The sequence below is a fragment of the Chryseobacterium sp. WG23 genome (assembly GCF_024586575.1).
Classification (GTDB): Bacteria; Bacteroidota; Bacteroidia; order Flavobacteriales; family Weeksellaceae; genus Chryseobacterium.
Genome location: NZ_JALCZE010000011.1, coordinates 57,672 through 115,342, shown reverse-complemented (window position 1 = coordinate 115,342; position 57,671 = coordinate 57,672). Strand labels below are relative to the sequence as shown.

Here is a 57,671-nt window from a genome sequence, read left to right as displayed (position 1 = left end):
TTTCAGGTAGAAGGAATAACGCTTTCAACAGCATTGGGATTGGGAAAACTGATGTTTGGAATATCAACAAAAATACAAGATTTATTGCTTGCTTTGATTCTGATATTCATGTACATCAGCCGCAAAAGTTATACAAAAACTGACTGTATTATGATCTCAGTTTTAGTATTCATACTCATTTTAGAACAGTTTTGGATGCTTCCTGTGCTTGATGCGCGGGTGGATAGTATTTCTTCGGGACTATTATTACCGGATACTCCACTTCATGATTATTTCATCTATGCGGAAACTGCAAAAGCAGTGGCGTTAGTATTGGCTATTATTCTACAATTTAAAACTCATCCCAATGAATACTGAAAATATTGAAAAAATGTCCGGTCACTGGCTGCTGGCCAGAATTGGTAAAAAGGTTCTGCGTCCGGGAGGCCTCATGCTTACGGAAAAAATGCTGGCTATGCTACATGTTACTTCTGATGATGATGTAGTGGAATTGGCTCCGGGACTTGGTTATACGGCACGTCACACTTTAAAAAACAACCCTAAATCTTATACCGGAATTGATGTTGAACAATGTGTAATAGATGATTTGAATAAGAGATTTAAGCAAACTTCTGCAAGATTTAAATTGGGAAATGCAGCCCAAACTTCATTACCGGAGCAATCTGCTGACAAAGTCTATGGAGAAGCTTTACTGAGTATGCATGCTGACCATAAAAAATCTGAAATTATTAAAGAAGCGGCTAGAATTTTAAAGCCTAAAGGATATTATGCCATCCATGAACTCGCACTGACCCCGGATACTTTGGATGACAATATAAAACTGCACGTTCAGAAGAACCTGGCTTTGGCTATTAAAGTAAACGCCCGTCCGTTGACTGTTTCAGAATGGATTCTTCTTCTGGAAAAAGAGGGTTTTACTATTAAAAAAATAGAAACAGCTCCTATGCATCTTTTAGAGCTTAAAAGAATCATCCGTGATGAGGGTTTCTCCGGATTTCTGAAAATTGTCGGTAATCTCTTGACACAGCCTGATATACGATCCAGGGTAATACAAATGAGAAAAACATTTAAAAAATATGAAGACTGCCTTTGTGCTGTATCTATTCTTGCTCAGAAAATTTAAATCATCAACATTATGAAAATACAATTCTTACACACGGCCATTATATTCAGCTTATCAGTACTCTTTTTCTCTTGTTCCGGCAAGGATACCACTCCAATCCCACAACCGGAACCTTATACTGAACAGCCTTCACCACAACCGGTTGAAGCTCCCGTTCCTCCTGTCTCAGACAATACCTCCAGCGATCCGGGTCTGAAACTGATAGAAGGAGCAGATTGTCTTGCCTGCCATAAAATAGATGCCAAATTAATCGGTCCTTCTTATCAGGATGTGGCGGCAAAGTACACCGATGCGGATATTGATCAACTGGCACAAAAAATTATTGAGGGTGGAAAAGGAAATTGGGGTGATATCCCGATGCCCCCTCATGACGGCCTCAATAAAGATAACGCTAAACAAATGGTGAAATATATTCTTTCTCTGAAAAAACAGTAAAAAAATTTAAAATAATAAAAGACAAAAAAGTATTATATTATGAATACAACAACAGACTTTATAGGAAACATCGTCGCTGAAGACTTCAGAACGGCTGCTATTTTTAAAAGACATGGAATAGATTTCTGCTGCAAAGGCGGAAGAACAATAGAAGAAGCCTGCACTTCCAAGAAACTTGATCCGGAAAAGGTTTATGCGGAACTGGAATCTTTACCTGCAAATGAAGGTAGTTCCATGGATTTTGGGAGCTGGCCTCTTGATCTTTTGGCAGATTATATTGAGAAAAAACATCACCGTTATGTAGAGGAAAAAACAACAGTTTTACAGGCTTTCCTTGATAAATTATGCAAAGTACACGGAAATAGACATCCGGAATTATTTGAAATCAATACTTTATTCAACGAATCCGCGCATGATCTGGCAGCCCATATGAAAAAAGAGGAGCTTATCCTGTTTCCTTTTGTAAGAAATATGATAAAAGCCAAAATATCGGGAGGAGTTCTTCCGCATCCGGCTTTCGGAACGGTGGAAAACCCGGTCAGTATGATGCAGCATGAACACAGTGTAGAGGGAGACCGTTTCAGAAGAATTGCAGAGATAACCAATGAATATCTTCCTCCGGCAGATGCCTGCAATACTTACAAAGTAGCTTTTGCCATGCTTCAGGATTTTGAAAATGACTTGCATAAGCATATTCATCTTGAAAATAATATCCTCTTCCCGAAAGCGATCCAACTGGAAAAAGAATTTATTGAATCTTAAAAAAACACCGGATGACACCTAAAAAACTTTGGCAATGGCTTGCTGTAGTGATGATTGCTTCATTTGCCGTTCTTATATTTTATGGAACAGAAATTTACAGAAAGGTTCCACCGATTCCTGATAAAATCGTAAGTACAGACGGAACTGTGGTTGCCACCGCACAGGATATTAAAGACGGGCAGAATGTATGGCAGTCTATTGGCGGGCAAACAGTAGGAAGCATCTGGGGGCATGGTGCTTATATTGCTCCGGACTGGACTGCCGATTACCTTCACAGGGAATCTCTTCTGCTTCTGGATGAATTGGCAAAAAAAGACGGAAAATCTTATAAAGAACTTCCGGATGATGAGCAGGCTAAATATCAGGTACTGCTGAAAAAAGAACTTCGTACGAATACTTTCAATGAAAGCAAAAACGAAATTATTTTCTCTCCTGAAAGAGCCGGAGTTCAAAAACAACTTTCCCGGTATTATTCAAAACTGTTTATGAATGATCCTTCTATGGTCACATTACGCAGCCAGTATGCTATTCCGGAGAATACCGTCAAAGATACCGGAAGAATGACCAAAATGAATGCATTCTTTGCCTGGACTACCTGGGTCTGTATCACGGAACGTCCGGGAGATGATGTCACCTATACCAATAACTGGCCTCATGATGAATCGGTAGGAAATGTTCCGCCTCCTTCACTGCATCTGTGGTCCGGATTCAGTATCCTGTTGTTATTGGCCTGTGTAGGGCTTCTGGTATTTTATCATGCCAGAAATAAGGAAGAAGAAATCAGTGAGGTGCTTCCTCTTGGGGATCCACTCCGTAATATGAAACCGACTCCTTCTATGAAAGCTACTTTAAAATACATCTGGGTAGTGGCTTTACTAATTCTGATTCAGATGCTTGCAGGGGTTATTACGGCTCATTACGGCGTGGAGGGAAGCGGTTTTTATGGTATCCCGCTGGACCAGTTTTTACCACAGTCGGTTTCCAGAAGCTGGCATGTACAGCTGGCCATATTCTGGATTGCCACTTCCTGGCTGGCAACGGGACTTTATATTGCTCCGGCTGTTTCCGGATATGAGCCCAAATACCAGAAATTGGGTGTTAATGTATTATTCGGAGCTTTACTGATTGTTGTACTGGGCTCTTTAACCGGGCAATGGCTTGGCGTGATGCAGAAACTGGGTCTGGTAGACAATTTTCTTTGGGGTCATCAGGGATATGAGTATGTAGAGCTTGGAAGGATCTGGCAGATATTACTGCTTATCGGGCTTATTCTTTGGCTGGTTTTAATGGTAAGAGCATTGCTTCCTGCTTTAAAAAGAAAAGACGGGGACCGGCATTTACTGACTTTATTCACGCTTTCATCCGTAGCTATTGCCCTGTTTTATGGAGCTGGTTTAATGTATGGAAGACAGACCCATCTTGCGATTGCAGAATATTGGAGATGGTGGGTAGTTCATCTTTGGGTAGAAGGTTTCTTTGAAGTTTTTGCAACGGTAGTAGCGGCATTTTTATTTACAAGATTAGGATTATTGAAGCTGAAATCAGCGACCCATGCCGTATTATTTTCAACGATTATATTCCTTGCGGGAGGGATTCTGGGAACATTCCACCATCTGTATTTCAGTGCTACACCCACTGCTGTGCTGGCATTGGGAGCTACTTTCAGTGCACTGGAAATTGTTCCTCTTGTTTTGATCGGTTATGAAGCTTATCAAAATTATCAGCTCAGCAAATCAACTCCATGGATCCAGGCTTACAAATGGCCCATCTACTGTTTCATTGCCATGTGTTTCTGGAACTTTCTCGGGGCTGGCATTTTCGGATTTGCCATCAATCCACCGATAGCCCTGTATTATATCCAGGGACTGAATACAACTGCTGTTCATGGTCATGCTGCTCTGTTTGGGGTTTATGGAATTTTAGGAATCGGATTAATGCTGTTTGTATTAAGAGGTCTGTATCCTGACAGACAGTGGAATGACAAACTTATTGGCTGGGCATTTTGGCTGACCAATACAGGATTGCTGGTGATGGTCACCATCAGTCTTCTGCCTATAGGAATTATGCAGTCTGTAGCCTCTATTGAGGAAGGATACTGGTATGCCCGCTCTGCCGAATTCATGCAGACCGACATCATGCATTTTTTAAGATGGATGCGTGTTCCCGGAGATATTTTACTGGCAGCCGGAGAGTTGTTGCTGGTTATTTTTATCCTGGGACTGAAATTCGGATGGTCACTGAAAGAAAAACGGTAACCCATTTCTTTAAACCCCATAGGTTGCAAGATGAGGGGTTATTTATTATCCTAAAAAAGAATTATGAAACGTAATGAAAATATCGTCCTTTTATCCAAGGATCATCATTTCGGATTGCTTTGTAGCTGGAAAATAAGACAGGGAATAAAAAAAGAAACAGAAGGTTACAGAATCAGAAAATATATCCTCTATTTTTGGAAAAACCATCTGGAAGAACATTTTAAGGAAGAGGAACAAGTTCTGTTTCCCTATCTTAAGGATGAATATTCCTTCCGGATACAGTCTGAACATACCCAGATAAAAACGTTGATTCTTCAAATCGAAAATTCTGAGAATGCAGATTATTTTTCAAATTTTGCTGATCTTCTGGAACAGCATATCCGTTTTGAAGAACGCAGCTGGTTTCCCCATTTGGAAGAAAAACTGGATGCTGATATTTTAAATACAATCGGAAAGAAATTAAGTCATATTCATTCTGAAGAAAAGGATGATTATCCCGATGAATTCTGGAAATAAAAAAGTATGGCAAAAAAAGTCTCCGAAATACCTGTTTCGGAGACTTTTCTATTTTTGTAAGCAGCAGATTATTCGGTTGCTTTCATAATTGCTGTGGTAATCTGGTTTTCTTTCTTTTTGGCGTACGTAGAATCAAAAGGTTCCATAATATCGAATAAATACTGGTAAAAAGGGGTAATTCTTTGTACATTTTCAGATTCTTTCACCGCCTTTTCTTTACCCATCTTCTGAAGTCCGCTGGCAAAAGTACTGAACTTTTTATCGATCGGTTCAACAGATTGCAAGAGGTAAGCATAAGCTTTTTCTTTTTGACCCAGTGTTTTATAAGCCTCTGTAACAGCTGAAACCACAAGGGCATATTCCATAGGTTTTGTCCTCATCTGTTTTCGGGCAGCCCTCTGGAATGAGGGTGAAAGATTCAGGTAATAATCATATTCTTTGAAAATTTCATTCTTAAGATTTTCCGCAAGCTGTAATCCTTTCTGTTCCTGACCTGCAATAATATATCCTGATACAATTGAACTTAAGGAACGGGGATCATTATATTTTTCTGCAGGAATTTCTTTGGCTGCAAGTTCTAAAAGTTCAACGGCTTTAGCTTTCTGATTATTTAGTACCAATGCCGAAACCGCCCTGCTTACAGACATTCTGTAGCCGATGATATTGGATGTGGCTGTTTCGTCATAATAAATGCTCTGGTCTTTAAAGTTCCCCCACCTGAAGTTTTTCACTACATGATACAATGAATTGGCATCTACCCTTCCTTTATCTCCATCAGGACGCTGAGGGGTATGGATAGGTATTAATCTGTAACTGAATCCGTCAAACTGAAGATATTCATCAAGGTAGAAAATATTCTCGCTGTCATAGATTCCTCCTGAGGAGAAATTGATCGGACGTTTCCAGTCGAAATTTGCCAACAGGTCCATCATCATCAGGTTATTTTTATACAGTGTATTTCCTTTATAGGTAATCATAATCTGATTAACAGTATCAGGAAGATCTGCCTGGTTGATAATTCCTGCTTTCACAGCATTTTCTTTATTGACGGGAAGGATAAATTTGTTGACCGGAAGAATATTATATTTCTCATATTTATCTTCTCCGAAATACATTTTTAAAAGCTGGTCTTTTTCAGGAGACTTGAATTTAATGAAGTCAATAGCCTGCTTCAATGTTAAAGAATCCTGGGTAAGGTATTTTCTGAATGACTGGAACTCTGTTTCAGGAGCTCCCTGCTCTTTCAACATAGAGAAAACCCCTTCCCAATCTTCTTTCTTCATCATATAGATTTGCTCATTAACACCGTCTCTGTAGTCATCATGTGTTAATTGGCTTGGAATTCCATTTGCATTGTAGGTTTTCCTCTTTACCTGATCTATACTCCAGGGAGTAGCCAGCAGTGTAAAGTTTACTGTTTTTACATCATCCCGGAACCTTTCAGTTTCCTGAATCGCCCAAACCGGAAAAGTATCGTTATCTCCATAAATAAAAATAATATCTTCTTTCGGTAATGATCTTAGGAATGAATAAGCGTAATCATGTGCCGCTGATTTCCGGCTTCGGTCATGCGATGAATAGTTCTGGAAACCCATCATAAAAGGTATTCCCAATAAAACAACTCCTAATGCTATATTGGCTCCGTTAGATTTTATTCTGGATTGTAAGAACCATAGAATAGCTCCTGCTCCCAACCCTATCCATATGGCAAAAGCATAGAATGCTCCCACCATTGCATAATCTCTTTCTCTTACTTCAAAAGGTTTTACTCCTGTATAGAAAACAATTCCTACACTGGTTAAAATAAATAAAGATAATAAGGCATAAAACCTTCCAAAATCACGGTTCAGTTGGAAGAAGAATCCTATTAAACCTAAAATCAGGGGGAGGAAAAAGAATTTTACGGTACTCTCATTTTTGAATTGAGCTGGCATTGCGTCCTGGTTTCCAAGCAAAGCATTATCTATAAAAGAGAAGCCTGAGATCCAGTTTCCATGAGTATTCTCCATATGCCCCTGAAGGTCGTTCTGCCTTCCTACGAAGTTCCACATCAGGTATCTTACAAAGTAATATCCGTTCTGGAAAGAAAAGAAGTAATCCATATTCTGGGCAAAAGAAGGTCTCTGAACCTTTATCAGATCGTATGGTTTTACTTTCAGATAATCTGCCGCCGTAATTGATTTGTCCTCATATTTAGCTCTTAGCTCATCGAAAATCTGTTTTGCCTGTGGGTTATCTGCAACATCCTCATTGTCATAGTTAAAGGTAAAGTCCGGAGCTCCATATAGGGCAATATAGTTGGCCGCCACATCTTTATCTTCACTGAACATTCTGGGCATGAAACTTATATGGGATTTACTGAACACATAGTTGAATCTTTCCCCTGTTTTTCTATAGGTTCCGGACTTTTCATCTTTTTCGTATATGTCTCCTGTTTTCTCCGTTTTATAACTTCCGTCTTCATTTTTTTCAATCCCTTTCGCATCAAGGAAAGCCGTATAATTTTGTCCGTAAGTCGTTGGCCAGTCACCATATTGTACCCTGTTATAATAATCTCTCATTCCAATGGCTGTATCAGGATCATTAAGGTTCATGGGTGGATTGGCATTCGCCCTGATTGGGATTACCATCCAGCATGAAAATCCAATAATCATATATACCAGGGATAAAACGATGGTTTGATATATCTTTTTTTTAGTCTTCCCCGCATATTTTATCAGTATATACGAAATGGCTACCATGAGTATAAATGCGACAATAGTTCCGGAGTGAAAAGGCAGTCCCAGTCCATTCACAAAGAAAATCTCCAATCTTCCGAACATGGTCATAATTAAAGGGAAAATAATCTTAAATACCAATGCCAGAATCACCAGTGTTATAAAGTTGGCCAGTATAAAACTTTTCCAGGTAAATGTATAATTTCTTGCATAATATACGAGGCATACGGCAGGAATAGCCAGCATACACATCATATGCACCCCAACAGAAAGTCCTAAAATAAAGAAGATAAGGATGATCCATCGCTCACTGTCTGCTGTTTGATATTCATTTTCCCATTTTGTGATCAGCCAAACCAAAAGCGCTATAAACAGCAAAGCCATCGAGTACACTTCTCCTTCTACTGCAGAAAACCAAAAGGTATCTGAGAAAGTAAAACATAAAGCACCAACCACTCCGGCAAACAGAATAGAAAATTCCTGTTTCCTGGTTATTTTTTCAACATCTTTATATAAAAGTCTCCTTAGAAAATGAGTGATTGTCCAGAATAAAAACAAAATGGTAAATGCACTGAACAAGGCAGACATGGCATTGATTACAATAGCATAGTTCTGCTCATTTCCCAAAGCAAAGATACTGGCTACCGCTCCCATAATCTGAAATAAAGCAGCCCCCGGAGCATGCGTTACTTCAAGTTTTACTGCTGAGGAAATATATTCTCCGCAGTCCCAGAAACTCAGGTAATGTTCTATCGTTGAGAGATAGGTAATTAAGGCAATACCGAAAAGGAACCAACCCAGAACGGTGTTCCATTTTTTAAAAGACCAGTTTTTCATATAATATTCTCCAATAAACAGTAAGACAACCGGGAAAAGAAAAGTATTACACAGCATTGTGAAAATATTGTATTTTCAAAATGACATTATGTAAAAAGCCTTCAGATCAGAGATCTGAAGGCTTATATTTTTATAAGAAAATTCTTTCTTTAATACGTATTATTCAATCCACCATCCAAAGGAATACTGGTTCCGGTAAGATAAGCTGAATATTCTGATGCCAGAAAAGCCACCAGGTGACCATATTCTTCCGGTTTTCCCAATCTTTTCATTGGGATCTTATTTTCTCTGGCTTTTTTTATCTCTTCAGTGGAAGCTCCGGTTTGCTGAGCTTCATGATTAATAAGGTTTTGGATTCTTTCTGTATCAAAATATCCGGTGAGAACATTGTTTACAGTAACATTATGCTGTGCGATTTCATTTGATAATGTTTTTGCCCAGGCGATTACTGCTGAACGGATGGAGTTGGAAAGGGTCAGATTATTAATCGGTTCTTTCACTGATAATGAAGAAACATTGATGATACGGCCGTTTTTCTGCTGAATCATATAAGGTAAAGCCAGCAATGTGGTTTCACAGACTGTTTTAAAGAGCAGATCAAATGCTTTCTGATAATCTTCTGCATTTTTGTCCAGCGCTAACCCCGGTTCAGGACCATTGGTGTTGTTGACCAGAATATCGATGGTATGACTGCTAAAATATCCTGTTATAATTTTCTTATAGCTGTCAAAGTCGGAAAAATCAACAACCAGGTACTCATGTTTCTGATCCGCATTTACCACCGGTAATGAAGAAACAAAATCTTTAAGTTTCTTCTCATTGCGGGCCATTACCGTGACATTGGCCCCACATTTTGCCAATTCTATGGCAATTCCGGCTCCTATTCCCTGGGTTGCTGCTCCTACCAGAGCATTTTTTGAAAAAAGTTGAATATTCATAAGCTCTTTGCTGAATTATATTGATTCTTATAAATGTAAGAAAAAACCTTCAAAGTCTGTTTGAAGGTTTCTTATTCTGCAGTCGATAATTATTTAACCACCGTGGCTTCCAGTTCTACTTTTAATGTTTCAAATAGCCCGTTTACTTCCAGCATAGTGACAGCCTGTTCGATCTGATGTTTTGCAATCCATTCCTGAAGGACCGGAAAATATGGCCAAAGCTCCTGTGTAGAAGTGGTATATATGTTTAGCCTGACAATTCCTTTATATTCATACCCTGCTGCGGTAATAACTTCTTCTAAGTTGGCAATAGCCTGTACCAGCTGGGATTTCATGTCTTTATCGCTTGAAGTTCCGTCAGGATCAATAGCCGCCTGTCCGGAGCAGTATAATGTACTTGTTGCATTCTTCACCTCAACGGCCTGGGAATAACTTCTTTCATCCTGCCATTTCCACGGGTTTACTGTTCTTTTTTCCATTGTTTCAATTTATTAAAGGTTACTTTGCAAAATTGAAGAATAGAGGCTTTACAATTCTGTGATCGCGATCACGATTATGAAGTGAGGGAAATCACAATTTTAGAGCGGTAACCTGCTTAGTGTTTCTCTGGAAACCCCTAAATAGGCTGCAAGAAGAGACTTTGGAACACGTTGGACGAGTATCGGGTATTTCTCAAGCAGTTGCTCATAGCGGTCTTTTATCTCAGTGGTCATCGTAGAAATAATCCGTTGTTGTGCCGCAATAAAACCCATATATGCTTTTTCCAGGAAAAAATGCTCCAGCTTTGGAAGCTCGGCACATAGTGTTCTGTAATCGGGCAAACTAAGACATAATACTTCAGTGGCTTCCACACACTGCAGGGACATGGTAGCCTTGGTTTGTTTATAATACGCCTGAAAATCTGTTTCCCACCAATCTTCCATGGCAAATCCTACAATATGCTCCTTTCCCGATTCATCGGTATACACCAGTTTCAGCAAGCCTTTTAATACAAAATAGTGATAGGCTACGGCTTCCCCTTCCTGCACTAAGAACTGATGCTTTTTATATTTTTTAAAAGAGAAGAAAGAGGAAACTATTCTGAACTCTTCGTCGGTAAGGAGTACTATTTTTTCAATATGGATTCTTAGCTGCTCTAGCATTTTGAATAATTAAACTTCTTATGTAAATGGTCAAAAGTAATCTCTCTGTTTACAATTTCTGCAACCTCGTCAAACGTAAGCAGTCCTTCTGCTTCAAATGAGTGGCCATTAGGAGTTTTATATGTATATTCAAAAATATCCCGCTGATAAATACTGTTTAGAATGGCTACCTGCGCCGGCTTTAAATACGGTTCATGGGTTTTCAGCTGATTGTATAAATTCTGTTTCAGCTCTTCCTCATCATCTTCATAAAACATAGAATCTTCATCTATTTCCGTTACCGCTTCCAGCAATTGACGAAAAATGAAATCCTGTAAATTTCCGGCCAACACTTCTGCCTCTTCGTCATCATGAGGAATAAATGTTATGGGAACTTCGCCATTATTCTGCAGATCAAACTGAAAAGCATATAAATCCCCTGCCCCATTTTTAGCAAACGGAACAAATTGATAATTAGGATGAACATTTCTGTAATCATCATCATCAGACATTTCTTCAATGGAAGCTGTGACAAAATGATGATCATTCCAGATCTCAATATCATATCCGAAGAGCAATAACGGAGGGTTCTTTTTTAGTTCAGGAAACACCGTGAGATACCAATCCGGTCCGGTTTCCCCCCAATCCAACATTTTGTTTTCAGCCAGCTGGTTATATATTTCAGGATATTGAAAATTATATTTCTGTTCTAGTTCTTCTCTATTCATTGTAGTTATGTATTACGTTCTATGCAAGTATATAGTAGTGATCTTAGTTTTACAATATGCTTTTTATTCAAAAATAAGCCTATTTACCGGGGTTTACAACCTTTAAAAGATTTATACTGAAAACGGATAATGCTCTCCCAGTTTGGGATGAATGGTATTCAAGGCTTGATAAAATCCCAGCTTAACAGATTTCGGGATATGTTCATGTTCCTCAAAATACATATCCAATTGCTGAATGATGAATGCCATCTGCAGCCACTGTTGAAAACTGATATACATGGGCTCTATCTTCTCATCATAATCGTGGTCATAGAAGAAAACCTCATCCTGTGTATCCAGAAACCACCGGTCACCCTGCCCGTTTCCGGCAAAACACCAATAATCATTTAGTTCAAATTCTTTATTTTCATTGACTGCTTCCACAGCATTATATACAATTGTTTCCGAAGAAACCTCTGTTGTTTTAATGGAAGTCACCAGATTTTGGTAATATTCAGGAAAAGAAAACGCTACAGCCTTCGGAAAGCTTTGCAGATTTTTTCCCCATTTCAATATCTCAGCTTCTATTTCTTCAATCGTCAGTATTTTAAACTTCATCATAGCCCCCTTAATTCTTAATTCTTAATTCTTAACTCTTAACTCTTATCTCTTGGCTCTTTATTCTTGATTCTTGGCTCTATAAAGCTCTCTCACCATCACAGCTTTCCGTTTACCAGTTCATCAACTTGAGTATAAAAAGAATCTTTACTGTAATCTGCCAGTCCCTGATGATGAAGACGGATTCTCCCTTTTTTATCCAGTACAACTGTAGTCGGTAACGAACCGCTATATAACTCCTTTGGAATAGCGCCGGCAGGGATTATAAAAGGAACCGTAAAATTCTTCTGTTTTAAGTAGGCTTTACCAAGCCCAGGATTGTCATCCAGATTTACAGTAAGAAATACTATATCCTGATGATTCCTATACTTTTCATAAAATTCCTGAATAGAAGGAAATTCTGCCCTGCAGGGAGGACACCATGAGGCCCAAAAGTTAATAAAGACTACTTTTCCTTTCAGATCAGAAGTATTGATTGTAGTTCCATCTTCATTCTTAACCATAAAATCTATGGAAGGTATCTGTGAAGTGGTAGATTCCGATATGTTAGAATTAAGAATTCCAGTAGAAGCCATTTGTCTCATCAGCCAGGCCTTTGCATCCGGGTTCACCAATAAAACAACCAACAGAACTGCAAAAATTACAGTAAACCAATTATTTTTCATCCATTTTTTCAGATCTTCCATATTTCTTATTTTTCAGATAAAAATCCTTTGAAAAGCATTTCTATATTATAATGTTTTTAAAGCCTTAGCAGCATTTTCATTTTTAGGATTTATTTCCAACAGTTTCTGATACGTCTGCTTTGCCTTATCTTTTTGACCAGCTTTCACATAGGCTTCTCCTAAACTGTCATATACATTTTGACTGTTAGGATACAATATGGAATTTACGCGAAAAAAATCAATTGCTTTTGTGAAATCTTTTTTACCAAGCAATGCATAACCGGTATTATTCAAATAGTCTTCGGAAAGAAAATAATGATCCATATCTTTGACCTTGCCATTTTTATAGGCTTCTAATCCTTTATCAAAACTCCCTTCCATAATCAATTCTAAAGGCGTTTTTTCGTCACTGTTCATTTGTGGGCTTTTTGAGCGTATCGTTTTATCCTGTAACACCTGTACAAGTTCGAGTTTCCCTGTTGAAGCATTTTTTACAAATTCTGATGTGAAATCCCAATTCTGTGTTACATATGTATTCTCTCCCACTTTAATGAGTTCCATTGGGGTTTCCAAATCATTAATATTCAGTAGTAACTTTCCGTTTTCACGATAAATCCTGTAAAGTCCGTACTGGTCAAATTTGTAACGCCCGATACTTTCATTAAAGTCCTGCTCGGTTAGGGATAAAGCTTTATAAACAGGGGGAAGATAATTGGGCCATTGATATACAGATGCCACTGCACGAACCAGCTCTTCTATAAAGTCGGGTTTATTGGTATTGGTTAAAATGACAACTCCGTCACCACTGGTTTTACTTCCTATAAATCTGCTGGAAAATCCTTCATTCCAGCCCCCGTGATTGAAATAAACCTGCCCGCTTTTATTCTCCAGAAAAACTCCTAATCCTTCAAATTTATCGATGAAAGGACTTGTAAATTCCTCTGCGGTTTTCTGAGAAATAACGATGTGGCTTTTATTATGCAATGTATTTTGAATATCAATTACAAATTTGGCCAGATCTTCAGCGGTAGTCCACAGCCCTGCAGCCGCCATTTCAGGATAAGTATGATACTTTCCCTTCACTCTTTGCCCATCCATCGTATAGGCTGTAGCTGCCCACTGAGCCTGACTTTCAGGTAGTGGCTGACTGAATGTACTGTTTTTCATACCCAAAGGCAAAAGCACATTTTCCTCTATAATGGTTGGAAAGTCTTTCCCTTTAGTATCTATGAGCATTTGCTGCATCACACAATATCCACCACCAGCATAGCGGAAGGGAGTTCCGGGAAGCTTATCCACTATAATAGCAGAAGTATTAGACGGGCTTTCTCCCTTTAAAACCTGGAGTAGCGTTGGTATAGGTATGCCGGCTTCATATCCGGGAAATCCACTCACGGTAAAGCCTGCGGTATGACTAACAATATTTTTGAGACTGACTTTTTTTTCTTTCGTAAATTTATTTTCAGGAATTTTCCAGGAAGTCAGATAGGAATTTACATCAGCATCCGGGTTTATTTTTCCTGCTTCCACTTCCTTTAGTGCAGCATAAACACTTACGGGTTTACTCATAGAGGCTGCCTGAAACAAAGTTCCGGAATTCACAGGAGTTTTGGATTCTACATCTGCCAGGCCGTATGTTTTGCTCCAGATCACTTTGGAGTTTTTGATCACTGCAATGCTTACTCCCGGAACATTATAATGTTTCATCCGGGATTCCAGCGTCCAGAGTGGCTTACCCTCAAAACGAATGACAGGCATTAATCCTGATTCTACACTGGAAATCTCTTTGGCTAATTTGGTTTGGGACTGTGCCAATACGGAATTCCCTATTATTCCGAAGACAAATGCAATATAAAAAGACGTTTTAACGTTCATGGTATTGAAGTTTGGTTCCTCAAAAGTATAACTTTACCGTTACTAAATAGAATGTATTTTGTAGATTCCTGCTTAATTACCTAAAAATTAAAAAAATAATAAACCAGCACAATACTATGTTTCACATAAGTTCTATTATCTTTGCCAGCGAAGTTTCCGAGTATTTTTTAGAATAAAAGGGTTGGTTAAAGAATTAATTTATTCAATAACAAGTTTTTGTGTAACTAATCCTCGGTCTCTTCAACTAATCTTACATCAATAAACTATTTTAATATAGAAAAGATCTACTTCTTTTTAAACAAAACTAATGCAAACATCCTTTTTAAAGATTACCGCAGCCACCGCTGCGCTCTGTTTCAGCACCTTTGTAATAGCTCAACAAACCTATTCTGTAAGCGGAACGGTTAAAGATAAAAAAAATGGCGAGCTACTAATCGGAGTCACGGTAAAAGTAAGTGAAGATCCTTCTATTAACGTTGTTGCCAATGAATATGGCTTCTATTCTTTATCCTTACCGGAAGGCAATTATACGATCATTATTTCCAATTCAGGATACAAAGATTTTGAACAGCAGATAAAAGTTGATCAGAATATAAAGCTTGACCTTCCTCTTATCCAACAGGAAGCCATCTCCAAATCGATTGATGAAGTAGTGATAACGGGTATAAAAAAAGACAAGAATCTTTCCAGTGCTCAAATGGGAACTGAAACACTAAGCATCAAAAATATTGAAAAACTACCGGTTTTATTCGGTGAAAAAGACGTTATGAAAACTATACAGCTTTTACCGGGTATCAAAAGTAACGGTGAGGGAAGCAGTGGATTCAGTGTAAGAGGTGGTGCTACCGACCAGAACCTGATCTTACTGGATGAAGCGCCGGTTTATAATGCGTCTCACTTACTGGGCTTTTTCAGCACCTTTAACAGTGATGCTCTGAAAGATGCCAGTATTATCAAAGGAAACAGCCCTGCCCAATATGGAGGACGTCTTTCTTCCGTATTGGATGTAAAGATGAAGGACGGAAATAACCAGGATTATAATGTCAACGGAGGAATCGGGCTGATCAGCAGCAGGCTGAGTGTAGAAGGCCCTATCCAGAAAGAGAAATCATCATTCATTGTTTCCGGAAGAAGAACTTATGCTGATTTATTCCTTAAGACCAATAAAGACTACAAAGACAATAAGTTATATTTTTATGACCTTAACTTAAAGGCCAATTATCAGCTTAATGAAAATAACCGTCTTTATTTATCTGCCTATTTTGGAAGAGATGTCCTTGGATTAGGAAATACATTCTCAACAGATTGGGGAAATACTACAGCCACACTGCGTTGGAACAGCATCATCAACAGTAAATTATTTTCCAATACATCCTTCATCTACAGCAATTATGATTATAAAATCAGCCTGAAGAGCAATGATAATGTATTTGATTTAAATTCTAAAATACAGGACTGGAATCTTAAGCAGGACTTCACCTGGTTTGCAGGAAATAAACATTCTATACGTTTTGGCCTTCAGTCTATTTATCATACCCTTACCCCAAGCAGTGCCTCAGGGACCAGTGTGAGCAGCTTTCCAAGAAATCCAAGATATTCATGGGAGAATGCCCTGTATATCAATGATGATTATAAGGCTACAGAGAAACTTACCATTAATTATGGGGTAAGACTTTCCCTATTCAGTGTATTGGGAGGTGATACTTTCAACACGTATGAGAATGGAAATCTTACAGAAAGCAGGTTTTTAGAAAAAGGAAAACTTGGGAAAACCTATATAAATCCTGAGCCCCGTATTACCGCCAATTACCGTATCAACGAAGTCAGCAGTGTGAAAGGAGGATATTCCCGTAATACTCAAAATCTACACCTTTTAAGCAACTCTAACAGCGGAAATCCTACAGACCAATGGATTGGAAGCAGCTATACGGTAAAACCGGAAATTGCAGACCAGATCAGTGCTGGCTACAGCAGGAACTTCAAAAACAATAATTATGAAATCAATGCTGAAGTCTATTACAAATCCATGCAGAATCAGATCGATTTCAAAAACGGAGCTCAGATTGGATTTGATACAGGATCAGATGTAGAAAATGAATTGCTGTTCGGAAAAGGCAGAGCCTACGGTCTTGAGCTTATTGCCAAAAAGAAAAGCGGCAAGCTTACCGGATGGATTTCTTACACGTTATCCAAAACTGAAAGAAAAATAAACGGGATCAATAATAATGAATGGTATAATGCCAGAATGGATAAAACGCATGATCTATCCGTAGTAGCTACTTATCAGTTTAATGAAAAGTGGTCCATGTCCGGACTTTTCCTGTACAGTACCGGAAATGCAGTGACCTTCCCTACCGGAAAGTATGAACTGAACGGGCAAACGATCTTCCAGTACAGCAACAGAAATGCAGACAGAATGCCTGCTTATCACAGAATGGACCTGAGTGCGACCTATGAGCCAATCTCTAATAAGCGTTTCAAGGGTTCATGGACTTTTGGTATTTATAATCTGTATGGTCGTGAAAATGCCTATACGATTACTTTTGAAGACAACCCAAATAATCCGGGAGCAACACGTGCTATGCAGACTTCTCTATTCCGTTGGGTACCTAACATCACTTACAATTTCAAATTTTAAATCATGAAAAATACATTTTTTATCATATTATCCCTGTTTGCTTTAACATCTTGCGAGAAAGAGATCGATCTGGATCTTGCCGACCAAAGTGGAAATATTGTCATTGAAGGAAATGTTACCGATCAGGCCGGGCCTTATATCGTGAAAATAACAAAATCTGTGGGCGTTTCACAGCCTAATCAATATCCTGCTGTAACGGGTGCACAGGTTACTTTAAGCGATAATGCCGGTCAAACGGAAGTTTTACAATACATAGGCCAGGGAAAATACCAGACTACCAATTTTGTGGGAGTATCCGGCAGAATCTATACCCTGAATGTACAGGCAGAAGGAAAGCAATATACTGCTCAAAGCACAATGCCTGAAGTAGTGGATTTTGAAGGTCTGTCACAGGATTCATTTTCTTTCGGGGACGAAAAAAGCTATACCCTTTTACCCATTTTTACAGATCCTGTTGCATTAGGCAACCGTTATCTTTTCAGCTTTACCATCAATAATTTAACAAAAAAATACATGGATGTCTTTTCAGACAATGTGAATAACGGCCTTGCCAATCAGCGTCCGATCATCCTTCCGAATGATGATAATGACGGCAGAGATCATAAAGTAGTTGTGGGAGATACCATTCACGTTGAAATGCAAAGCATTGACACCAATGTATTCACCTATTACAGTGCTCTTCTTCAGATTTCCAATGGTAATGGCGGCAGTGTGACGCCAGCTAACCCTCCAAGTAATATCAGCAATGGAGCTTTAGGCTACTTTTCAGCCCATACACAGAGTGAGCAGAGTTTTGTGATCCAGGAAGTAACCACTCCATAATTTAAGAAAAAAATTACCCGGCAAATATCTTCTTCATGTGTATTAAACAGAAGGGTATATTCTGAGGATCTATTCAAAATAAAAGCAGTCTTCATCATTTTGAAGACTGCTTTTTTGAAAATGTACGAATATTCTGAATTAAAAACCTGATTCCAGTACCTTTAACAGTTCTGTCTGCTGGATCACATCATTTTTGCTGCTGATAAGATTATAATTAGCCTGAAGCCATCCGTTGCGGACAACAAAAAATGTATAAGCATCCATTAATCCTTCTTTATATTTTTCTTCAGATTTCTGAAAAGACAGTTTTTGATTTTCAAAATTGGTGTCCAGCAAATTGTATTTCTCCTGGGCGTTTAAAAACTGTGCTTTAATTGAATTAATATTTTGGGTCAGGTCGTTGATGATTAGCTCCTTATCATACTTGGAATTGATGACATTCAGCTTTGCTGTTTCCACGTTCGTTTTTACCTGTAACTTATTAAAAATAGGAATATTGAGTCCCAAGATTACAGACTGGTTTTTGTTTTGAGAAAACTGATCGGAGAAACGAATACCGGAACCGTCATCCTTTCCCAGCACTTTATTATAAAAAGTAGACCAGCTGTAACTTGCATTTAAAGTTGGCAAATACCCGGCTTTTGCTATATCTTCTTTCTTCTCCTCTGCTTTAATCTCTGCTATCACAGATTGGTAAGCAGGATTTTTCTCCAATAATTTTTTTGTAAAATCCGGATCTCGAAACGCTGCTTCCGAAGAGAGATTTTCATCAGTCATCACGAACTCCAAAGAATCCTGAGTAAAAGCCAATGCATTCAGCAGGTTAATTTTTGACTGATCCCGTTGATTTTTAGCGGACACCCATTGCTCCTGTAAAGTTCCCAGATTCGCTTTGATATCGTATACATCACTTTTGGGTCTGTTTCCAATTTCTACTTCTTTTTCGGTACGCTTAATCTGATCCTGCATTCCGGATATCTGGGTTTCCAGGACTTCCAGCCAGCTTTTCGCATTCTGGTAGGCAAAAAACATTTGAATAACATTCAGTTTTACCTTATTCTGTGCGAGCTTAAGCCTGTACGTACTGGTTTGTTTATTCAATGTAGACAAAGATATATCCAGCATATTTTTCCAGTTGAAAAGACTCCAGTCTGCCTGAGCCGTAAACTGATCATATTGTGTATTGAGAGCTTCCCGCTGATTACTCGACTGGTTAATGGAAGAACCAAAGCTATAGGTATGTTTCACCCCGGCTTCTACAGAAGGCAGCAGCATACCTTTTGATCCTGTAATCAGCTTATCATTTTTGGCAACATTCACGGTGGCTTGTTTAACCAGCGGATGATGAGCTGCAGCATAATCGAGACATTGTTGCAGGTTCCATGTTTGCTGAGCCGGATAAAGGCCAACAAAAAACAGGAAAATAATATTTTTCATGAGGACGTTCTGATTTAAATAATTAAGAAAATAAGAAGAGCGATGAACTCCATTTACTCATACTTCAGATATTTGATGAGATCTACTTTTGTGGCTTTATAAGCTTTGATACTTACGACAGCAAATGTTAACCCCAATAAAACCAGGAAACTGACAACAAACGGCCACACCGGCATATCTATTCTATAGGCAAAATCTTTCAGCCATTCGTTCATCAGAAAATAACAGATCGGAATACTGATCAAAACAGCAATGACAGCAATCCAAAGGAACTGACGGGTGAGTCCGAAAACCAAAATACGGTCTGAGGCTCCCAAGGTCTTTCTAATAGCTACATCTTTCAACTTCTGCTCTATCATCAAAGAGGAAAGCGCAAAGAGCCCCAGTAAAGCCACCATTAATACCATAGCATTCAGAATGGTAAATAAGGTTTGCTGCTTTTGATAGACTTCAAAAGTTTTTGCAAATCTCTGATTGATAAAATAATAATCAAAAGGATAGCCCGGCTCTGCTGAAGTCTGCCAGAATTTTTTAATCCTCTCAACCGTTCCCTCAATGTCATCCGGTTTTATTTTCACCTGAACATTGTATACATTAAGCCTCTTCGAGGTAGATTGTTTGTAATGAAAAAACATAATAGGTTCTATCTTATATTGAAGGCTTCGAAGGTTAAAATCCTTAACAATTCCTACGACCTTATATTTCTTTCCTTCATCAAACCCCGGACGCAATTCACGCTGAAAAACCTGCTCATCTGTCCAGCCAAATTTTTTAACAAATGCTTCATTAACAATAATAGTACTGATTGTATCTGAAGCCAAATTCGGATCCAGCCAGCGTCCTTTTAATAATTTAACATCCAGAAACTGAAGATAATTATAATCCATTGCACCGGTTTCGGCATCAATACTCTGGTGCTCATAATCGATATTTGAACTGCTTCTCCGTCCGCTCCCAACCACTGCTTCTCCATAAGAAACCTCCTCTACCCCGTTAATTTTAGTGAGTTCATTTCTAAGACGTTCATATTTTAACCATGACTTAGGAGTAAGCTCATTGCAGTAAATCATCATGATCTGTTTTCCGTTAAACCCAAGGTCTTTATTCATCATATGCTTTACCTGGCTATGTACAATTAAACCTCCAATGATAAAAAATGAAGAAATAACGAGCTGTAGCGTAAGAATTCCGTTTCTAAGCCAGACTCCGTGTTTGCTTCGGGAGAAATTACCCTTGAGCGTCTCAATTGCTTTAAAATTCGAAAGATAAAAAGCAGGAACCAGCCCAGATAATAAGGTGACTGCCATGACCATTGCTAAGGAATACACATAAACATGCCAGTCGTTCAGCGCTATTTCCTTGTTAAAAAATTTATTAAAAGAAGGAAGCAAAAGCTCTGTAAGGGCCAAAGACAGGAAATAAGACAGCAGGCATATAATAAATGTCTCTAAAAAGAACTGAAGCATTAAAGAAAGCTTTGTCCCTCCAATCGCTTTTCTTACTCCCACTTCTTTTCCTCTTTGTGATGCTTCTGCCGTTTTCAGATTGATAAAATTGATCGCTGATAAAGTAACAATCAGGACAGAAAGGGAAAACAAAATCATAATGGTCCTGAAATCTCCATTTCCAAACCATGAAGCTTTTGCATGAAGTTTAAGCTGATCCAATGGAACGAGAAATACTCTGTTAGGCCCATACATCTCAAAAAACTGTTGGGCGCTCATTCCTGCATTTTTCGCAGAACGAGCCGCTCTATGTTCCAGAATTTCTTTAAACTTATTTTCAAAAACCGAAGGATCACCTCCTTTTTTAAGCATAAAAAAGCATCCGTAGTTGAAACTATTCCATTGTTCTTTATCATTTTTAAACTGCTCTACAGGCTTGAAAATAAATTCCGGTTTGATCTGACTATTCCCTTCAGGGAGCTCATATACAGCGGTAACCATATAATCTTTATCATCAAATTTTATGGATTCACCGGCAGCATTAGCTGTTCCAAATAATTTTATAGCCACCTGCTTGGAAATGGCAATGGAAGCATCTGATTTTAAGGCATCTTTCGCCCGGCCTGAAATAATTTTAAAAGGAAAAAAATTAAAGAAACTTTCCGATGAGGTAAAACCACCCTGCTGAAAAGCAGTGGTATATTTGGTTATCATTTTTACTCCTATATCAGAACCGTTGAAAATAACATAGTCTTCCGTTTCCGAAATCTTTTTAAATGCCTCATAAGCCAAAGGGTAAGAAATATTATTTCCGTAGAAATTATCTTTTTTGTACAGGCTTTGAAAAGCAAAGATCTGGTCTTTTTTGGGATTCCATTTTTCATAGGATTCCTCATCGTTCCAATGCATCAGGATCAGCATAAATCCGGTGAGTCCTATGGTAAGTCCAAACAGATTGATAAAAGTAGACAGTCTGTTCTTTTTATAATTAATCAAGGCAATTTTGAGCCAGTTGGTAAGCATAATAATTGGATTACAGTTAATAATATTTGACAAAAGACTTCTGGTTTATTCAAATGCACCTGCATCTGCTTTTTCAAAAACATCTTTTCTTTGGGAAGCATGTTCCTCATTGAAGATTTCACCGTCCTTCATATTGATAATCCGTGAAGCAAAACCGGCATCATATGAAGAATGGGTGACCATAACAATGGTAGATCCTTCTCTGTGAAGCTCTGCCAGAAGATTCATTACCTCATTTCCGTTGGAGCTGTCCAGATTTCCGGTGGGCTCATCAGCGAGGATCAGTTTGGGTTTTGTAACCAGTGCTCTTGCTACGGCTGCCCTTTGCTGCTGTCCTCCGGAAAGCTGCTGTGGGTAATGCTTGGAACGGTGAGCAATATTAATTTTCTCCATAATTTCTTCTACTTTTCTTTTTCTTTCTGCAGAAGAAACTCCGTTGTAAATTAAGGGCAGCTCAATATTTTCAGAGACAGTCAGCTCATCGATCAGGTTAAAATTCTGGAAAATAAAACCTATATTTTTTTTACGGACATCCGATTTCTTTCTTTCACTAAGCCCTATCATTTCTCTTTCTTCAAATTGATATGAGCCTGCCGAGGCACTGTCTAAAAGACCGAGAATATTTAAAAAAGTAGACTTCCCACAGCCGGAAGGTCCCATAATGGCCAGGAATTCGCCTTCTTTGATGCTCAGGCTTACCTTGTTTAAGGCATGGGTCTGTACCTCTTCTGCCCTGTATATTTTTGAAAGATTGTGTATATTGATCATGATAATTATGTTTGCTGTTACTGTTGATTATATTTTTTTATAAGCGATGCTAATGAAAGGTTAAAAATATTCATCTTTTTACTTTTTAATATCAAGGATTTCATATTTTTTCAGATCTGAATAATCTGATGTAATAATGGTTTCTCCAGGCTTCAATCCCGATACCACCTCATAGTATAGTGGGTTCTCTCTTCCAAGGCTGATCGTTCTTTTTTCAGCTTTATTTCCTTTCACTACAAAGATCCATTTTCCATTCGTTTCTTTGAAAAAGCTTCCCTTGGAGATCATTGTACTCTGTGTATCTGCTGAAAGCTTTAGTTTCAATCCAAAGGTCATCCCTATTTTCAGATTATCCGGTTTTTTATCCGTAAAATTCAGCTCCACCAGAAACTGGCCGTCTTTTACTTCCGGCAGTATTTTAGTGATCACCACTTCATAGGGTTGATTATTATTATCCAGCATTCCTTTAATGCCATTCTGCAGTTTATTGATGTAATATTCATCTACTTTAGCCACCAGCTTATATCCATCCATTAAATCGACCTTCCCGATACTTCGTCCACTGATAAGGTTTTCACCCAATGAAATAGCAAATGATGAAAGTCTTCCGGAAGCAGGGGCCATGATGAGAAAATTATTTTTATTGGAACGTAAAACCTGAAGACTTTTCTCCATCTGTCCTATTGATGTATTGATCGCAGAAATTTGAGCATTCCTTGAACTCTTTTCTGTAGAAAATCCCTTTTCAATAATTGATTTTCTCTGTTTCTGGTAGGTCAGATTCTGTATACTGATGTCGTAATCTGTTTTTTTTCCGATGTCCGCGTCATAGAGTCTCTTTTGCAGATTAAAGCTCTGAAGTGCCGTATTATAATCATTCTGGGCTTGTAAAAGCTCTTTATCCTGGGCGAGCTCCTGGTTTTTCAGTTCAAGAAGCGTACTTCTCATCTGGCTGACCTGTTGCATGATTCCCGTTTCCTGATTCATATAACTGAATTCCGTATTGGGATTGTACACTCTCGCAATAGGTTGGCCTTTGGTGGCAATCTGCCCATCTTCAGCAAAAATTTCTTTTACCACTCCGCCTTCCAAAACATTGACTAATGAAGAATTGAGTGAATGGGTTTGGGCCGTTACCATCAGCATATCTTCAAATTTCCCCTGGGTAACTGCATCAGTCTGAATATCTTCAGCGGAAACATTGTATGTTTTTTTCTGCCTGATAAAATACAGACTGCAGACTCCTATCATCCCCAATATGACCAGTCCGCCAAAAACAAATTTTAATTTCGATTTCTTTTTTACTATTTTCGTATCCATATTAAAGATAACTCATTTTATTACAATAGATTACACAAGGCAGATGCCAGAAAAATATAAGTCTGTAAGTCCTTGAAAATCTGCAATAGAGTTTGTAATAAGAGACAAATTACTGTTCATTATCGAACACTTTCTGTACGAAAATGAACATTTTTTAATCATAAAGAATCCGTTTTTAATAAATTACACTATCATGCGTAAAAAAGAAGCTCATATTCTGATCGTGGATGACGATGAAGATATCCTGTTCTCCGCAAGAGTCTGGCTGAAAAAGTTTTTTTCAGAAGTAAGCTGCCTAAGCAAGCCGGCAGAAATTTTAAAATTTATGACTGAAAATCAGGTTGATTCCGTGGTATTGGATATGAATTTCAGAAAAGGTTTTGAAAACGGACAGGACGGCCTTTACTGGATGAAGGAAATTAAAACACTGGAACCTCAGCTTCCAATTATTCTGATGACTGCTTATGGTGAAGTGGAGCTCGCTGTAGAGGCTCTGAAAAATGGAGCATCAGATTTTATCCTGAAACCCTGGAACAACGAAAAGCTCTATGCCTCGGTGAATCTGGCGGTAGACATCTCAAGGAAAAACAGAAAACTCAGCCAATGGGAAAATGTACATCAGAAAAATAACCAATATCAACTGCAAAGCCACTCCCCGAAAATGCAGGAAGTTCTTGAGCAGATCAGAAAAGTAGCTCCCACCGATGCCAACGTATTGTTATTAGGGGAAAACGGAACAGGAAAATATGTCCTTGCAGAATCCATCCATGAACAGTCGGAAAGGAAAAACCAGCCGTTTGTACATATTGATCTGGGAAGCATTTCGGAAAGCCTTTTTGAATCTGAACTGTTTGGGTATAAAAAAGGAGCCTTTACCGATGCCCATCAGGATTATGCAGGAAAAATTGAAAATGCCCAGAATGGCACTGTTTTTCTGGATGAAATCGGAAACCTGCCACTCCATCTTCAGACCAAATTGTTAAGTCTGATTCAAAACAGGAAACTATCCCGGTTAGGGGAATCCAAAGAGCGTGTATTGGATGTGCGCTTCATTTTTGCGACCAATGAAAACCTGAAAAAAGCCGTTGCAGAAAATCGTTTCAGACAGGATTTATATTACAGAATCAATACTGTTGAAATTCAGATTCCGGCTTTGCGGGACAGACAGGAGGATATTGGATTACTGGGCCTCTACTTTCTTGATCGTTATAAACAAAAGTATCACAAGCCTAATCTTGAACTTACAGATGATTTACTGATGGGGCTTACTCATTTTCCATGGCCGGGAAATATCCGGGAACTGGATCATTGCTTGGAAAGAAGTGTTATTTTATCCAATGACAGCAAGCTCCAGTTACTGGTGCCTCAACTGGAAGAATATGACAGTACCATCACCAATCTCAATATTGAAGAAATGGAGGAAGTCCTCATCAGAAAGGCACTGAAAAAACATACCGGAAATATTTCTTTAGCTGCAGCAGACCTTGGCCTTTCACGGGCGGCTCTCTACAGGAGAATGGAGAAATTTGGATTATGAGTTAAATAATAGATAATAGACACCAGACTTCAGATATCAGACATTAGAGTTTCGGTATATTAGGTTTAAAAAGTATCATTAAGTTTATGATCAATAAAATATAGGAAAAACTCATGAGTAAAAATAATATCCTGTGGTTGCTGTACAATCTGCTTGCCATAACAAGTGGAATTACCGCTTATCATTTCTTTTTGGAAGAAAAATGGTTCAATATGATGCTTTTCATACTGCTCATGATTGTTTTTGTGGCTTTGATGTATTTTTCATTAGCTGCTCAGGACTCAAAAGTAGAAAAGGTCATCTCCTCCATCAGGAATAAAGACTTTTCTTTATTTCCTCAGGAAGAAGGAAGTCCACTTCTCGACAGCAGTATCCGTCTGTATTACCAAAGTAAAGAGGAACAATTGTCTTTATCCTCTTATAAATTGCTGTATGAAAGTATCCTGGACCAAATGGAAACAGGGCTGATCATCCTATCCGAAAATAAAACCCGGGAAGTATTTTATGTGAACAATGCCTTTCTCAGTATTTTACAGGTTCCCAGATACAACCGTTGGGACCTGTATGCATCAAAGGTCCCGGAATTCTATAAAATTATTGAAGACACTAATTATCAAAGTTCACAGGAGTTTTTCGATATTTCTATCCATAGCAATTCCAGGCAGTCTTTTTCACTCAGAACCCAACAGGTAAAAAACACGCAGCACAACTTTTATATTATTACTCTCGAATCTGTTCAGAAAATTATTGAACAAAAAGAGAAACTGGCATGGAATAACCTGATGAAAGTGATTTCCCATGAACTGCTCAATACCCTGACTCCCGTGAACAGCCTGATCCAGAACCTGGAATACATCAGCAACCAGGAGACCATCGATCATGAAGATCAACAGGATATGAAAGAAAGTCTGATGGTTATCAATTCCAAATCCAAACAGCTTTTGAGTTTTGTAGACCATTACCGTCAGGTTGCAGAATTACCCAAACCTGTTCTTGCCCCTGTTTCCCTGAAAAAAGTTATTGAATCCGCAGCCTGCTTTTTGAAATCCGAATTTGAAAAACATCATATCCAAATGATTGTGGATATTGAAGATTATAGGGTATCAGCTGATGAAAAAATGATTGAGCGAAGTCTGATCAACCTTTATCTCAACGCTATTCATGCTGTTTCTGAAAAGGAATACAAACTCATTACAACTACTGTAAAATCCCAAAACAACCGCATTATCGTAAGTATTACCGATAACGGTTCCGGGATTACTCCTGAGATCAAAGACAAAATTTTCCTGCCCTTTTTCACCACCAGGGCCAACGGTTCGGGAATTGGGCTCACCCTGGCAAAAAGTATTATTGAAGCCCATGGTGGTTATCTTAATTATAAAATATTGGAGGAAGGAAGCAGTTTTGAATTGTGGTTTTTAGAATAAACAGTCTGTTTGTAATGGTAAAATGACGTAGAACAGAGACTATTGAAAAGCATAAAAAATAATTTTCAGGCTTAATCTAAGGCGCAAAAAAAATCAAAAACCTTCCTGACACCCTGTTGTCATAAGTCTGGTCTATCTTTGTTTAAAATTATCCAACAATACAATTTTAAACACTATGAAATTCACTTCATTAAGAATGATTACAAAAGACATTCAACAAACCGTAGCATTTTACGAAAAAGCCATTGGATTAACCGCTCAGTGGTATACTGAAGATTTCGCAGAGCTATCTGGTGATTCTATTACTATAGCCATTGGAAGCACGCGAACCATGAAGCTATTTGGTGAAAATTCCATCGAACCAGCGGGTGGCAAAAACACGATCATAGAATTCATGGTAGATAATGTAGATGAAGAATATGAAAGGGTTAAAAGTATAACCCGCGATATCATACAGGAACCTACCACCATGCCGTGGGGCAACCGATCGCTTTTGTTTTCTGATCCGGATGGAAATCTGATTAATTTCTTTACTCCGGTAAGTGCAGAAGCAATTAAAAAATTTAGCTAAAGCTTTCACTCAAAAAAAGTCTGTGTCACAACTCGTGAAAACGGACTTTTTTTTGATTTCTCTCGGCCTCCTGTCAGAGAATGGTTGTCAAATAGTGGATTCTCAACCCACATTATTTAGTTGTGAGATAAATTCTTTATATGTTTTCTTTTTTAATTTCTGCCTGAGCTTATGATCTCTGTAGACTTAATTCAAATTCTATTTCATCATCAAGCTCTCCCATTTTCTTAAAGTCTAACCGCTCAAGGAGCTGTATGGCTTTAGTATTTTGTTTACTTGTGGCTGCCCAAATGCGTTTGAGCCCAATGGTATTCATTCCAAAGTCAATCGCTAATGTCATGGCTTCCGTCATATATCCTTTTCCTTTATAGTGGGATAATAATACACAACCCAGCTCGCCTTCTCCCTGTTTAAACCCTCTGTAATACCCACACGTTCCCACAATTTTATGAGTAGTGTTATCCACGACAGCCCAATGAATGGAGTCCCCACTGGTATAATCACTATTGATTTTGGTCTGCATTTCAGCTGCCTGCTCAATACTTTCTGCCTGAATGGCATCATAGAACGAAATTTCAATAAGCTCAGGGAGATCTGTATCCAAAACCTGCCGCAGTGATACCCTATCACCGGTTATGTTTGGAAAATTATCGTATTGGGGAAGTGTCATGGTATTTATAGTTTGAGTTTAAAGGTATCAAAAAATTAACTCTGAAATAAAAAATAAAAACTATAAACGAATTAAAAGAAGACACAAAGTAAGATCATCTTAAAAAGCCCAAGCTATGCTCTATGATATTTCTGGATTATTTTTTTGTAAATTACTCCAAGGTTAATAGATTCTCACAATGAAATTTTCATCTTATTTATTTATTCTTTTTACCATTATTCTTCATGCCTGTCATAAGGAGAAAAAAAGGACAGGCAGAGTAAATCCTAATGATACCATATGTTTAAAAGAAATTGAAGAAGCAAATACCGATTTAAAAAAAAGCAAACTGGTATATTGCCATTATACTGGTAATATTCTATGGGAGTCTTTAAGATCTGAGGGTGAGATGAAAAATCTTCTAAAAAAATATTATATTGAATTCCGAAACGAGAGTTCATCCTGCATCATTGATTCAAAATTAAAATACCATTGCTATTGTGAAATTATGGAAGAAGAGATTAATGAAAAGTATGGTAAAAAATTCATTAAATCTCTACTATATAAAGCGGATAGTTTATGGGTTTTAAAAAATATTCATAAAACTTTTGAAATGGGTGGAATGAATGGAGCCTGGGACCAATGTGCTCTTTTCCCCGGAGACAAATACTATAATGAATCAAATCATAGTGCTCTTCAAGAAGCTTTTGACAAGCAAATTACATATGCTGAAAATTATAAATCTAAGAGCCATCAATATTCCAATGCAACTGTTTATGCAGATGTTTCTGTTGATAAAAATGGCAAAGCAAAGGTAACCGACATCAACGTTCAATTCTTCGATTATTTAACAAGACAACAAAACTTCAATAAAAACTCAGAAAAGAACTTTGTAAAAGTAGCCAAAGAAATCATTGAAAATAATCAATGGATTCCAGCTAAAATTAAGGGAATCAATGTTAACTCAAAAATGAATTTGCGGATTTATCTTAAATAACTTTCAAAAATCATCAGTTCTTTTATTTGCAAAACAGATAAGAATTATATTATCCTAAAAGAAATGCTGATGATTACAGTAATTAACACAATTTTAACTTCCATTATGGATTTTGCTGTCGTTAATATCGATGGAGAAAGCCGTACTTTGCAGTCTAATAAAATAAGGAAAAGATGGGGTTATTTGATATGTTTACGCAGGAGATCGCAATAGATCTGGGGACCGCTAATACGCTGATCATACATAATAACAAGATCGTCATCGACCAGCCTTCCATTGTTGCTATTGACCGTATAACCGGAAAGCCAATTGCAGTGGGAGAACAAGCCAAACTTATGCAGGGTAAAACCCACGAAAATATTAAAACAGTACGTCCTTTAAAGGATGGAGTCATTGCAGACTTTCATGCTTCCGAGCATATGATTAAAGAGTTTATCAAGCAGATTCCGGGGATCAGAGGGAGATTTATACAGCCTGCCCTGAGAATTGTAATATGTATTCCTTCGGGGATTACTGAGGTTGAAAAAAGAGCTGTTAAGGATTCTGCCCAAAAGGTCAATGCCAAGGAAGTAAAACTGATCTATGAGCCCATGGCAGCCGCCATTGGAGCAGGAATTGATGTTCAAAGTCCTGAAGGAAATATGATTATTGATATAGGGGGCGGAACTACCGAAATAGCGGTGGTGGCACTTGGAGGAATTGTATGTGACAAATCCTTAAAAATTGCCGGCGATGTATTTACAAATGATATTGCTTATTTTCTAAGGTCGCAGTACAATTTATATATTGGGGAAAGAACTGCTGAAAGAATAAAAATTGAGATAGGTTCGGCACTGGAGGAACTGGACTATCCGTTGGAAGATATTCCTGTACAGGGAAGAGATCTGATTACAGGTAAGCCGAAAGAAATCATGGTCAACTATAAGGAAGTGTTCAAAGCACTGGATAAATCACTGATGAGAATTGAGGATGCCGTTTTGGAAACGCTTTCCCTTACGCCACCTGAGCTTGCAGCAGATATCTACAAAACAGGTATTTATCTTGCCGGAGGCGGTGCTCTTCTGAATGGACTGGCCGATAGAATACACAGAAAAACAGGACTCCCTGTATGTGTTGCCGAAGATCCTCTAAGAGCTGTTGTCCGTGGAACCGGCATTGCCCTTAAAAATATAAATAAGTTCAGATTCCTGATGAACAGCTAATCTCTGTATTTTCTTATGACAAAACCGTTCAGCTCGTAATGAAACTCCATGAAAAGAAATTCAATGAAATTCTTGAACTGCTAAAATCTAAATTAGCTTCAAAAATCAGTGTTTCAGAGGAGCATGGAACAACATTTCTTTCTATAGAAAATTCAAATTACTGGCTATCTGTGGATGCGAATGAATTGACGGTTGGATTTTCATTGGATCACCAACATTTCAGTGAATAATATGGAAATTAAAAAAAGGGAATTGAACAGGCTTTTAAGCTATTAACCTGTGAAATACGGATAACAGAATACAAAAAAGGAGAAACGGCCTTTAAAGTAATAACGGATGTCAAAAATTCTGATTCCTCTATAGAAAATGTAGGGGTTACCGGTGTTTTAGTTTATTCTTTCTGGAAGAAAACCAAGATTGAAATTACTTATTTTGAAAGAATACTCAATCCTGAAGAAATAGCTTCTGAAATGAATCAGATTCTCAATTTCAATGAATAAGGTTCGGATACTTTTTCCATAAAAATAACAAACAGCTTACCTTGCATAAGCTGTTTGTTGATTATTTGCATTGTCATTTGATTACAAAACACCTAAAAACATCTTTGCTCACTCAAAATATAACCGCCTTATACCTTAAAGACTTTGAGTCAAAAAAATATGATCTACAGTGAAACTTAATTACCTTTTTTATCACTTTAAAAACTTAGGAACTTAAATATTACACTTCACTTAAATTGTATAATGCTTCCATAGCTTTTTGTGCGTCTTGTTTTGCCACAAAAATGTGATCATGAAAATAAGCAGCCACTACATTACAACTGATGTTTTCCTGTTTCAGAGCATTGGCAAAAGCTGCAGTAAGCCCTACCGCTTCCAGTGAAGAGTGAATATTCAGGGTAATCCAGGAAGAAATATATGTATAATCCAGGTTCCATTCATCTGCTGATGTTTTTTCTAAAACTATGGTAACAGCTTCAGCTTCGCGAAAGAAAAACAGAACCTTATCAAGATCAGCAATCTTTTTAAAATTTTCAACTCTACAGAAAACATAGTCTCCTGAGTTCAATACAGGCTCCATATTTTTAAGCAGAACCTTTAATTTTTTTTCCCCTGACATTTTTTGTTTACAAAATTAGGGGACTGTATTGATTTATCATTTATCATTTGATAAAAAATAAGATAAGGAATCGCTGGCTGTTAGAAGTGATAGTTTTTTTAGGATCATGTTATAAACTTGTGGACTAAGCAAATTGGATTAAATCTAAAACCTCTCGTTTGGACATTCAGAAATCTATGCTGCATTAAATAAAATATGTAATTTTTATTTGACCTTTTATTTAACGCAAAAGAATAATAATTTGGATGTTCTATTGTAAGAAAGCAAAGAAAGGCGACTTTGTCGCTGAATAAAGTTAGCTTCATCAAAATCGATTTCTAATCGATTCATTCTTGGTTCACTTAAAATCAAACGTAATAAAAATAGCACTTTGCGTCAAAGAGATTGATGTAAGTTTATATTATCCCAACTTTTGCATCTGATCCGTTTTTTACTATCTTATAATTTTTTGTATACTCCTTTCCAGCCTGATCTTAGAATTTACTATTGACGTAAACAAAAAAAAGGAGATCCCCATCTCCTTTTTGTATTAAATAACCTAACAAGACCTATTTAACTTCTTTATATGTGTTTGTGTTTTTTTGGAATGCTTTCAAGAAGCAGGTTTGAGGATATTCATACGCTTATTTAATTTCATCACTTGGGTTTTTATATAACTATAGTTTATTATTGGTATAGTTATATTTTTTTCTCATTTGTGTAAAAATTCAAAGTTTAAAAGATTTTACTTTTTCATTCCCTGAATTCTATACTGCAAAGTAACAACATTAATGAATAAACTTCCTCACATTTCCCATCGATACACGTCTAAAGAAGCATCGATATTTATCGATAAATATTCTGTCCGGAATAATGCTTTTAGAAATCCTATAATTTGTGATGCGTTTTGATAAGATCAATCAGCTCAACAATATTTTCAATTTTTAATTTCTCAAATATATTTTTCTTAATGGTACTCACTGTATTCTGCCTGATATCCAACTGGTTTGAAATTTCCAGATTTCCCAGCCCTTCCGCATACATTTCGGCAATCTGCAATTCTCTCTTCGTTAACCGGGCAAGAGGATTGAGCAAATCCGGATTAGAAACAAGCTGTACCAAAAGGTTACGGGAAATAGCAGAAAAGTATTCGCCTTTCTGTATGAAGTGTAAGATAGCTTCACTTACTTCGTCCTCTTCGCTTAGCTTACTGAGATATCCATTGGCGCCGGCTTTAATAAACTTAAGTGCATGCAGGTCTTCTTCAAGACCGGAAAAGATCAGGATTTTAAGATCAGGATTCGCCGTTTTCATTTCAGACAAAATGTGCAGACTGTTTCCGTCGGGAAAATGTGCATCCATAATTGCTATTTCTATTTCCTCTGATTTGACAAGTTCCATAACTTTCTGTAATGAGGAAGCATGATAAATTTTAGCATCCGGAATCATATCACTGATGATAATTTCTATTCCCTGCCTTACAATACTGTGGTCATCAGCCAAAAGGAAGGTCGTTTCTTTATTTTCAATTGGTAACTCCATTATTATTAATGTTTAAATTGATCCTGAATGTTATTTTTGTTCCTTTATGTAATTTGCTTGTGGCAGATATTTCACCATCAAAAAGTTCCACAATTTCTTTACATAAACTTAATCCCAGCCCTGCCCCAAGATTGTCAATTTCATCAGAAATAATCCCCTGATAGTAAGGTTCAAAAATTTTCTTAACATCTGATTCTGAGATTCCAACTCCCGTATCTGCTACTATTGTAATCAGGGATATTGTATTTTTATCTATAGGTTCAGTAATTATACTGAGATCAATCTGTCCGTTTTCTGTGAATTTATTGGCATTCCCCAGAATATTCATAAATACCTGGTTAATTTTTATATTATCAGCATATACTATTATATCTTCAGGAATCCTGTCTGTGACTACAAACTTATTGTTCCTGGTTTCTATATACGGAGTAATCACTTTTGCAATAGAATTGAGCTCATTTTTGAGATTAAAGACCGTATTGACCATTTTTTTCTCAGCATCCTGATTTTTTGTGTATTCCAGAATCTGGTTAGATTGCAGGAGCAGTGTGCTGTTAGTAAACTTGATAGACTGAAGGTAGTCTTTTATGGTGTCATCTTTCGTCGTTCTGTGAATCTTATCGATAAAAATATTGATAATTTTCAACGGGGATCTCAGGTCATGGCTCAACATTCCTAATATCCTGTTTTTAAAATTAAGGTTATTCTTAATTTCCTCATTCGCTGCATTAAGCTTTCTTTCATAGATAAATGCAACCCTTGTAAAATACATGATCAGAATAGATACAATGAACATTAAGATCATTAATCCAAGCACCAGATAAGTTCTGATTTTATTGTTATTTGAGCTTTGTTCGTTATACTCTCTTTCTAATTCAGACTTAAAATCTTTAATAGCATTCTCATACACTTCTATCAATCCATTACTGTATACCAATAATTTACTGAAATTGCCATAAAACTGCAGATTATCTCTTTGGGTTTTAGCTGCTTTTAACTGTACTTTTTTTATTTCATCAGAGTAATGCTTGTCCATAGACTTCATCGCATTATTCATTTTAGATTTTACCTGAGAAATATCTATCGTTTTATTATTGGTTAGGGTAACCACCGTACTTTCTTTCTGAACATTCACCTTACCTGTTATGGCATCTTTCAAACGGCCCATGAATCCCTTCTTTTTAACGGTATCGGCATACGTTCGGGTCTGTATATTGAAATCTTCAAAATCATTCTTATACTTTTCCGGTTCATATTCTTTATCCTGGGTTTTCGCAGGTGAGTTCAGAGAAGACTGATATGCAGAATCAATCAGTGTTTTCAGCTTGTTAACTTTAAGAGTATCTTTTTTACGCAGTTCAATATTGTTTTTCAGCCTCGGGCTTGTTTTTTCATATTCCCCTATTTTATCAAAATTCCCTTTAAGCTTTCGAAGAGACTGAAAATAAAGCTGCAGGTCTTTATCATCCTGGCTGACCATATATTTCTGAAGGTGATCCTGTGCATCCATGAAATCTTTCCTTGAATTATCCGTTAATCCTCCCAATGCCCTGCTTTCTTCAAGCTGACTTTTAATGAAATTCAATTTCTTTTCATTGACAAATTCATTATAAAAAAATATAGCTATAATCACCTGTATCAACAAGATACAAAGGATTAATGAGTAATGAACAATTTTCCTCAACTTAAAATTTAAGAATTTATATTTCATATGTGTTTATCCGCTAAATTAATTTTCGCCATTATCTTAAGTTTATAGTTTTATTTTCACGTAGTAAATCTGTGTTAAAAAACCTAGTAATCGCTGTATATCATTCAATTGACAAAGGTAAAGTAATTTTTGGCTTATCATAATATTAATACCAGATAAAACATTAGGAATTTAATTTTTGGTGTACATATTTCTTGTAAAAGATACCAGAAATCAGATAGAAGACGCCATGCATAGATGAAGATGAGAGATTAGAGATTAGAGACTAAAGACAACATACAGAGACCACCAAAATACCGTGTGGTGATTATTTTTTATTTTTATTCAACACATAACATATTATTTATCATTATTTTATATTGGTATCAAATATTTTTTTAAAAGAATAAGCCTTAGATTTAGAATAATATATTACATTTGCATAACCAGTTATATAATCAATTATATTATGAATTTATTTGAAAAGACCGGAAAAATCGCTTTGGGCAGCCGGCTGCGGTTTATGGCATCAAACATGACAGAGGAGGCTGCAAAAATCTATGAATTGTATGACGTTGATTTCTCCCCCAAATGGTTCCCTGTGTTTTTTGTTTTATCAGAGGACGGTTCCAGAACCATTACTGAGATTGCAGGGGAAATAGGACATTCACAGCCTTCCGTCACAAAAATAATAAAGGAAATGGCTGCAGCAGGATTGGTACAGGATAATCTTACCTCTCAGGACAAACGGAGAAATGTAGTGGGACTTACAGAAAAAGGGATCGAACTTTCATCAAAGATAAAAATTCAGTGTGCTGATATTGATGAGGCTATTGACGGAATAATCAGTGAAGCAACCCACAATCTATGGGACGCACTTGCTGAATGGGAATTTCTGCTAGCCCAAAAGTCGTTATTAAAAAGAGTACAGGAACAAAAGAAAATCCGCGAAAGTAAAGAGGTGCAGATTGTAGAGTATGAACCCAAGTATCAGACGGTTTTTAAAGCGCTCAATGAAGAATGGATTTCCAGCTACTTCAACATGGAAGAAGCCGATTATAGAGCATTAGACAATCCGGAGGAATATATTTTACATAAAGGCGGAAAAATAATGGTAGCCTTATACCATAATGAACCGCTGGGCGTATGTGCTCTCATAAAAATGGATGATCCTGATTATGATTTTGAACTGGCAAAAATGGCCGTTTCACCAAAAGCACAGGGAAAAAATATGGGTTGGTTACTAGGGTGTGCAATGATCAATGCTGCCAGAGAATCCGGGGCTTCAAAACTCTACCTTGAAAGCAACACGCTATTGAAACCTGCCATCAGCCTCTACTATAAATTGGGATTCCAGAAAATAACAGGACGCTCTACTCCCTACCAACGATGCAACATTCAAATGGAATTAAATTTAAAAGATCAATAATGTACGACAAAAAAGTAGCCATCGTCATTAAGGACGATTTATTAGCCTGGCAAAAACTTAACGTTGTTTCTTTTCTGGCAGGAAGTATTGCTATTGAATTTCCGGAGACCCATGGTCAGGAGTTCATCACTGCAGACAATGAAAAATTTTTGCCATTCATCAAGCATCCCACTCTCATCTATAAAGCAGACACTGATGAAAAACTGCATAGAGCTTTCCGCCGTTCCAGAGACCGTGAATTAGCGATCGGAATTTATACCCGTCAGCTTTTTGATACCCGCTCAGGCGAAGAAAATGTTGCAGAAATTGCAAAACATCCCGCAGAAACTTTGGATTTAGTAGGTATTATTGTGTATGGTGATCGTAGAAAGGTAGATAAAGCTCTTGACGGTCTAAAGTTTCACGAATAAATAAAAATAGTTTTTATTGAATGTCATAAGTCCACCTACTTTAACCCTATTATATTCTGTTTTCATATCGTAATCATTAGTATTTTCTATCTTTCATCAGGAATCTTGATATGATAATTTCCTAACTTGTACGTTTAAGAAATAAAAAATATAGAATACCGGAGATCATTTCGAATGAAGTAAAAAACGTTACTAAGCTGTGTAACGATTCTGCATTTCAATTGCTATCTCAGATATTCGCAATCCAATACAGCTTCATCATTTATGACAAATAAAGATTTTAATTCTCAGAGAGGTTTTACGTTCAGTAAACATGTTCCGGAAGAATTATCACATTTTGACCGGGTCTTTGATGTTTTCAAAGATTTACTTACCCACACTTCCGGCGATATTGAGGAAGCCTTTGAATGGCTCGACATGCTTGATAAAGAATATGATATTTTTAGCGATGAATATTCTCTTCAGGATTTTGAAGAAGACTTAAAAAAGCGAGGATACATCAAAGAAGAAGATCCTGAAGAGGGTAATTCAGGACAAGGCAAAGGAAAAAATATACTGACTCCGAAACTGGAATCGGCATTGCGTGAATATGCCCTGGACCAAATCTTTGGGAAACTGAAAAAAAACGGAACCGGAAATCACCGTACCACCAAAGCAGGAACCGGAGATGAACGTGATGGTGAAAACCGTTCTTTTCAATACGGAGATGACCTTGCTACATTGAATTTAACGGAAAGTCTGAAAAATGCCCAGATCAATAATGGAATTTCAGACCTCCGCTTAACGGAAGATGACCTCATCGTAGAGGAAACCAAACATAAAGCACAAATGAGTACCGTACTGATGATCGACATCAGCCACTCCATGGTTTTATATGGTGAAGACCGCATTACGCCAGCCAAAAAAGTAGCCATGGCATTGGTAGAATTAATAAAGCGCAAATATCCTAAAGACTCTATAGATATTATTGTTTTTGGAAATGAAGCCTGGCCGATAAAGATCAAAGACCTTCCCTATCTAAAGGTTGGTCCTTATCATACCAATACGGTTGCCGGACTGGAACTGGCCATGGATATTCTTAGGAGAAAAAGAAATACCAATAAACAGATTTTTATGATCACTGACGGGAAACCAAGCTGCATTCAGCTACCCAGCGGCGAATTTTATATGAACAGCTATGGCCTGGATGAAAAGATTGTTTCCCAATGTCTCAATAAAGCGGCACAAGCCCGAAAACTGAAAATTCCTATTACCACCTTTATGATTGCCCAGGATCCATATCTCCGTCAATTTGTAGAAGCATTTACAGCTCAAAACAAGGGAAAAGCGTTTCTTACAGGCCTTTCAGGTTTAGGACAAATGATTTTTGAAGATTACGAAAAAAACAGAATAAAGAGAATATAATCAGACGGCAGAGGTTAATACCAACTATCAAAACCAACTGATAAAAGCATTCTATTCTCATCCGATAAATAGTATTACTAAAAAAATGAAAAACGATATCACATTTAAAGAATTAAAAAAATCAGGATATACTGATAAAACGATTAATGAAGAAATTCAGGCTAACCTGATTGCAAAAATTAAAGCTAAAGAACCTGTATTTGAAGGTCTTTGGGGCTATGAAGACACTGTGATTCCCCAGCTGAAAAAAGCTATTCTTGCCGGTCATCATATTAATCTGCTGGGGCTCCGCGGACAGGCAAAAACAAGAATTGCAAGAAGCATGGTGAGCCTTCTTGACGAATATATGCCGATTGTAAAAGGATCTGAGATCAATGACAGCCCCTACCATCCTATCTCAAAATTCGCCAGGGACCTTATTGCAGAATTAGGTGATGAAACTCCTATTTCGTGGGTACACCGCTCTAACCGTTTTTTCGAAAAACTGGCGACTCCCGATGTGAATGTTGCCGATTTAATCGGTGATATAGATCCCATTAAAGCAGCTACTTTAAAACTACCCTATTCTGATGAAAGAGTTTTGCATTACGGAATGATTCCCCGCGCAAACCGTTCCATATTTGTCCTTAATGAGCTTCCTGATTTACAGGCAAGAATTCAGGTTTCCTTATTTAATATTTTACAGGAAGGAGATGTTCAGATCCGTGGATTTCAATTGAGAATGCCACTTGATATTCAATTTGTCTTTACGGCGAATCCGGAGGATTATACGAACCGTGGTAGTATTGTTACGCCGCTTAAAGACAGAATAGGATCACAAATTTTCACCCATTATCCCAAAACAATCGCACTGGCCAGACAGATCACAGAGCAGGAAGCCATGATTTCTCCTGAGGATCAGTCGCAGATACAAATCAGCAGTTTGGCAAAAGATCTTTTGGAGGAAGTTGCTTTTGCAGCCCGTGACAGTGAATATGTGGATGCCAAAAGCGGAGTAAGTGCGCGTCTGACCATCAGTGCTATGGAGAATCTGATGGCTGCAGCAAAATTACGCCTGATTGAATCAGATGCTGAGAAAACTACAGTTCGGTTACTCGATTTTATGTCTATTATTCCATCCATCACTGGGAAAATTGAACTGGTATATGAAGGTGAGCAGGAAGGAGCAGATTATGTAGCAAAAATATTAATTGACAAAGCGGTGATGAGACAGTTTGAAAGTATATTCCCACGGATCCCTAAACTGGAAAAAGAAGATATAAAAACACCATACACAGATCTTATCAGATGGTTCAATAAAAATCATCTTGAGCTCAACTACAATGATACGGATGAAGAATTCTATGCTAAACTAAACAGTATAAAGCCATTAGTAACCCTTATTGAAGAAAATGCTTCAGAACTAAACATAGAAGATCAAAACTTCTGTAAAGAATTAGTTTTGTGGGCATTAACCATCAGCAGTAAAATAGATAAGTCTGAAAACAAGTCTGTTTTTACTTTCGATTCTGTGGGAATAGGACAATTTTTGCGTAACTAGGAGAGAGTGTACTTCAAAGAAGAAATTAATTTAATATTATAAGGGAGTAAAGAAGGAATCAAATAACGTAATCCGTAATTTGAAAACCTCTTTGCTCTCTTTAATAAAAAGAAGCCTCTACTCTCATAAAAATGTTATTAAGTATAATAAAGCATGCCAGGAGTTAAGACTATACTTACTCATTGTAACTGTTAAAAAAATAATATTTTAATACGACTCCTTTTGTCGTGTTGCTGATCTACCTTTACTATAAAGAAATAAAAATGAACAACAGCAATCTTCAAAACCAGGACAAAACAGTACCGGCTTCAGAGAGTATTCAGGATAACTCTTTAAATAATACGTGTACTCCATGTGAAAGCTTATATAATGACAGTCAATCATCTGTAGCTTCGGATATCATAAAACGAATTGATAAAAAAACAGGTGAAAACGTTAATTACAGACTATTCGACAATTCTGTCTATAATTTTCCTATTGATGATAATATCTATAAAATATTTGATCAGAATACCTATGTAAAAACATCATTTGCAGTCAATAACACTATATTTTTGGACGAAATGGATGATGTATATGACAATTTTAATGATAAAGATGATGCTGCAAAGTTTGAAAAAGCTATAGATTATCTTAAAACTTTCAAAGGGGGAACCATTAGGTTTTCAAAACCTTTATCCTTTAATAGAAAAGTAGAAGTTTCCGATTTAGTGGGAATTACCATCGAGGGTGTTCAATCTCCATATTCTTTACAGGGTGCCAATTTTAATTATGGATACATAGAGTTTACAGATTCTAATAAGATTGGTCTTGTTATTAATGGATTTAGAGATCTGACTTTAAAAAACATAAATTTTGTCTACAAAAAAGATACAGGTTCAACAGATTACTTATTGGAAATATTTAAAGGATATGATTTTGAAATAAAAAATCTGAAATTTAGAAATACAGTTTTAGGGGGGAATTGCTTAAAATTAGGTAGAGATACAGGGGTATTATGTGCTTTTCAGGGGGATATATCAAGAGTAACCACTGTACAAAATGGCGGAACAGGAATATATACAGGGCAAACCAATACTTCTCTTAATTTCAGAAGCTGCTATGTAGGAGGAGGAAGATGGCACATCAAAGGGACAGTATATTCTGCTTTTATCTCCTGTGCCTGTGATGGGTCAAATGATAATGGCTATGTCATTGAAGGTGGCGATCAGTCAAGAGCCCATACTTTAACGTTTATATCATGTGGAGCAGAAGCTGCCAATAGAAGTGGTTTCTGGGTAGGATCGTATGTTTATAATATTAATTTTATTGCCCCTCATTCAGGAGAGAATAACCAAGGGCTTCATCCGGGTATCGGAGAGTTATTAATGCTTGAGAATAATGGAATCGGCGAACAAGAAGCAATAAGAGTAAGCAATCCGGCATCCTTGAATAAATCTGGAAATGCTGACATCTATGGTACCAGTTCAAGGTGTGCTTTTTTAATATTAGATTCAGTTTATAAAGCATCGTTAGGTAAAGGAATTGATGGAGACAGTGACTGGCGGTATAATAAAGTACTCCAGATAACAGATGAGTCTTTATTTCCAAAAATCGCATCCAATACCATTAATCAGTATGGCAGAATTTCATCCTATACCAGAAAATCAGCAAATATAACAGGAAACCTTAGCGGAACTGAAACCTGGTTTTATTTACAATCAGAAGGAGCATATATTGGAAAAGATACAAAATTGCTTGGCCTTACCATCCAGGTCAATAAAACAATTACTTCTTCTACAGGATCATCTGGAATATTAACTTTTGGTGACGGAATGAATACAAACAGTGATGTTATTTCTAATATAGGATTAGCAGCCGGAAGCAAAATTTTCCACACCTTTAAAAACAATGAATTTGTAGACTTTGATCATCTTGGTATAAGATTTCATATGAATGATAATTCCGTAATAAATGATGGCAACATTAGCCTTGAACTATTCTATGAAAAGTTATATTAACAGGAACAGCACCACTGAATTTAATAGTGAGAAGCAAAAGAACCTTCAGAATTAATCTGAAGGTTTTGCTTTTATCTACCTGAAAAACTGAGATTATTTTGAAACAGGAATACCTGTTAACCGGCAGCAGGATCAACAAGTTCTGTGGTAAGACCTATAAATTTCAGAAGATTCTTATCGTCAAAAAACAATGTTGCATAGTATTTCCCTTTTTTGAAAATCAGCTTTGAGCCGCCTGAAAATGAGCTGTCTTCTCCAAGCTTTTGAACCTTAGCATCATATTTACTGAATTTGATTTTGCTTTCCTGTAATGTCGTTTTGTTCATAGCAAGACCAAAAGGCAGGCCTTCTACAATGATCACTTTATCATCCGGAATATCAAAAAACATTTCGTTGATTACATCATTTTGTCCGAGGCTGCAATATAGTTCCAATCCTGACTTAGTAAGCCACTTGGCATATTTTTCATCATTGGCATCTCCATAGAAAACCGTTTCTGCGTGAAGTGCTTTAGAAACTTTGTCGGTGGTTTGCGGGAAAATAAATTCAGAATTTTTATCCAATAAAGAATGTAAGCCTTCAGCTTTCTGTGAAAATGCAGTTAAGCTCATGAATTGAAAAAGTAGAGTTAAAATGAGGGTGAATGGTTTTATATGCATAGGATTATTTTTTAATGGTAATGTTTGGATATTAAAATTATTACTTGGTCAGATTTCTTGATTTAAATTCTTCTTCTAATGCTTTTTTATCTTTCCTCCATTTGTTGGCTGCAAAAACAGCAAAAAGTAAAGGAAGAAAAGTAAAAAGTCCCAACCCATGCTTTACAGTGCTATAGGCGGCAATACCAATCAGAAATCTAGGATGACCGCATTAGTAATATCGTTAGACTTTTTCTTTTTTATTTTTTCTAATAGTTCCTGATCAGTTAACTCTGATATTTCTTTTTCCATGGTTTGATACAATCTTTGGGTTATTTTTTAGTTTTTTTTATCCTGAAAAATATCTTATACTCATTCATTGATCAGTGAAAATCATCCGTTTCCCGGGCGTCTGCTAAAATACAAAAAAGTACAAATAAACCACTTACTCTATCAAAAATCAGATCATCTTATTCTTGAGTTCTTTATACTTGGAGCAGCCTACAGGCAATACTTCACCCGTTTTAAGCAGTACACTGTAACGGGTACCTATATTGACAAGCACCTTATCCACCTGCAGGAAGTTAACTAAATAGGATTTATGGATTCGTTCAAACTGATCAGGAAGAAGCTGGTGCAATAGCTCAAGGGATTTGTCGTGGTTATTATCTTTTGTCATCACTACAACACTATTCCCGTCTTTAAGGCTTCTCTCATAATGGCACACAAAAACCTTTCAAACTCTTTTTTCAATTAGAAATATGATGTCACCTTCTATTATAAAATATTCCCGGAATCAATTAAAAAATTTAACACCGACAGTGCAGGATAATTTTTAACCATAATTATTTTAGATTGCGATAAAGAAAGAGATTCTTACTATTGATGCGCTTTCTTAAATTAATATTTCTCTAACATTATGAAAAAATATGCTTTAATACTTTTCGCATTCATTATATCAATTCCCGCTTCGGCGCAATACAAACCGTGGACTTCCTCAGAACAGCCTTTAAAGGAAATTGAGGCACTTAAAAAACAAATGGTAAAGCCAAATTTCAGAAATAAGGATTATCTTATTACAGATTTTGGAGCCATTGGTGATGGAAAAACAAAAAATACGGAAGCATTTAGAAAAGCCATTGAAAAGTGTAATGCAGAAGGCGGCGGAAGAGTTGTCGTTCCAAACGGAATATTTTTAACCGGTGCTATTTATTTAAAAAGCAATGTTAATCTTCATTTAAGCGACGGATCTACTATTTTATTCAGCCAGGACAGCAATGACTACCCTATCGTTTTCACAAGATGGGAAGGCATGGAGTGTATGAATTATTCATCTTTAATCTACGCTTACGAAGAAGAAAATATTGCCGTAACAGGAAAAGGAACATTAGATGGGAATTCTGATAACGACCATTGGTGGTTTTGGTGCGGTGCAACAAAATATGGATATAACGAATCCCGTCCGGGAAGACAAAATCCTGCCCGCGCAAAACTTCACGAGTATATGGCTCAGAGAAAACCTGCCCGAGAAAGAATTTTTGGAGACGGATATTATTTAAGACCCAATTTCGTTCAGCCTTATAAAAGTAAAAATTTCTATATGGCGGATGTTTTGGTTAAAAATTCTCCCATGTGGAATTTGAATCCTGTGCTGTGTGAAAATGTTTTGATTGAAAGAGTAAAAGTAATCAGCCACGGTCCTAATAATGATGGTTTCGATCCCGAAGCATGTAAAAATGTGTGGATTAAAGATTCATATTTTGATACGGGAGATGACTGTATCGCTATCAAATCCGGAAGAGATGAAGACGGAAGAGATATCGGAAGACCGGCAGAGAACCACATCATCGAAAACTGTAAAATGAAAGACGGACACGGCGGTGTGGTAATCGGAAGTGAAATCGCAGGCGGAGCGAAAAATATTTACGCCATTGGAAATGTGATGGACAGTAAGAATCTTGACAGAGCTTTAAGGATTAAAACAAGCTCAAGCCGTGGCGGAATCATTGAAAATGTATTTTTCTACAACACAAAAGTCGGCGCTTATAAAGAAGCTGCGGTACGCTTCAATATGCATTACGAAAAACCTGGAAATTATATTCCGATCATCAGAAATATTTGGGTAGAAAACTTAACCGTAGAAAAAGGCGGAAAATATGCCGTTCTTTCTGATGCTTACGAAACTTCTCCGGTAACGGATTTCACGATGATTAACACAAAAATGAATGGAGTTGAAATTCCTTATAAAGTTGATTTCTTAAAAAATGTAACGCTGAAAAACGTAACCGTAAACGGAAAGCCTTTAACTGAATTAAAATAAAATGCGAAAAAAAACCATTTTAGCCGGACTGATTGTTTTATCATCCTATTCTTTTTCCCAGTCTAAACATTGGCAAGGAAACGAAAGAGAACTGCATTATAAAGAAGACAAAGGCGATTTTTTGTTGGTCAACGGAAAATACAGATTCAACCGTGCTTTGTATGGAGACAATCGTGCTTCGCGGGTGGAAGCCGGAGATTTACCGGAATTTGCATTATATCTTCCGGGTATGGGAGGAAATCTTCAGTTTGTAATTCAGAAAGGAAATTCAATTAAAAAATTAATTCAAGCTAATACAATTGAAACCCGTTATCGTCCCGGATCGATGCTTTATACCATTAAAGATCCGATTCTTGGAAATGGAAGCTTAAAATTAACCGTTTTAGCTCAATCAAAAGAAGAAGGTTTGGTTTTAAAAATGGAAATGGAAAATGTTGATCCTTCATCAAAAATTTATGCCGTTTATGGCGGTGCAAGCGGAACGACATTCAGCAGAAATGGAGACATCGGTGCCGATCCGGAATCAGGATTTTATCTGCTTCCTGAATATTGTGAAGGCAATCAGTTTCAAATCAATAAAAACCAGTTTGAGCTTACTTATTTAAACAAAAAAAAAGAAAATCAGCTTATCAACGGAAGTTTTTCAAACGCCAGTTTATTACAATTGACAGATGCGAAAACATTGGAAAAACTGTCTGATTTTACACAAAATAAAGCAGAGCAATCTCCAATAATTTATGCAACTTATTCTGCACAGAAAAATCCTGTTTACATTCAAATTAAAAAAGGTAAATCAGATAAAAATTTTTCAGACGACCAACTTGCAACTATTTTTAAAGAAGCCGAACAATCCCGATTAAATTTAATCAATAGAATTCAGCTAAAAACTCCAGATGCAGATTTGAATAATTTCGGAGCAACATTGGCGGTTGCCGCAGACGGAATCTGGGAAAGCCCGACCTTTATGCACGGTGCTGTTGCCTGGAGGATGAGATTAAATGCTTGGCGAGGAGCTTATGCAGCTGATGTTCTCAGTTGGCACGACCGCGCAAAAGAACATTTTGAAAGCTATGCAAATTCTCAGGTTTTGAAGCCGGATTCTGCGCCCGTTGAAATGGATACACTGTTGCATTTGGCAAGACATAAAGAGAAAATGGGAACTTCGGTGTTTTCCAGCGGATATATTTCAAGAAACCCAAATGACAATTCAAAACCACATCATTATGATATGAATCTGGTGTTTTTTGACCAGATGTTTTCGCATTTCAATTACACCGGAGATAAAGAATTTCTGAAGAAAATGTGGCCAACAATGGTTCGTCACATGGACTGGGAAAAACGAAACTTCAAACGGGGCGACCTTTATGATGCCTATGCCGCAATTTGGGCAAGTGATGCTTTACAATATTCAGGTGGAAAGGTGACACATACTTCCGCCTATAATTACAGAGCCAACCGTGAAATGGAGAAACTGGCGAAATTGATTGGTGAAGATTCTACTCCTTACGAAAAAGAAGCTGAATCTATTTTAAATGCTATGAAAAACCAGCTTTGGATCAAAAAGAACGGTTATTTCGCTGAATTTAAAGATGCTTTGGGTAATCAAATTCTTCATGACAAGCCAGGAATCTGGTCAATTTATCATGTTTCGGACGCTTATATTTTAAATGAATTTGAAAATTATCAAAACACACAATACATCAACAGTCATATTCCGAAGATTCCCATAACAGTACAAGGTGAAAATACCAAAAATTATTATACACTTTCCACCACCAACTGGCAGCCTTATGATTGGTCGATCAACAATGTAGCGTTGGCAGAGAATTTACAAACAGCTTTAGCCTATTGGCAATCAGGGAGAAACGAAGATGCCTTCCGGCTTTGGAAAGGGAACCTTGCCGAAAGTATGTATTACGGAATCAGTCCGGGGAATTTCGAACAGTTATCACATTATGATGCTTTTCGTGGCGAATTGTACAGAGATTTTGCAGATCCAATTGGAGTTGCTGCAAGAACTCTGACAGAAGGACTTTTCGGAGTTTATCCTAAATTATTAGAAAATAAAATTAATATAAAGCCAGGGTTTCCTAAAGACTGGAATTTTGCAGAACTTAAACTTCCGGATTGGGAATTTAAATTTAAAAGAAATTCTAAAAAAACGAATTATTGGTTTAAATCAAAATTTACAAATCCTGTTTCACTTGATTTGTTAATTCCGGTAAACCATTCTCAGATAAAATCAGTAACTGTAAACGGTAAAAAAGTGAAATGGGCAATACAGCCTAACTCTATTCTACAGCCTTTTGTAAAACTGGAAACAGAAAAAGGGAAAGAATTTACCATTGAAATCACCTATTCAGGGGAAGAGTTAACAGCTGAAAAGACCGATTATATAAATTATATTTCTGAAAATCTTCAATTGAATTTAGATCCAAAAAAGAAAATCACCCAAATCTATGATCCACAAGAACTGATTAAAAATTCCCCTCCTCTGGAGGGGTGGCCGAAGGTCGGGGTGGTTAACAACAAGTTTGAATTATCTAAAGAAGAAAGAAAAGGAACTTTTTTCGTTCAGCTGGAACAAAACGGAACGAAATGGTGGCAACCTATAAATGTTGATATTCAATATCCTTTACAAATTAAATGGGTGAATAAAAAATTTCAGATTCAATCGAAATCATCAAACCCGATTAATGGAAAATTGATTATTAATGGTTTTGTTGATAATTTTTCTGTTAAAAAAGATGAAATGAAATTTATTGAGATTCCAACAAGTTCTTTAAGCAAAGGAACTAATTCTGTTGCTCTTGAATATAACGGAATCAAACAAAATATTGAAATCACAGATTGGGAAATTGAAACTCAAGGTGAATTTAATCCCATTTCATTAACCTCAAAATATAACGAAAAAGTAACCCAAATTTTTAATCAAAAATATCTTTCACCAAGGCTCAGCGTCCCTACTCTACAGCTTCCGTGGCAGGGAATTGGAAATTGGTGTTATCCGTTGATCACTGCTCAGATTGACGACAGTGGATTGATGAATAACAGAAAAAACGGTAAAGTTGATTTTCTCGGAATTCCTTTTTTAATTGATAATACAGATAAAAATATTGTCTTTACGAGTCAATGGGATAATTTTCCGGAGTCAGTTGAAATTCCGTTGAAAGGAAAAGGGAAAAAAATCTATTTTCTGATGGCGGGTTCTACCAATCCGATGCAGTCACAGATTACCAACGGAACAATTACCGTTCAATATGCTGACGGTTCACACACAGATTTAGAATTAAAAAATCCGGTAAACTGGTGGCCTATTGAGCAGGATTTACTGGATGATAATTTCGCTTTTGAAATTCCGGATGATAAAATTCCGTACCGGGTAAAATTGAAGACCGGAGAATTATACAAAGGAGGAAGTTTAGCCCAATATTCGGGCATCAAAGGATTCACAGACCGTGCTGTAGAAGGTGGTGCTGCAACTATTCTTGATTTGCCGATTGATCCGAATAAAGAATTAAAATCAATACAATTAACAGCAGTAAGCAACGATGTCGTCATCGGATTGATGAGTGCCACTGTCCTTAAATAAATATAAAATATCAATAGAGACGTTATACATAACAAAAATATCAAGGCTTTAGCCGAAACTTATTTCAAGTTCGACAACGCCTGATTCAATAAAATAAATTAAAAAAATGAAGAAATTAGTCATATATCTGAACCTTTTTTGCATTGGATTTTCTTCTCTCAATGCTCAAAAAATTGACCGTAAAAAAGTCGTTCAGCGACATAATATCGTCAACACAAAAGCTGATACTTTATCTTCTTTAACGGTTGGTAACGGGAAATTTGCGTATACGGTCGACATTACCGGAATGCAGTCGTTTCCTGAATATTACAAGAAAGGTGTTTCTCTCGGAACTCAGTCTGAATGGGGTTGGAACAGCTTTCCAAATACTAAAGATTATAAATTTGAGGAAACATTAAAAGCGTATGATTTCAACAATGAAGGACGTAAAGCATTGTATAGTGTTCAATTAAAAGAACCGGAGCGAAACAAAGGCGCTGTAGAATATTTCCGCGTGAATCAACACCGTTTGCAACTGGGAAATATTGGTCTTGAATTGATTAAAAAAGACGGACAGAAAGCAAAAATATCGGATCTTACCAACATTAATCAAAAAATTGATCTTTGGACAGGAATTATTACAAGTGAATTTTCTCTGGACGGAACTCCAGTAAAAGTCTGGACTGCTTCTTTTCAAAATTCCGATAAAATTGGAGTTAAAATTGAGTCGGATTTAATTTCTCAAAACAGAGTGAAAGTTTTTGCACGCTACCCTTCTCCTACAGGACAATTTTTGGATGACGCTGCTTTTTACGGAAATGAAAACGATCATTCGACAAAAATTATTTCATCAAATCAAACTCACGGAGTGATTGAGCACAAGTTGCAAAGTACTGATTATTATACTCAACTTTATTTCACAGATGGAAAACTACGGGAAGCGGGGAAACATTATTTCGTATACGAACCTTCTTCTAAAAATAAAACAATAGAATTAAGTGTTGAATTTTCATCTAAGAATCCAAAAAGCAGTAAAACACTATTTGCTGATGCAGAAAAAGAAAGCACTTCAGGATGGGAATCTTTCTGGAAGAGCGGTGCTGCCGTTGATTTTGAAGGAAGCACAGACCCAAGAGCCAACGAATTGGAACGCAGAGTTGTGTTGTCAGAATATTTGACAAAAGTTCAATGCGGAGGAAGCAATCCGCCACAAGAAACGGGGTTGACATTCAACAGCTGGTACGGAAAACCGCATACAGAAATGCATTGGTGGCACGGTGTTCATTACGCTTTATGGGGAAGACCTGAAATTTTGGAAAAACAATTGGATTATTATTTCAGATCATTTGACAAAGCAAAAAAATTAGCCGAAAGACAAGGTTACAAAGGCGTTAGATGGATTAAAATGTCTGATAATGATGGAAATGAAAGTCCTTCTTCTGTTGCTGCATTTTTGATCTGGGAACAACCGCATCTTATTTATATGACCGAACTTTTGTACCGTGACAAGCAGGATAAGAAAGTTTTGGAAAAATATAAGGACCTGATTTTTGCAACAGCAGATTTTATGGCAGATTTTGCTACTTATGACAAAGAAAAAAACCGTTATAATCTAGGTAAAGGAGTCATTCCTGCACAGGAAGTTTTCCCTGCAAAAGATACGTATAACCCGACTTATGAAGTGGCCTATTGGGATTGGGCACTGAAAACAGCGCAACAATGGAAGGAAAGATTGGGGCAGCCGAGAGATAAGAAATGGGATGAAGTTATTGCAAAATTAGCTCCGCTTCCCGTCCAGGATGGTGTTTATCTGTCTACCGAATCGGCAAAAGACTCTTTTACATTTCCAAAATGGATGACCGATCACCCTGCGGTTCTCGGTGCATTAGGAATGGTTCCCGAATCTCCGAAACTGGATAAAAAAATTATGAAAAACACGTTGGATATCGTTTGGGAAAGATGGAATTGGGAGCATACCTGGGGTTGGGATTTTCCGATGACAGCGATGAATGCTGCAAGACTTGGACTTCCAAATAAAGCTCTGGATGCGCTTTTTATGAACATTCAGACAAATACGTATCTGAAAAACGGACATAATTTTCAGGATGGTCGCTTGAGAATTTACCTTCCGGGAAATGGCGGCGTTTTAACAACCGTTGCCATGATGCTTAAAGGTTGGGATAGTTCTAAAGGTGAATTTCCAGGTTTTCCAAAAGACGGTTCGTGGAAAATAAAAACGGAAGGTTTCAAAAAAATGCCTTAAAAAATTTTCACATTCATATAGTTGAAGTCTGCTGAAAGGCAGACTTTTTTATGTTCTGATCTTAATTTTTAAAATCAAATAAATAAAGACAGAATAGATAAGTTGAGATTAAACAATTTACCGAAAGTACAGGACAGTCTGCTTATATGTTTATACTAAATTAGCAGTAAATCGAGATAAAATGGACAAGCCAAGACACTTTACACGCAGAGATTTTTTACAGACTTCAACCCTTGGGATCACAGCTGCGGTTCTGGGATTGTCATTTACAGGTTCATCTTCCGACAAACCTTATTTCAGCTTAAAACCAATCGGACGAACTTTTTCATTGGAAAATTATTACATCTGGTGTAATTCTCCGATTTGGGGCGAAGATGGTAAGGTTCATCTTTTCTATTCCAGATGGAAAAAAGAAAAAGGGATGGGCGGCTGGCTCAACGGTTCTGAAATATGCCGTGCAGAAGCCGATTCTCCTTATGAAGAATTCAAGCATAAACAAGTTATTCTTACTCCCCGAGGCGGCGAATTTTGGGATGCCACCACTTGTCATAATCCTTTAATTACCAAAGTAGAAGACGAATATTATCTTTTTTATATGGGCAACCAAAACGGAAAAACAAATACCAAAAGGATAGGCCTTGCCACTTCAAAAAGTCTTGACGGAGATTGGCAAAGGCCTGAAGTACCTCTGCTTCTTCCCGGGGAAAAAGGCTCATGGGACGACCATTGTACTACCAACCCTGCTTTTATAAAAGGAAATGATGGTAAATTCTGGCTTTTTTATAAATCCTGGAACACTGAAGAATATGAAAATCAAAAAGGTCCGGTGAGAGGAAACCGAAAATATGGACTGGCAAAGGCTGATCACCCTGCAGGTCCTTATGAGAAAATAAAGGAAAATCCTGTCATTGATTTTTCATTGCAGCCGAACAATGCCCAGCTGGAAGATGCCTTTATCTGGAAACAAAACGGAAAATTCCATATAGTGGCCCGTGATATGGGATTTTTTAATCATGAATACGGTTTACATCTAACTTCCAGGAACGGTCTTCAATGGTCCCAACCGAAAATCGCTTATCTTAATATGAAGACTTATATTAAGGAGCCTGCACCACCTAATCATTTAAAACGATTCGGGAGATTAGAACGCCCCATGATTTTAATGGACAAAGACGGTAAGACTCCTAAATTTCTATTCGGAGCCACGCAGGGAGGAAAGTTCGAAACGTCTACCTCTTTTGTCTTTGAAATTATAAACACTAAAATTTAATTCCAAAATCCATTTTTGTGTTTTTTTGCTTTACAGGAAATAAACTTCAGATTAAGTATAATCAAACGGCTTTATTATAGTAAGCTATACTTAAGTTTTTACACCTTTATATACTAAAATTGTATTTTTCCGTTATATTATATACCGGGATAGTCACAATTATAATAAATATGTAAACATTTACAATCATTAAAAGCATATCAAAAAAGTTATTATAAAATTTTTGTAACTTGCCTTACACCGTTCGTAACTTTTGAATTATTTTTTAAACTGAAATAAATATCTCCTATTTTAATATCATGTCTGAAACATTTGAAATAATAATCAATGAGCATTCCCGAGTTCCTAAATACAAACAGATTGTAGATTCTATCCTTAATGGAATTGACAGTGGGGAGATCAAAATTGGGGAAAAGATTCCTTCTATAAATGAACTCAGCGAATCCTGCTTTCTTTCAAGAGATACTGTAGAAAAAGCGTATAAAGAGCTCCGAAAAAGGCAAATCATTGAATCTGTAAAGGGAAAAGGTTATTATATATCCCGTATTAATAAAAATGATGTTATCAATATTTTCTTTCTAATCAATAAACCGAGCACTTATAAAATGATGATCTATAATTATTTCGTCAATGCAATCGGTACCAAAGGCAATGTTGAGATGTATATCTATCATTGTGACGAAACACTTTTCATCAATTCCTTAAAAAAGAACCTGGGCGGATTCGATTATTATGTGATCATGCCCCATTTTAGGGATGAACAATCTAAACACACCAGCTCCACACAGCAGGTGTTGGATATGATTGAACAAATACCGAAAAATAAATTGCTATTGCTGGATAATACCAAGCCTAATATTTCCGGGGAATACGGCTCTATTTTTCAGGATTTTGAACATGATATCTACAACGCTTTAAAAGAAGGTTTAGATAAAATAAAGAAATATGAAAAAATAATTTTAGTGTATCCCGATAAATCCATTCACCCCTATCCTTTCCGTATTGTGCGTGGTTTTGAGAAGTTTTGTAAGGATTTTAAGCTTGATTATGAAATTCTTGACGAAATTTATCCCGACATGGAACTGCAGGATAAGGATATTTTCATCACCATTCGGGAACGTGATCTGGTGAATTTAGTTAAACAAATCAGGCAGAAAAATCTGAAATTGGGTGAAGACATCGGCATTATTTCCTACAACGAAACTCCGCTTAAAGAATTGCTTGGAATTACTGTGATTACTACAGATTTTAAAGCCATGGGAGAATCCGCAGCCTATATGATTTTAAAAAATAAAAAGGAATCTGTAAATAATGTTTTTAAATTTATTCAAAGGGATTCTTTGTAGATTTTTTTTTTAAATTAAAAGCGCAATCGATTGCATTTTAATACCTACTATATAAGCTTACTACTTAAATATTGCTTAATTATGATTAAAAAATTAATTTTTGCCACGACTTTTTTAATGGCACTTTCTGTATTCGGACAGAAAAAGAATGATAAAGACGCGGTTTCTGATGCTGCTGAAAAATTAAGATCAGCAATGATAAGTGGCGAAAAATCAGCCTTAGAATCTTTGATTTTACCGGAATTAACGTATGGACATTCAGGAGGTCACATAGACGACGCAGCAGAATTTGTCGATAAATTAGTCAGTAAAAAGTCAGATTTTGTAACCATTGATATTACCGATCAAACGATCAATATTGTTGGCAATACAGCAATTGTTCGCCACCATTTTTATGCAACGACTGCTGATTCTGGAAAAGCTCCGGGTGATGTAACATTGGATGTATTGTTGGTTTGGGCAAAAGTGAAAAACGACTGGAAATTGTTGGCAAGACAGGCTGTGAAATCTGAGAAGAAGAAATAAACTTCTAAATTGTAATAAACAAAATTCGCAAGGTTGTCTTTGCGAATTTTATTTTGAACCGTTTAGTTTAGTTTTTTGATGCAAAGTTTTATTTAAGATCCTGAATATTTTAAGTTAGCAAAGAATGGAATCAATAAATTGATTCTTACGAAGCTAGCTTCATCAGCGACTTTGTCGCCTTACTTTGCTTCTTAAAATTATGTGTTCTTAAAACTAATCTTTGCGTTTAAATATTTGAAACCAGCAACAGAATGATAAGTTTTGGCTAAAGCCAATCAGAATTTTTTACAATGAAAAACGGGCTAAAGCGCGTTCCTATTGATAAATTTATTCTATAAAACTTTAAACTTCGACTTCCATCTTACATCTTCATATCAAAAATTACTTCACTCTGAAGTTTTGTAAATCCTCCGGTTTTTCGCAACAAACCTGTTCCATCACCTGTCTGAACTGCATTTTAAGCATTTCAATAATATGATCCCCTCCTTTATCGCCTAAGGCCCCAACTGCATACATAAATGTTCTTCCCATAAAGGTAAATTCGGCGCCGCAGCTCAAAGCGCGGGCAACATCCGGACCGGTTCTTACGCCGCTGTCCATCATTATTTTGATTTGACCTTTGTATTTTTCACTGATGTCTTTCACAACAGCAATCGTAGATTCTCCTGCATCCAATTGTCTTCCGCCATGGTTTGAAATAATCATTCCGTCGAACCCTAAACGAACAGCTTCTGCAGCATCTTCATCTGATGCAACGCCTTTAATGACTAATTTCCCTTTCCATTTATCACGGATAGCTTTTATTCTGTCTGAATTTAACCTACCGGAAAAAGTGGAATTCATGAACTGCCCCAATTGCTTAACACCCATATTTTTATCCATGTATTTTTCCATGGTCTTAAAACTTGGAACTCCGTGTTTCAGTATTTCCAGACACCATTCCGGTTTTGCCAACGCCTGGGAAACATTTCTGAAATTCAATTGAGGCGGCATTGCCAAACCATTTCTGATTTCTTTTGCTCTGTATCCGAAAGTTGGAACATCAGATAACACGCACAACACGTCATATCCTGAAGCTTCGCAACGGTCGAGAATATCGTCACGCAGCCATTCTTCTCTCGGATGGTATAATTGATACCAGGCTTTTCCTTCCGTTAATTCAGAAATCCGCTCAAGACTGCTTGTCGTAACCGTACTTAAAATGAAAGGAATATTATGTTTGAAAGCTGCTTTTGCTAAAATTTCGGGTGCATTGGGCCACATCAAACCTTGCAAACCGACAGGAGAAATTCCAAAAGGTGCGGAATATTTAACTCCAAACAATTCGGTTTCCATGTTGGCTTCCGCATAATTATTATTCAGGTATCGCGGACGAAGCAAAACTTCCCGCAATTCGCTTGTATTCCTGTCTCTGTTAATGTTTTCATTACAGCCGCCATCGAGATATTCGAACGCGAAGCGGGGCATTCTTTTTTTTGCTTTTTCAATCAACAATTCAAGCGAAGCATAACGGGTATCAAATGGAAATGACATAATTTATAAATTAAGAATTAACGGTTGAAGCACTTTCATCTGATAATGCTGCTGTAAAAAAGTTTCGTCTATTTTCTTGTTGGAAATCACCATGGAAGCTCCCAACGCAGAACCTAACGGAGAATGTGTAGACATCACATTATAATGCTGAAAATGGTGAGACATCAGTTTCATAAATACATCATTATCGGTGAATCCCCCATCAATGTAAATATTTGTAATTTCTGAATTTCCAATGGCATTTGTGATCGTATGAATCTGTAAATCCATCAGTTCGATCATCAATTGATGATAGGCTTCTTCAAAAGTTGCAAATGAATTTAAATCTGTTGCGGTAATCATTTTCCGTTTTAAAATAATTCCTTCAAAGCGAAAATAGATATTTTTATTTTTCATTAAACGCAGATACAAATCCTGATCAAACTGCACTTCTCTGTGGAAACCATATTCTTTTCCGTAATACGCACATAATTTTTCAACCTGAATTTTATATTCATTTCCCATGAAAAAACGGGAGGCTTTTACGCGTTTTCCATCAATGCGCATATAATTCAGGCAATTGTTTTCTATATCTTCATCGGTAAGACTTTCATCATTAAATGGATTTAACGAAATACTCCATGTTCCTGTTGAAACTAATAAAAAAGGTTCTTTTTTGCTTAAAATATAAGGTAATAACGCTGAAGAACTGTCGTGAATTCCAACACCGATTTTAATTTTTTTGTTTCGGTAAGAAGTATTGATGCTCGCAGAAGTCGGTACAATTGGCGGCAATAAAGCATCTATTTCTTCCTCATACACCCAATCGTGGTAATCTGCTTTGTCGTAATCCCACAAATTCGTGTGGCAGCCTATTGAAGTAAATTCCGACACACAAATCCCGGTAAACAAATACGATAAATACTGGGGTAAATGTAGACTGTAACGGATTTTTCTGAATATTTCCGGATGCTTGTATTTCAACCAGAATAATTGCAGGCCAGAATTCAGCATTCCTGCTTGAGGTGATGCTGTTTCGCGGGCAATTTTCAGTTTGCTTCCATGCTTTTCATAAAATAGATCAAGAATTTCATCATCCATCGGCTTAGTGTAATTGTACAAAGGTGTCAGAACATTTCCTTTCTGATCCAGATGCACAAAACTCGCTCCGTACGTTGAAAAATTAATAGCTTTTACTTCGTATTTTTCATTGTCAAGAATGGCATTAAAATTATCTTTTATCCAGTTTTGAAGGGCTGCAAGATCTTCCGTAGGATAACCATCTTCATCAGTTGTGAGCGGTAATTCTGTATATTCACGAACAACTTCTTTATAGTTTTTATCAAATAAAAAGAACTTTTTATTGGTTTTTCCAATATCAAATACTATGGTTACCTTCTTTTTTTTAGACATTCTTGTGATGAATTTATTTTTTGTCATTGCGAACAGACTGAAGTCTGCGAACACAGTTCATAAGCGACGAAGCAATCTCTTCATCTAAACACAAATTAGCGAAATTTTTCACTAACACTTATCTGTTTTTTATAACGCAAAGTTCGCAAAGATTTTTTGACTACTATACGTTTTTAAGATCGCAAGGCGTTTCACTTAGCAAAGTAATACAATTAATTGTAATTAGATTTTCATTTAAATATTATTTTCAACCATTAAGGAGTGTTCAGATTGTAAGATGCAACAAGAAAAAATCCACTCATTTCTTAAAGCAGCAATGCCTAAAATCCTACTCATCTAAACACTTTCAACCTTAATGATAAAAATATAAGGATACATATAATAAAAACTTTCGATTGCACTCAAAAGTTGAATTATCAATTTTAAAACAGGATTTTATAATCCGGTTGCTTTGGTTTCCAGGCCTCTTTCGGTAATTAAATTTTCTCTTACCTTTAAGCTTCTGTAAGCAGCGATCGGATCTAAAGCCGCTCCTGTCTGCAATCTTGCTGCTCTTAGTAACGGACGAACATCTGTTCTGTAGGCATTCTGCAAAATATCCTGCGCTGCAACGACATCATTGTTTAATTGCGCCATTTTTAATGCTTTTTGGTCAACCAAAAGTGCCTGAGCATAAGCAATTAAAATAGCTTCCAGAGACTGTAATAGGTCTTCCAACGGATCTTTGATGTTGTGGCTTGCATCGATCATCCAGGCTGGATAAGGATTGTTTGGATTGTTTTCCATCCCGTACACCAACTCATTAAAAATCAAGAATAAAGCATAAGGTTTAATAGAACCCACCGTTAAATCATCATCTCCATATTTGCTGTCGTTGAAGTGGAATCCTCCCAATTTTCCTTTGTACATTAAGGTGGCAACAATTTGCTCAATATTGGTATTCGGTAAATGATGGCCCAAATCTACTAATGTATAAGCTCTTTCGCCACAAGCATTGGCCAGCATAAACGATGTTCCCCAATCCTGGATGGTTGTTGAATAGAAATTGGGTTCATAAGGTTTATATTCAATGAAAAGCTTCCAGTCTTCAGGCATTCCTGCGTAGATTTCTTGTAAGCTTTTTTCAGTATTTGACAACGCGGTCTGGAAATTCAATTGCCCTGGAAAACTTGCTCCGTCCGCCAACCAAACGGTTAAGCTTTTTGAGCCTAATTCTTTTCCGATTCTGATCACTTCTTTGTTGTGTTCTACGGCATAAGCTCTTGAATCTTCATTTACAGCATTCAAAGAACCGA

General features: G+C 36.9%; 46 protein-coding genes (2 of these 46 cut by a window edge). 25 read left to right on the top strand and 21 right to left on the bottom strand.

Annotated features, from left to right (window positions below):
- The 6 genes from MP477_RS17200 to MP477_RS17175 all read left to right on the top strand — a co-directional run.
- A protein-coding gene (locus MP477_RS17200; protein WP_257191344.1) for a hypothetical protein crosses the window boundary here: on the top strand, positions 1–357 show its 3' portion. It extends 96 nt beyond the left edge of the window; only the last 357 of its 453 coding nucleotides appear in the window; its start codon lies off the left edge, out of view; the stop codon is at positions 355–357.
- Positions 347–1,123: a class I SAM-dependent methyltransferase gene (locus MP477_RS17195; protein ID WP_257191343.1), complete on the top strand. Its 777-nt coding sequence runs from the start codon at positions 347–349 to the stop codon at positions 1,121–1,123. Before MP477_RS17200 ends, MP477_RS17195 begins: the two co-directional genes overlap by 11 nt.
- A gap of 12 nt (positions 1,124–1,135) precedes the next feature.
- Entirely contained in the window at positions 1,136–1,558 is a 423-nt protein-coding gene (locus tag MP477_RS17190) for a c-type cytochrome (protein ID WP_257191342.1), read from the top strand.
- A 39-nt stretch (positions 1,559–1,597) separates the two neighbouring features.
- Positions 1,598–2,320, top strand: coding sequence for an iron-sulfur cluster repair di-iron protein (gene ric, locus MP477_RS17185; RefSeq protein WP_257191341.1), 723 nt, complete (start codon positions 1,598–1,600; stop codon positions 2,318–2,320).
- Positions 2,321–2,331: 11 nt separating this feature from the next.
- Positions 2,332–4,575 (top strand): nitric-oxide reductase large subunit, encoded by a 2,244-nt coding sequence (locus MP477_RS17180; RefSeq protein WP_257191340.1) that lies wholly within the window; start codon positions 2,332–2,334, stop codon positions 4,573–4,575.
- A 63-nt stretch (positions 4,576–4,638) separates the two neighbouring features.
- Complete coding sequence (locus MP477_RS17175) at positions 4,639–5,091, top strand: hemerythrin domain-containing protein (protein WP_257191339.1); 453 nt, start codon at positions 4,639–4,641, stop codon at positions 5,089–5,091.
- Positions 5,092–5,159: 68 nt separating this feature from the next.
- Here the strand turns inward: MP477_RS17175 and MP477_RS17170 are convergent, their stop codons facing one another.
- The 8 genes from MP477_RS17170 to MP477_RS17135 all read right to left on the bottom strand — a co-directional run bounded on the left by MP477_RS17170 (position 5,160) and on the right by MP477_RS17135 (position 14,569).
- Positions 5,160–8,645: a DUF2723 domain-containing protein gene (locus MP477_RS17170; protein ID WP_257191338.1), complete on the bottom strand. Its 3,486-nt coding sequence runs from the start codon at positions 8,643–8,645 to the stop codon at positions 5,160–5,162.
- Positions 8,646–8,794: 149 nt separating this feature from the next.
- Positions 8,795–9,583: an SDR family oxidoreductase gene (locus MP477_RS17165; RefSeq protein WP_257191337.1), complete on the bottom strand. Its 789-nt coding sequence runs from the start codon at positions 9,581–9,583 to the stop codon at positions 8,795–8,797.
- An 89-nt stretch (positions 9,584–9,672) separates the two neighbouring features.
- On the bottom strand, positions 9,673–10,062 hold the full coding sequence (locus MP477_RS17160; protein WP_257191336.1) for a RidA family protein: 390 nt from the start codon (positions 10,060–10,062) through the stop codon (positions 9,673–9,675).
- A gap of 99 nt (positions 10,063–10,161) precedes the next feature.
- Entirely contained in the window at positions 10,162–10,725 is a 564-nt protein-coding gene (locus MP477_RS17155; RefSeq protein WP_257191335.1) for a Crp/Fnr family transcriptional regulator, read from the bottom strand.
- The gene (locus MP477_RS17150) at positions 10,719–11,432 is read right to left on the bottom strand and encodes an SMI1/KNR4 family protein (protein ID WP_257191334.1); all 714 of its coding nucleotides are present in this window, start codon (positions 11,430–11,432) and stop codon (positions 10,719–10,721) included. The genes MP477_RS17155 and MP477_RS17150 overlap by 7 nt, the downstream gene beginning before the upstream one ends.
- A 111-nt stretch (positions 11,433–11,543) precedes the next feature.
- Positions 11,544–12,032: a hypothetical protein gene (locus MP477_RS17145; protein ID WP_257191333.1), complete on the bottom strand. Its 489-nt coding sequence runs from the start codon at positions 12,030–12,032 to the stop codon at positions 11,544–11,546.
- A 95-nt stretch (positions 12,033–12,127) separates the two neighbouring features.
- Entirely contained in the window at positions 12,128–12,715 is a 588-nt protein-coding gene (locus MP477_RS17140) for a TlpA disulfide reductase family protein (protein ID WP_257191332.1), read from the bottom strand.
- A gap of 45 nt (positions 12,716–12,760) precedes the next feature.
- Positions 12,761–14,569: a serine hydrolase gene (locus MP477_RS17135; protein ID WP_257191331.1), complete on the bottom strand. Its 1,809-nt coding sequence runs from the start codon at positions 14,567–14,569 to the stop codon at positions 12,761–12,763.
- Positions 14,570–14,876: 307 nt separating this feature from the next.
- Between MP477_RS17135 and MP477_RS17130 the strand changes: the two genes are divergently transcribed.
- Together MP477_RS17130 and MP477_RS17125 are read left to right on the top strand one after the other, a co-directional pair.
- Positions 14,877–17,207 (top strand): TonB-dependent receptor, encoded by a 2,331-nt coding sequence (locus MP477_RS17130; protein ID WP_257191330.1) that lies wholly within the window; start codon positions 14,877–14,879, stop codon positions 17,205–17,207.
- Positions 17,208–17,210: 3 nt separating this feature from the next.
- Positions 17,211–18,029 (top strand): DUF4249 domain-containing protein, encoded by an 819-nt coding sequence (locus tag MP477_RS17125; RefSeq protein WP_257191329.1) that lies wholly within the window; start codon positions 17,211–17,213, stop codon positions 18,027–18,029.
- Positions 18,030–18,167: 138 nt separating this feature from the next.
- On the opposite strand, the gene MP477_RS17120 is transcribed toward MP477_RS17125, so the two are convergent.
- The 4 genes from MP477_RS17120 to MP477_RS17105 all read right to left on the bottom strand — a co-directional run bounded on the left by MP477_RS17120 (position 18,168) and on the right by MP477_RS17105 (position 24,022).
- A complete protein-coding gene (locus MP477_RS17120; protein WP_257191328.1) occupies positions 18,168–19,466 on the bottom strand; it encodes a TolC family protein in 1,299 nt (432 codons plus the stop codon).
- A gap of 53 nt (positions 19,467–19,519) precedes the next feature.
- Positions 19,520–21,967: an ABC transporter permease gene (locus MP477_RS17115; protein ID WP_257191327.1), complete on the bottom strand. Its 2,448-nt coding sequence runs from the start codon at positions 21,965–21,967 to the stop codon at positions 19,520–19,522.
- A 12-nt stretch (positions 21,968–21,979) separates the two neighbouring features.
- A complete protein-coding gene (locus MP477_RS17110) occupies positions 21,980–22,702 on the bottom strand; it encodes an ABC transporter ATP-binding protein (RefSeq protein WP_257191326.1) in 723 nt (240 codons plus the stop codon).
- Between the two features lie 78 nt (positions 22,703–22,780).
- Positions 22,781–24,022 (bottom strand): efflux RND transporter periplasmic adaptor subunit, encoded by a 1,242-nt coding sequence (locus MP477_RS17105; protein WP_257191325.1) that lies wholly within the window; start codon positions 24,020–24,022, stop codon positions 22,781–22,783.
- Positions 24,023–24,215: 193 nt separating this feature from the next.
- Here MP477_RS17105 and MP477_RS17100 point away from each other — a divergent pair, with 193 nt between their 5' ends.
- The 3 genes from MP477_RS17100 (at position 24,216) to MP477_RS17090 (ending at position 27,557) form a co-directional block, all read left to right on the top strand.
- Positions 24,216–25,559, top strand: coding sequence for a sigma-54 dependent transcriptional regulator (locus MP477_RS17100; protein ID WP_230038401.1), 1,344 nt, complete (start codon positions 24,216–24,218; stop codon positions 25,557–25,559).
- Between the two features lie 113 nt (positions 25,560–25,672).
- Positions 25,673–26,986, top strand: a complete 1,314-nt coding sequence (locus MP477_RS17095; RefSeq protein ID WP_257191324.1) for a PAS domain-containing sensor histidine kinase — start codon at positions 25,673–25,675, stop codon at positions 26,984–26,986.
- Positions 26,987–27,161: 175 nt separating this feature from the next.
- Positions 27,162–27,557, top strand: coding sequence for a VOC family protein (locus tag MP477_RS17090; protein ID WP_230038397.1), 396 nt, complete (start codon positions 27,162–27,164; stop codon positions 27,555–27,557).
- Between the two features lie 169 nt (positions 27,558–27,726).
- Here MP477_RS17090 and MP477_RS17085 read toward each other — a convergent pair whose 3' ends face one another.
- Complete coding sequence (locus MP477_RS17085; protein ID WP_257191323.1) at positions 27,727–28,227, bottom strand: GNAT family N-acetyltransferase; 501 nt, start codon at positions 28,225–28,227, stop codon at positions 27,727–27,729.
- Positions 28,228–28,714: 487 nt separating this feature from the next.
- On the opposite strand from MP477_RS17085, the gene MP477_RS17080 reads away from it, so the two are divergent.
- The 3 genes from MP477_RS17080 to MP477_RS17070 all read left to right on the top strand — a co-directional run bounded on the left by MP477_RS17080 (position 28,715) and on the right by MP477_RS17070 (position 30,635).
- A complete protein-coding gene (locus tag MP477_RS17080) occupies positions 28,715–29,203 on the top strand; it encodes a hypothetical protein (RefSeq protein ID WP_257191322.1) in 489 nt (162 codons plus the stop codon).
- Positions 29,204–29,376: 173 nt separating this feature from the next.
- Entirely contained in the window at positions 29,377–30,405 is a 1,029-nt protein-coding gene (locus tag MP477_RS17075; protein WP_230038394.1) for a rod shape-determining protein, read from the top strand.
- Positions 30,406–30,443: 38 nt separating this feature from the next.
- Positions 30,444–30,635: a hypothetical protein gene (locus tag MP477_RS17070; protein ID WP_257191321.1), complete on the top strand. Its 192-nt coding sequence runs from the start codon at positions 30,444–30,446 to the stop codon at positions 30,633–30,635.
- Between the two features lie 490 nt (positions 30,636–31,125).
- On the opposite strand, the gene MP477_RS17065 is transcribed toward MP477_RS17070, so the two are convergent.
- From MP477_RS17065 to MP477_RS17055, 3 genes are all read right to left on the bottom strand, one after another.
- The gene (locus MP477_RS17065) at positions 31,126–31,524 is read right to left on the bottom strand and encodes an ACT domain-containing protein (RefSeq protein WP_257191320.1); all 399 of its coding nucleotides are present in this window, start codon (positions 31,522–31,524) and stop codon (positions 31,126–31,128) included.
- 867 nt (positions 31,525–32,391) lie between these two features.
- Entirely contained in the window at positions 32,392–33,045 is a 654-nt protein-coding gene (locus MP477_RS17060) for a response regulator transcription factor (protein ID WP_230038388.1), read from the bottom strand.
- Entirely contained in the window at positions 33,029–34,630 is a 1,602-nt protein-coding gene (locus tag MP477_RS17055; protein ID WP_257191319.1) for a HAMP domain-containing sensor histidine kinase, read from the bottom strand. Before MP477_RS17055 ends, MP477_RS17060 begins: the two co-directional genes overlap by 17 nt.
- Before the next feature lie 574 nt (positions 34,631–35,204).
- Here MP477_RS17055 and MP477_RS17050 point away from each other — a divergent pair.
- The 5 genes from MP477_RS17050 to MP477_RS17030 all read left to right on the top strand — a co-directional run bounded on the left by MP477_RS17050 (position 35,205) and on the right by MP477_RS17030 (position 41,518).
- Positions 35,205–36,164, top strand: a complete 960-nt coding sequence (locus MP477_RS17050) for a helix-turn-helix domain-containing GNAT family N-acetyltransferase (protein ID WP_257191318.1) — start codon at positions 35,205–35,207, stop codon at positions 36,162–36,164.
- Positions 36,164–36,574, top strand: a complete 411-nt coding sequence (locus MP477_RS17045) for a DUF2000 domain-containing protein (protein WP_230038383.1) — start codon at positions 36,164–36,166, stop codon at positions 36,572–36,574. The genes MP477_RS17050 and MP477_RS17045 overlap by 1 nt, the downstream gene beginning before the upstream one ends.
- Positions 36,575–36,838: 264 nt before the next feature.
- Complete coding sequence (locus MP477_RS17040) at positions 36,839–37,978, top strand: VWA domain-containing protein (protein WP_230038381.1); 1,140 nt, start codon at positions 36,839–36,841, stop codon at positions 37,976–37,978.
- 85 nt (positions 37,979–38,063) lie between these two features.
- Positions 38,064–39,518 carry a sigma 54-interacting transcriptional regulator gene (locus tag MP477_RS17035; protein ID WP_257191317.1) on the top strand — a complete coding sequence of 485 codons (1,455 nt, stop codon included), beginning with the start codon at positions 38,064–38,066 and terminating at the stop codon, positions 39,516–39,518.
- A gap of 263 nt (positions 39,519–39,781) precedes the next feature.
- Positions 39,782–41,518 (top strand): hypothetical protein, encoded by a 1,737-nt coding sequence (locus tag MP477_RS17030; protein WP_257191316.1) that lies wholly within the window; start codon positions 39,782–39,784, stop codon positions 41,516–41,518.
- Between the two features lie 116 nt (positions 41,519–41,634).
- On the opposite strand, the gene MP477_RS17025 is transcribed toward MP477_RS17030, so the two are convergent.
- Together MP477_RS17025 and MP477_RS17020 are read right to left on the bottom strand one after the other, a co-directional pair.
- Positions 41,635–42,129 carry a hypothetical protein gene (locus MP477_RS17025; protein ID WP_257191315.1) on the bottom strand — a complete coding sequence of 165 codons (495 nt, stop codon included), beginning with the start codon at positions 42,127–42,129 and terminating at the stop codon, positions 41,635–41,637.
- Between the two features lie 487 nt (positions 42,130–42,616).
- Positions 42,617–42,883, bottom strand: coding sequence for a LytTR family DNA-binding domain-containing protein (locus MP477_RS17020; protein ID WP_257191314.1), 267 nt, complete (start codon positions 42,881–42,883; stop codon positions 42,617–42,619).
- Between the two features lie 192 nt (positions 42,884–43,075).
- On the opposite strand from MP477_RS17020, the gene MP477_RS17015 reads away from it, so the two are divergent.
- From MP477_RS17015 to MP477_RS16990, 6 genes are all read left to right on the top strand, one after another.
- The gene (locus tag MP477_RS17015; protein WP_257191313.1) at positions 43,076–44,476 is read left to right on the top strand and encodes a glycoside hydrolase family 28 protein; all 1,401 of its coding nucleotides are present in this window, start codon (positions 43,076–43,078) and stop codon (positions 44,474–44,476) included.
- A 1-nt stretch (position 44,477) separates the two neighbouring features.
- A complete protein-coding gene (locus MP477_RS17010; RefSeq protein ID WP_257191312.1) occupies positions 44,478–48,068 on the top strand; it encodes a DUF4450 domain-containing protein in 3,591 nt (1,196 codons plus the stop codon).
- A 106-nt stretch (positions 48,069–48,174) separates the two neighbouring features.
- Positions 48,175–50,310, top strand: a complete 2,136-nt coding sequence (locus tag MP477_RS17005) for a hypothetical protein (RefSeq protein ID WP_257191311.1) — start codon at positions 48,175–48,177, stop codon at positions 50,308–50,310.
- A gap of 181 nt (positions 50,311–50,491) precedes the next feature.
- Positions 50,492–51,580 carry a twin-arginine translocation signal domain-containing protein gene (locus MP477_RS17000; RefSeq protein ID WP_257191310.1) on the top strand — a complete coding sequence of 363 codons (1,089 nt, stop codon included), beginning with the start codon at positions 50,492–50,494 and terminating at the stop codon, positions 51,578–51,580.
- 299 nt (positions 51,581–51,879) lie between these two features.
- Positions 51,880–52,926: a GntR family transcriptional regulator gene (locus MP477_RS16995; protein WP_230038362.1), complete on the top strand. Its 1,047-nt coding sequence runs from the start codon at positions 51,880–51,882 to the stop codon at positions 52,924–52,926.
- A gap of 81 nt (positions 52,927–53,007) precedes the next feature.
- Positions 53,008–53,451 (top strand): nuclear transport factor 2 family protein, encoded by a 444-nt coding sequence (locus MP477_RS16990; RefSeq protein ID WP_257191309.1) that lies wholly within the window; start codon positions 53,008–53,010, stop codon positions 53,449–53,451.
- 381 nt (positions 53,452–53,832) lie between these two features.
- Here the strand turns inward: MP477_RS16990 and MP477_RS16985 are convergent, their stop codons facing one another.
- The 3 genes from MP477_RS16985 to MP477_RS16975 all read right to left on the bottom strand — a co-directional run.
- Positions 53,833–54,984: an alpha-hydroxy acid oxidase gene (locus MP477_RS16985; protein WP_257191308.1), complete on the bottom strand. Its 1,152-nt coding sequence runs from the start codon at positions 54,982–54,984 to the stop codon at positions 53,833–53,835.
- A 3-nt stretch (positions 54,985–54,987) separates the two neighbouring features.
- Positions 54,988–56,376: an FGGY-family carbohydrate kinase gene (locus tag MP477_RS16980; protein WP_257191307.1), complete on the bottom strand. Its 1,389-nt coding sequence runs from the start codon at positions 56,374–56,376 to the stop codon at positions 54,988–54,990.
- A 435-nt stretch (positions 56,377–56,811) separates the two neighbouring features.
- A protein-coding gene (locus MP477_RS16975; RefSeq protein WP_257191306.1) for a TIM barrel protein crosses the window boundary here: on the bottom strand, positions 56,812–57,671 show its 3' portion. The gene runs 421 nt beyond the window's last position; only the last 860 of its 1,281 coding nucleotides appear in the window; its start codon lies beyond the right edge, outside the window; its stop codon occupies positions 56,812–56,814.

Excerpts from the sequence above, each read along its gene's own strand:
- MP477_RS17195 (WP_257191343.1), top strand. The coding sequence starts at position 347 with ATGAATACTGAAAATATTGAAAAAATGTCCGGTCACTGGCTGCTGGCC.
- MP477_RS17190 (WP_257191342.1), top strand. The coding sequence starts at position 1,136 with ATGAAAATACAATTCTTACACACGGCCATTATATTCAGCTTATCAGTA.
- ric (WP_257191341.1), top strand. The coding sequence starts at position 1,598 with ATGAATACAACAACAGACTTTATAGGAAACATCGTCGCTGAAGACTTC.
- MP477_RS17180 (WP_257191340.1), top strand. The coding sequence starts at position 2,332 with ATGACACCTAAAAAACTTTGGCAATGGCTTGCTGTAGTGATGATTGCT.
- MP477_RS17175 (WP_257191339.1), top strand. The coding sequence starts at position 4,639 with ATGAAACGTAATGAAAATATCGTCCTTTTATCCAAGGATCATCATTTC.
- MP477_RS17170 (WP_257191338.1), bottom strand. The coding sequence starts at position 8,645 with ATGAAAAACTGGTCTTTTAAAAAATGGAACACCGTTCTGGGTTGGTTC.
- MP477_RS17165 (WP_257191337.1), bottom strand. The coding sequence starts at position 9,583 with ATGAATATTCAACTTTTTTCAAAAAATGCTCTGGTAGGAGCAGCAACC.
- MP477_RS17160 (WP_257191336.1), bottom strand. The coding sequence starts at position 10,062 with ATGGAAAAAAGAACAGTAAACCCGTGGAAATGGCAGGATGAAAGAAGT.
- MP477_RS17155 (WP_257191335.1), bottom strand. The coding sequence starts at position 10,725 with ATGCTAGAGCAGCTAAGAATCCATATTGAAAAAATAGTACTCCTTACC.
- MP477_RS17150 (WP_257191334.1), bottom strand. The coding sequence starts at position 11,432 with ATGAATAGAGAAGAACTAGAACAGAAATATAATTTTCAATATCCTGAA.
- MP477_RS17145 (WP_257191333.1), bottom strand. The coding sequence starts at position 12,032 with ATGATGAAGTTTAAAATACTGACGATTGAAGAAATAGAAGCTGAGATA.
- MP477_RS17140 (WP_257191332.1), bottom strand. The coding sequence starts at position 12,715 with ATGGAAGATCTGAAAAAATGGATGAAAAATAATTGGTTTACTGTAATT.
- MP477_RS17135 (WP_257191331.1), bottom strand. The coding sequence starts at position 14,569 with ATGAACGTTAAAACGTCTTTTTATATTGCATTTGTCTTCGGAATAATA.
- MP477_RS17130 (WP_257191330.1), top strand. The coding sequence starts at position 14,877 with ATGCAAACATCCTTTTTAAAGATTACCGCAGCCACCGCTGCGCTCTGT.
- MP477_RS17125 (WP_257191329.1), top strand. The coding sequence starts at position 17,211 with ATGAAAAATACATTTTTTATCATATTATCCCTGTTTGCTTTAACATCT.
- MP477_RS17120 (WP_257191328.1), bottom strand. The coding sequence starts at position 19,466 with ATGAAAAATATTATTTTCCTGTTTTTTGTTGGCCTTTATCCGGCTCAG.
- MP477_RS17110 (WP_257191326.1), bottom strand. The coding sequence starts at position 22,702 with ATGATCAATATACACAATCTTTCAAAAATATACAGGGCAGAAGAGGTA.
- MP477_RS17105 (WP_257191325.1), bottom strand. The coding sequence starts at position 24,022 with ATGGATACGAAAATAGTAAAAAAGAAATCGAAATTAAAATTTGTTTTT.
- MP477_RS17100 (WP_230038401.1), top strand. The coding sequence starts at position 24,216 with ATGCGTAAAAAAGAAGCTCATATTCTGATCGTGGATGACGATGAAGAT.
- MP477_RS17095 (WP_257191324.1), top strand. The coding sequence starts at position 25,673 with ATGAGTAAAAATAATATCCTGTGGTTGCTGTACAATCTGCTTGCCATA.
- MP477_RS17090 (WP_230038397.1), top strand. The coding sequence starts at position 27,162 with ATGAAATTCACTTCATTAAGAATGATTACAAAAGACATTCAACAAACC.
- MP477_RS17085 (WP_257191323.1), bottom strand. The coding sequence starts at position 28,227 with ATGACACTTCCCCAATACGATAATTTTCCAAACATAACCGGTGATAGG.
- MP477_RS17080 (WP_257191322.1), top strand. The coding sequence starts at position 28,715 with ATGGAAGAAGAGATTAATGAAAAGTATGGTAAAAAATTCATTAAATCT.
- MP477_RS17075 (WP_230038394.1), top strand. The coding sequence starts at position 29,377 with ATGGGGTTATTTGATATGTTTACGCAGGAGATCGCAATAGATCTGGGG.
- MP477_RS17070 (WP_257191321.1), top strand. The coding sequence starts at position 30,444 with ATGAAACTCCATGAAAAGAAATTCAATGAAATTCTTGAACTGCTAAAA.
- MP477_RS17065 (WP_257191320.1), bottom strand. The coding sequence starts at position 31,524 with ATGTCAGGGGAAAAAAAATTAAAGGTTCTGCTTAAAAATATGGAGCCT.
- MP477_RS17060 (WP_230038388.1), bottom strand. The coding sequence starts at position 33,045 with ATGGAGTTACCAATTGAAAATAAAGAAACGACCTTCCTTTTGGCTGAT.
- MP477_RS17050 (WP_257191318.1), top strand. The coding sequence starts at position 35,205 with ATGAATTTATTTGAAAAGACCGGAAAAATCGCTTTGGGCAGCCGGCTG.
- MP477_RS17045 (WP_230038383.1), top strand. The coding sequence starts at position 36,164 with ATGTACGACAAAAAAGTAGCCATCGTCATTAAGGACGATTTATTAGCC.
- MP477_RS17040 (WP_230038381.1), top strand. The coding sequence starts at position 36,839 with ATGACAAATAAAGATTTTAATTCTCAGAGAGGTTTTACGTTCAGTAAA.
- MP477_RS17035 (WP_257191317.1), top strand. The coding sequence starts at position 38,064 with ATGAAAAACGATATCACATTTAAAGAATTAAAAAAATCAGGATATACT.
- MP477_RS17030 (WP_257191316.1), top strand. The coding sequence starts at position 39,782 with ATGAACAACAGCAATCTTCAAAACCAGGACAAAACAGTACCGGCTTCA.
- MP477_RS17025 (WP_257191315.1), bottom strand. The coding sequence starts at position 42,129 with ATGAGCTTAACTGCATTTTCACAGAAAGCTGAAGGCTTACATTCTTTA.
- MP477_RS17015 (WP_257191313.1), top strand. The coding sequence starts at position 43,076 with ATGAAAAAATATGCTTTAATACTTTTCGCATTCATTATATCAATTCCC.
- MP477_RS17010 (WP_257191312.1), top strand. The coding sequence starts at position 44,478 with ATGCGAAAAAAAACCATTTTAGCCGGACTGATTGTTTTATCATCCTAT.
- MP477_RS17005 (WP_257191311.1), top strand. The coding sequence starts at position 48,175 with ATGAAGAAATTAGTCATATATCTGAACCTTTTTTGCATTGGATTTTCT.
- MP477_RS17000 (WP_257191310.1), top strand. The coding sequence starts at position 50,492 with ATGGACAAGCCAAGACACTTTACACGCAGAGATTTTTTACAGACTTCA.
- MP477_RS16995 (WP_230038362.1), top strand. The coding sequence starts at position 51,880 with ATGTCTGAAACATTTGAAATAATAATCAATGAGCATTCCCGAGTTCCT.
- MP477_RS16990 (WP_257191309.1), top strand. The coding sequence starts at position 53,008 with ATGATTAAAAAATTAATTTTTGCCACGACTTTTTTAATGGCACTTTCT.
- MP477_RS16985 (WP_257191308.1), bottom strand. The coding sequence starts at position 54,984 with ATGTCATTTCCATTTGATACCCGTTATGCTTCGCTTGAATTGTTGATT.
- MP477_RS16980 (WP_257191307.1), bottom strand. The coding sequence starts at position 56,376 with ATGTCTAAAAAAAAGAAGGTAACCATAGTATTTGATATTGGAAAAACC.